Raw genomic sequence first — 55,059 nt, 5'->3', positions numbered from 1 at the left:
TGATCGAGGCTGGCGAGCAACAGTCCGGCGGACAGGGCCGCGAAGATGAGCCAGATGCGCCGCTGTGTCATGACGAGGGGCGCGGAATCGGTGGTGGCGAGAGCCATTTCGTGAGTCCTCGGTGCTGAAGGGTGGTCACCAGCGCACGGGCAGCGCGGTCAGTCCGCCGGTGAAGACCTCGTCCCGCTCGGCGAGGGTGGCCGGGTCGACGGCGAGGGTCAGGGTGGGGAATCGGCGCACGAGTTGCCCGAAGGCGACCTGCAATTCGAGCCGGGCCAGCGGCGCGCCGAGGCAGTAGCGGGGGCCGTAGCCGAACAGGAAGTGCGCGGCCTCCTGCCGGGTGATGTCCAGGCGCTCGGGATCGGTGAACAGCGCCCGGTCGTGATTGGCGGAGGCGATGCCCAGCAGCACCAGATCACCGGCCGCGATCTCCACATCGGCGACCTCGAGCGCACTGCGCGCGTACCGGGGCAGGCTGCTGGCGTCGCAGGCGCGCAGCAGTTCCTCGGCGGCCGAGTCCACCAGTTCGGGCCGTTCGTGCAGCAGCCGCCACTGGCCGGGATTCTCCAGCAGCATGCGCACGCCGACCCCGATCTGCACCGCCGAGGTCTCGTGCCCGGCGAACAGCAGAACCATGGCGTGCGTGGCGATTTCGGTGTCGGCGACGCCGTCGATCGCACACAGCCGGGACACGACGTCGTCGCCGGGATCGCGCCGCTTCTCCCCGACCAGCTCCAGACAGTAGGCGAACAGCTCGGCCACCCCCTGCTCGACCTTGGCGCGGTCGGCGACATTGCCGACCGCATCGACCCAGTCCCGGAACAGGTTCCGGTCGGTGTACGGCACCCCGAGCAGCTCGCAGATCACCAGCAGCGGCAGCGGCAGGGCGAGCGCGGCCTGCAGATCGGCGGGCGAGCCCTGATCGGCCATCGCGTCGAGCAGCTCCGAGGTGAGTTGCTCGACCCGCGGCCGCAACTCCCGCATCCGCCTGGGCGAGAAGTGCGGCTGCAGCAGGGTGCGCATGCGTGCGTGATCCTCGAGCTCGGTGTCGAAGTTGCCGATCGGCCCGCCCGAGAAGGCCGACTCCCCCAGCCGCGCCGCGGTTTCCGGCGTGCGATGCGCGCGGCCCAGCCGCGGATCGGTGAACAGGTCCCGCACCAGCTCGTAACCGGTGGCCAGCCAGGCCGGATCGCCGGTGGGCGTGGTGACCCGGGTGACCCCGGATCCGACGACCCCGGTCACCGGGCAGATGGATGGAGGGAGCGGCATTGTCATGGTGGTGCTGTCCTCAGGGGAGTTCGATCAGAACGGCGTGGTGTTGAACGGGTTCCGCGCGGGGGTGCAGGCGCGGTCCAGCGCCTCGAGGGCACCGGTGGTGATCTCCTCGACGCGCCCGGCGCGCGCGAGCTCGCCGAGGGTGTGGGCGCCGAAGTAGGCGGTGGTGAGTTCCAGCGGGCCGATGCGGACATCGGCCACGGCCTCCTCGACGGGCGACCAGCTGCCGCGACCACCCGCGATATCGAGCAGGTAGGCGCCGGAACTGAGGCCCCATGGATCGGCGACCTCGACCACCCCGTGGAAGTCGCCGCGGAACTCCCGCGACGCGATGGCCTTGGACAGGTTCAGGATCCACATCCACATGCCCGCGTCGATTCCGGTCACCGCGGCCGCGCGGGAGTCCTCGAGCAGCAGCGGGGTGGGGTCGTCGAGCGCGGTGTCCATCTGGATCTCCGTGTACTCGCCCTGCCCGAGCAGGCACCGCAGCAGTTCCCGGTGCGCGGCGACGGTGAGTGCGCAGAAGTCCTTGACCAGGACCGTATTCCCGGCCAGGTCGTAGATCACGTAGCCGTCCGGGTGCACGATGATGAAGGACTGCGGGCTGATGGCACTCGCCCACCAGGATTCGCCGCGATCCAGTGCGCCCGGGGTGGCCTGCTGCCACAGCGCGTAGATCTGCCGCAGCTCCCCCACCGATTCCGCCAGCCCGACCTCGCGCACCGACGCCGAATCCCGCTCGGCGACCCTTAGTTTCGCGCGTCCCCGGTCGATGCGCAGGTGCCGGGTGTGCGTCGTGACCCCGACATAGGCGTAGCTGCCGCCCGGGCCGGGCATGGCAGCCAGCACGTCCGCTTCGGTCTCCATGGCGATGGTCATGAGCTCGGCCTGGACCTTGGCGTAGATGCCGCGTTTCTGGTGGGTGGTGGCGACCATCCCCTGCGCGCACGCCGCGACCGACAACTGCGCGCCGCCGGGCACGGTCACCGTGGTGCGGATGATCGCGGCGGTCCCCACGATGCGCGGTTGCCGCGCGATCGAGACGTCCTCGACCACCGCGATGTCCTCGAGCCGGAACTGCCGCTTCCACGCCTCGAAATCGTGAGTCTTCACCCCGCCGAATGCACGGGCATACCGCCCGCGCAGCTCGTCCCAGTCCGATTCGACGGCCCGGCGGGTGACGATGCCGTCGATGATGCGGCTCTCCCAGTCCGCCATGAGTTCCGATGTCATGCCATGCCTTTCGGGTCGGGGGCGGGGCGCACGGGCAGGTCGGCGGCGTGGGTGCGCACCTTGTCGAGCGCGGTCAGAATGTCGTCGACGTCGCCGCGCCGGCCCAGCAGCACGCTGTGGTGCAGCAGCAGGGTGTGGTCGCGGTAGTGGTCGGCTCCGGGGAAGGGGCGACCGGCGGCGCGTTCGACGGCATCGGCCCACCAGCGCGCGAAGCGGGGTTTGGTGTGCGGGCGCAGCAGGGCGCTGCGGTGCAGGGGCGCGCGCGGCGGGTAGACCCTGGTGCCCAGTTCGGCGGTGAGGGCCGCGGCCACCTGTTCGACGGTGGCGTCACCGAAAGTGCCGGGCTCGAAACGGATTCCGTATTCGTAGACGGCACGCCGATCCACCGGGGCGGGCACCGGAATGGGTGCCAGGCCGGGGATTCGGGGCAGGCCCGCTTCCAGTTCCTTGGCGCGCGTCTCGCGGATCGTGTGCTGGTCGTCCAGGCGCGGCAGCTGGTCGAGCAGCAGCGCCGCGGTCAGCTCGGACATGCAATAGTTCGCGCCCATGACCGTGCCGTCCTCGACGAGCTCGTATTCCCCGGGCGCGGGACCGTCGTCGGTGTATCCGCGGGAGTCGGCGCGCAGCATGAGCATTCGCCGGTAGAGCTCGTGGCTGCCGGTGATCGCGGCCCCGGCCTCTCCGGCGGCGAGGGATTTGGCGGCCCCGAGGCTGAAGACGCCGATCTGGCCGAAGGTGCCGACCGCGCGTCCGGCCCATCGGGTGCCGTGGGCCTGCGAGCAGTCCTCGATCAACGCGAGCCCGGCGGCGTCGGTGACCGCGGTGATCCGGTCGAGTTCGGCTGCGGTACAGGCCAGGTGCACCACGATGGCCGCTCTGGTACGTGGTGAGATCGCGGCGCCGAGGTGGCCGGCGGTGAGGCAGCCGGTGGCGGGATCGACGTCGACGAGCACCGGGACCGCGCCCACCCGCAGCACCGCGGTGGCCGGGGCGACCCAGGTCATGGCGGGCACGATCACCTCGTCGCCGGGGCCGATGCCGAGCGCTTCGAGCGCGATGACCAGGGCGCTCGAGCCGTGGTCCACGCTGACCCCGTAGTCCGCGCTGTTGTAGCGGGCGAACGCCTCCCCGAACCTCCGCTCCCGGGACTTGCCGCCGTTCGGGCTGTACCAGGTGACCGACCAGCGCGACGAGTGCAGTGCGGCAAGCAGTTCCGCGGCGGTGCGATTGTCGTACTGGGGCCAGCGTGGCCACGCACGCGCCGAGCGCACCGGTGTGCCGCCGTGTATCGCGAGCACGGCGGGCCTACCCGACCACGACCGGCGCGGACGCCGACGGCTGGGCGATCACGTCGAGGGCGGCGCGGATCTCGCGCACCGCCACCGGCACCAGCGGCAGGTCGCCGGTGTGCTCCGGGCGCCCGAGGGCGCGCAGCAGCACGAACGGCACCGCATCGGGCCGAGGCGGCAGGTAGCCCCTCTTGTTGTCGTCGGCGACCACCGCGAGCACATCGTCGATACGCACCGAATCCGGCAGCGCGGGTTCCACCCCCAGACCGGTGACGATCTCGTAGTGGACGCTCACCTCGTCGTCGGACAACCACCCGCGCGCGTGCGAGATGTGCGCGGCCACCAGCATTCCCAGCGCAATCGCGGCGCCGTGCGGCAAACCCGCCGCGCCGCGCACGCGATGATCGCAGATCTCGATGGCGTGGCCGGCGGTGTGACCGTATTCGAGGACCAGCCCCGCGCCGCGCTCGTAGGTGTCGTTCCGGGTGACCGCGGATTTCGCGGCAATGCTGGCGTCCAGCAGCCACAGCAGCGAATCCGGTGCGGTCATGTTGCCGATCACCGCCCGCAACCCGGCCAATGCGGAAGGGTCGATCGCGAGGCAGTTCTTCGCCATTTCGCACAGGCCCGAACGCAATTCACGCTCGGGCAAGGTGGTGAAGAACTCGACGTCGGTGAAGACCGCCTCGGGCGCGTAATAGGTGCCCAGATGGTTCTTGCCCACTCCGCTGTTGATGGCCTGCTTGAGCGAGAGCACCGAATCCATCGCCGCGATGGTCGTGGTCGGCACGTGCACCAGCCGCACACCTCGGAACAACAGATTCGCCATCAGCCCCGCCAGATTGCCGGGCACGCCACCCCCGAAGGACACCACCACCGACCGGCGCGTGATGCCCGCGCGCAAGGCGGTTTCCAGGTGGCCGGACAGGCAGGTCAGCGTTTTCATCGACTCGCCGGAGGGATGCGAAAGGATCAGGGACGGAATCGATCCGGCCAGCCGGTCGATATCACGGCGGTAGCGGGACAGCACCTCGTCATCGGTGACGAATACCAGCCGGTCCGCGCCCAGCGCGGCGATGGCCGCACCGATCTCGGTGATGCAGTCGCGGCCGAAATAATAGGGAAACGATTGTTCCCCGATCACTATCGGGCGCGACCGCAGCCCCGATTCGTCGCCCGACAATGAAGTACTGGCCATTTCCGGTGCCGCTCCTCGCTATTCGCCGATACCCCCCATCGACTCCCCGGCCGGCGCCGCTGCCGTCCCTCGCACGGCCAATATCGAATGCGAGCTCCCCGCTTGGCAACCGCTCGGATACCCCCAGTCATGAGCAGGCGAATTCACGAGCACCACTGCGCGAAACAGGTTTCCGCACCGCGACCACCGGCGGTGGTACCGCCGCATCCGGGCACCCCGGCTCGTCGTTCCACCGCACCCGGCGGCGGGCGGGCACCTAGGGTGGAGGCACGCTGATCTGTTCGAGGGGAGCCGTTGGCCGACAACGAATTCGGGCTGCCGACCGCCGAGGGGCTGCGCGCGCCCACGCTGGCCGAGTTCGTGCGCGAGCGGCGCGCACGGGCTACCGGCCGGCATCCGGCGGGCCTGACCCGGAAGCAGCTGGCGGAGGCCACCCACGCCAGCCTGGGCTATATCGCCAAGATCGAACAGGGTGAGGCGCTCAATCCCGGCCCGGCCATTCTGGATTCGCTGGCGGCGGTGCTGGAGCTGGATGTGGCCGAGCGCATCCACCTCTACCACCTGGCCCAGCAGCGCCCGGCCGCCTCGTCCCCGCGGGCGCTGCGCGGCGGAGATCCGGTGGTGGGCGCGGTGTGCACCATTCTGGACGCGCTGCTGCCGCATCTGGCGGCGGCCCTCGACGACGGCTGGCATGTGGTGGCGTGCAACAGCGCCTTCGACGCGGCGCTGCCGGGATTGTCGCGGCACGGCCACGTGCTGCGGTGGATGTTCACCGACCCGCGGGCGCGCCTCGTGGTCGAGGAGTGGGAGCGCGAGGCCCAGTTGATGGTCGGGCGTTTCCGCGCCTACGCCGCCGGGTCCCGCGATCGCGACGAGATCGAGCAGCTGCTACGCGAACTGGGCGAGCAACCCGACTTCCGGCGGCTGTGGACCGCGGGACATGTGCACATCGGCCGCCACGACCCCACCTTCACGCTGCGCGATCCGCGCACCGCCACCGTGTTCGACGTGCGGGTGCAGCGCTATCGCGGGACCGCGCCGGGTCCGGCGCACCAGCTGTTCCTCGGACTGGTCGAGACCTGATCAGGACGGCAGGGCGGCGAGGAACTCCCGCAGCAGCGTGTTGACCTCGCCGGGGTGGGTGAGGTTCGGTGTCATGGCGGCCCCGGCGATGGTGTGCACCGGGGCCGGACTGCCCAGCGCCGCAGCCAGTTCCGCGACCTCCTCGGCGCTGGTGGCCTGATCGGCCAGCCCGCGGATCACCAGCGCCGGACAGTTGATGTCCCCGAGCAGCTCGTGCACCGAGTCACGGTTGACCAGGCATTCGCCCGCCAACCGCATCCGATTGCGCGGTGCGGTAGCCCATTTCGCCCGCCACGGCTGCTGATCGGCCGCGGTGCCCCCGATCATGAGCGAGCACACCATTCTGATGGTGGGCCCCGGGGTCGCGCTGCTCGCCCACATGTCGAGCACTTCTCGGTACCCGGCACGCCGCTGCGGCGTCATGGCCGCCGGGCTCGACCCGATCACGATCAGCCCCGCCACCCGCGGCCGCGCCAGCAGCGCCATGCGCACGGCCGTGAACCCGCCGTGCGCGACCCCGCCCACCACGACCCGCTCGAGGCCCAGCTCGTCCACCACCGCCCAGGCGTCACGGGCGAGATCCCAGTAGCTGAACGGGGTCTCGTCGTCCTCGCTGGCCCCGTGCCCGCGCGAGTCGATGGCGATGATCCGGTAGTCGGGCGCGAGTGCGTCCATCTGCGGGGCGAACATCTCCTGGTCCATGAACAGGCTGTGCCCGAACACCACCGCCGGCCCCGGCCCGCCGGTATCGGTGTAGTGGATCTTGACCGATCCGCGGCTCGCAAACGGCATTCCGAAACTCTTTCGCTTCACCCGGCAGGAAGCGCTCACCGTAGCGTAGATTCCAGCTCGGATGGATGGCGTTGCGAGATGCGTCACGCGAGCGGCCCGGCCGGGCCTTTCACCACGAATGATGTTCTGCCCGTGGAAAATACGGCTAGACGCGCGGCTCCAACAGGTACTCGACCAGGGTGATGAGCGATTGCAGGCACGGATTGCGGTCCCGGGCGTCGAGCCGCATCAGCGGCGTGCCCTGGTCGAGATCGAGCGCATCGCGGACCTCGTCGAGCGGATGCTTGGGCGCGCCATCGAAGTCGTTGACGGCCACCGCGAACGGCACACCGCGCTCCTCGAGGATGGACAGCGATTCGTCGGCCTTTTCCAGCCGGCGTGTATCGACCAGTACCAGCGCGCCCAGCGCACCGACGGCCAGGTCCTCCCAGATGGGCACGAACCGGCGCTGGCCGGGCGTGCCGAACAGGTACAGCGCCAGACGCGGATTCAGGGTGATGCGGCCGAAGTCCATGGCCACCGTGGTGGTGGTCTTGCCCGGCAGCCCGGCCATGTCGTCGATGCCGACGCTGGCCTCGGTGATCGTCTCCTCGGTGCGCAGCGGCCGGATCTCCGACACGCTGCCCACGAACGTGGTCTTCCCGACGCCGAAGTTACCCGCCACCAGCAACTTTACGGTGCGGGTGACGGTCTGCGGCACATAGTCGACGACGCGCTCATGCGGAGAGAGCGCGGAGTCCATCGAGTACCTCCTCCAAGAGGGCTTTGCCCGGTAGCGCTTCCACCGGGGTCGGGACGGCCAGATGACCGCTGTCCAGTAGATCCGCCACCAGGATTTTCACGACCGAGGGCGGCAGGTCCAGATAGGCCGCCAACTCGGCCAGCGTCAGCACGCCGCGGCGGGCGAGCTGGATGATGCGGCGGGCGTCGGCCGACGCGCCGGGGGCCGGATCGGCCACCGCGACAACCAGACTGACCAGATCCAGCACCCGCGTGGGGCGCGATCGGCCGCCGGTGCGCACATACGCCCGGACCAGATCGGGGTCGCGCCGCGGCCGGCTCATGAGCGCGGCAGATCCGCCCTGGTCCGCGACATACTGCCGAGCTCACGCCCGACCCGCAGGGCCAGTTCGTTCATCCGGTGCGCGACCAGGCTGACATCCACGTCCTGGGTGGTCGAAACACCCAGGAGCGCACCGGCTCCGGCGGCGGTGATGAAGATCATGCCGTCGGCGTACTCGGTCATGTTCTGGCGCACCGCATTGTCGGAGGTGCCGCCGCAGAACTCGGCGAGCGCCTTGCCCAGGGCCCGCAGGCCGGAGGCGGCCGCGGCGAAACGCTCGGCGTCGTCGATGCTCACGCCACTGGTGTGCGCGATGCGCAGGCCATCCTCCGATAGCAGGACGGCGAACCGGACCCCCGGCGCTTCGAGATCATCGAGCAACCAGGCCAGCCGGTTGGTGTCACTGACGGCGGTCGCGGGCGTACCGGTCACGATGTCATCCCTTCGGAGTGCTCGAACGCGGCCGCTCGACCGCGCTGGGAGCCGCTGTGCCAGGCAGCGGCGATATCGGGTCGCGCGGATGTCGAATCATCCACGACGACCGGGCGCACGGGTGCCGCCACCGACACCGACGCCGAGCGGCGGCGCCGCTTGGGCAGGCCACCGGAAGTGAGTTCCTGAGGCGCCGAATCCATGGCCACCACCGTGGGTTCCGGGTCGGGTGCCGGAATCCGGGCGGGCGCCGGCACGGGGGTCGGTGCGGCAACGGCCACGGGGGTCGGGGCGGGCGCCGCCAGCAGGGTCTCCGGAATGAAGACCATGGCGCGCATGCCGCCGTACATATTGGGGCCGTCGATGTAGACCGAGAAGCCGTAGCGGCGCGCAAGTGCGGCCACGCCGGGGAACCCGACGCGCGGGGTCGGACCCAGCGCGTGGATGTCGACGAGCTGGTCGCCCGCGAGGACGCGGCGGGTCTCCTCGAGCTGCTCGGGGTTCATCCGCACACCGGCGTCGTCGATGATCACCGTGATGCCGTGGTGACCCTCCTGGAAACCGATGTCCACGTACGAAGTCGGCGGCGAGTAGCGCAGCGCGTTGTCGAGCAGCGTCGCGACGGTGTGCACCAGCGGTTCCACCGCGCGGCTCACGACCGGGCGGTCCAGCTCGGTGGCGCGCACTCGCGTGTAGTCGCGGACCCGGCCGGTGGCGCCGCCCACCACGTCGGTGAGGGTCTGCTGCGGCCAGCGACGGCCGGGCAGACCGCCACAGACGATCACATAAGACTGCGCCTGGCGGATCATCTGCTGCACGGAATGGTCGATGCGGGTGAGCGTTTCGAAGGTCTCGTCATTGCGGTGCTGACGCAGCGCGGCGCTGAGCACCTGGCTGACGTCCGCGCCCAGGCTCACCACCGAGGCGCCGAAGGCGCGCACGGCGGCCGAGGTGGCCTCGCGGGCGGAGCCCTCCACCTGGGCGCGGGCGGCGTCGGCGGCCTCGGCGACCGCGCTGCGCGAGGCCGCCCCGGCCTGCGCGACGGCGACGCGGGCGGCCTCCTCGGCCTGGGCGATGGCCAGCTGGGCCTCCTCCTCGGCGTGGGCCATCGCGGTCTCCCGCTCGGATTCGGCCTGCGCCACCGCGAGCTGCGTTTCGGTCTCGGCTTCGCGCCGGACCCGGTCGCGGGTCTCGGCGGCCACCTTCTGCAGCTCCTCGCCGCAGCGGGCGGTCCACTGCCACACCAGCTCCGCGATACGTGACTGCTCGAGCACGATCGGCAGGTCCACGGTGGGGTTGTCGGGGTCCGAGCGTCGGACGGCGGCACCGATGGCGGGCACGACGTTCTCGGTCAGGTTCACGATCATGTCCTCGACCGCGACGTCGCGGTTGGCCTGCTCCGCACGCAGGGCGGCAACCCGCCCGCGTTCGGCGCGCATGGCACGCCACAGAAACAGCAGCCCGACCACGGCGATTAGGAGCGCGGCAGCGAGAACCCAGGAAAGCAGCACGGCGTTGTCTTGATTCATCAATTCTCTTGTCGTCCGGCCGATCCTGAAATCGGCGGAGCCACCATAGCAGAATCCTCTGTCTCCCCTAACCTTTCGGTATCTCCGAGCAAACCGCAACCCGGAGCCCGTGCAGCTCACAGCATTTCACTGCGATTTGCACCCCGAAGCCCCGGTGCGGAAGGACCCGGTCACCCGGGCGATCCGAACCCGAGGTCCACGGCCCGGCAACTGGTCACTCGACCACCTCCCCGGATTCCCTGCTGTCCCCGCCCCTGACCTGCGCCCCCGGCCCTGTCTGCACGCCAGCAACCTCCCGGTTCCCGCAGCAGAACGCCGCGTGGCACCCGGTGGAGACCGCTACGGCAAATCGTCTCCATCGGATGCCGCGCGGCAACGGGCACTGCTCGCGCAGGCCTCAGCCGGCGGTGGCCGCGGTCGTGGCAGTGACCGCATCGGCGATCCGGGGAACGACCGCCGCGCGCACATCGATCCGCCGGGTCAGCAAGCCGTTGGCGCTCAGCAGGTCCGCCGCGCGCTGTTGCTCATCGAGGAACTCCGCGGTCACCGGACCGACGCCGAAGGGCCGGCCACGCAGGGCGGCCTCCCAGGCATCGAGGTCGGCGGTGCCGCCGCGGGCGACGATATCGTCGACGAAGTACTGTGCGGCCGCGCGCGGGTTCTCGGCGATCCACGCGTCGGATTCCTGCAGGGCGGCGATGATCGCCTCCAGTTCCGCACGGTGCTGCTCGGCGAACCCGCGGCGGGTGAACCACAGTGACGGGTGGCTGAACACCGACTCGGTGTCGACGAGAGTGTGCAGTTCGGTGGTGGCCTCGAGCGCCGCCAGCGCCGGGTAGGCGCCGACCCAGGCGTCGAGTTCACCGGTGCGCAGCAGGTTTCCACCATCGTGGATATCGGTGTCGACCGGTTCGATATCGGCCCAGCCGAAGCCGGCACGGTCCAGGGCGAACAGCAGCAGGGTGGTCTGCCAGGAGCCGTGGGCGATGCCCACACGCTTGCCCTTCAGGTCGGCGACGGCCTCGATGCCGCTACCGGCCAGGGCGACCAGGCGGCCGTTCTCGATACGCGGGCCGGAGATGCCGACGTAGACGATGTCGCGATCATTGCCCAGGGCGGTGATCGGCGGGGTGAAGCCGGTGCCGATGAAGTCGTAACCGCCCTCGGCGAACAGCCAGTCCGAATGCTGGGACGGCAGGGCGGCTTTCACGTCCACAGGTGCGGGCTCGGGCAGTGCCCGCAGATCGACCCACTCCACCTCGGGCAGGGCGCGTTCGAGGATGCCGCGGTGGCGCAGGACGAACAGGGAGTTGTTGTGCGGGAAGTACCCGACCCGGATGCTCATGAAATCTCCTGGTGAATGCGGATTTTCGGGGATGTGGTCACGGTGGTCAGCGGGTGGCGGCGAGAGTGCCGGCCGGGCCGGGTACGGTGAGGCGGGAGCGGCCGAGCAGCGGCAGCACCTCCTCACCCACCCGGTACGCCTCTTCCAGGTGCGGGTTCCCGGCCAGGATGAACGCGTCCACACCCAGGTCGATGAGTTCGTCGAGGCGCTGGGCGACCTGCTCGTAGCTGCCGACCAGGCCGAAGGCCGGGCCGCCGCGAATCAGGCTGAACCCGCACCAGACATTGGGCTGGACCTCCAGATCCCGATAGCCGGTAATGGTTTCGGGGACCCAGCCCTGGATGCGGGCCGCACCCACCGAGTCGCCCTGGGCGGCGCGGTTGGCGGCGTCCCGATCGACGAAGGTCCAGCCCTGCTCGATCTCGGCCCAGGCGGCCTCCGCGGTGTGGCGGGCCACGATGTCGATGCGGACGGCGAACTTCGGTGTGCGGCCGGTGCGTTCGGCGTGCGCGCGCACGCCGTCGAATTTGGCGCGCAGGTCGGCGAAGGGCTCGAGCCAGGACAGGTAGTAGTCGGCGTGGCGGCCCGCGGCCTGCACGGCGGCGGGTGAGGAGCCGGAGAAGTACACCTCCGGGAACGGTTGCCCGGCCAGGGCGGGCGGCAGTGCCGCGCCCCCGGTGCGGAAGAAGCGGCCCTCGTGGTCGAGGGGTTCGCCGTCCCATACGCCGCGCAGCACCTGGAGGAATTCGCTGGTGCGGGCGTAGCGGTCGTCGTGGGAAACCTTGTCGCCCCACCACAGTTGGGCCGGTCCCCCGCCGCCGCTGATGATGTTGTAGACCAGCCGCCCGCCGGTGGCGCGCTGCAGGCTGGCCGACATCCGCGCGGCCTGCACCGGGTGCAGGAATCCGGGCTGGAAGGCGACCATGAACCGGTAGGTGGTGGTCTCGCGGGCCAGGGCGGCGGCCACCGCCCACGGGTCTTCGGTGATGGGGAACGACGGCAGCAGGCCACCGAGGAACCCGGCCGATTCCGAGGCGCGGGCGACGGCCGCGGCGTGATCGAGGTAGCTGTAGCCGTCGAGTTCGCCCGCGCGCACGGCCGGGGCGATATTGCCGGGACCGTAGCCGCCCGCGTGGCCGCGGTTGTAGCGGCGCGGGGTGCGCAGTGAGGCGTGATCGCCCTCCATGCCGATGCGCCAATAGATGTCGATGGTCATGCGGTGGCCTCCTTCAGGGTGCGGCCGGTCGGGTCGGCCAGGTACAGCAGGTGTTCCCCGGCGCGGTAGACCTCCTCGAGGTGCGGGTGCCCGGACAGCACCACGGTGTCGACACCGGCCGTGGCGTACGCCCGCAATCGCCGCGCCACCTGCTCGTAGCTGCCGACCAAGCCGATGGCCTGCGGATATCCCAGCTGGGTGAAGCCCGCCCAGCGCCCGTCACCGAGGTCCAGCGCCTCCGCACCCGGCCCGTCGGGATACAGTTCGCGCCATTGCCTTTCGACCCGGGCCCACGCCTCGGTCTCGGTCTCGCGGGCGATGACGGGCACCTCGACGCCCGCCCGCACGCTGCGCCCGGCCGTGGCGGACAGCGCCCGCAGTTCGGTGAGGGACGCGTCGAGGCCCTGCGGCGTCTCGGTGAAGACGTGCACATCGCCGTGACGTGCCGAAAGTTCCAGCGCCGCGGTCGAATCCCCGCTCAGGTACACCGCCGGGAAGGTCAGGCCGGACAGGATCCCCCGGAATCCGCCGTCGATGACGTCGTAGTACTCCCCCGCGTAGTCGAACCCGGTGCCGCGGAATCCGGCCGCGGGCACCGGGTTCTCGTTCCAGACACCGCGTGCCACGGTGAGGAATTCCGCTGCGCGCGCGTACCGATCGTCCCCGGTGACGCGGTCACCGCGCTGTCGTGCGTCGTCGGCGTCGGTGTCCACCGCCAGCCGCCAGCCCAGTCGCCCCGCCGAGAACCGTTGCAGGGACGCCGAAACCTTCGCCGCGTAGACCGGTGTTCCGAAGCCGGGATGGAAGTCGACGACGACGCGCGTGTGCCGTGTGGCCCGCAGCGCCGCGCCCGCCACGATCCACGACTCTTCGCCCGCCGGGTCGTAGGGTGCGACTACCCCGTCCAGACCGGACAACTCGGCGGCGTGCACCACCTGGTGCAGGTCGTCGAACGGCCCGAACCGCCCGGCTCGGACATCGGTCACGGCACGATCCACCGTGGGGGCCTCGACGCTCGCCGAGCCGCCTGCCTCGGCCGAACCAGCGCCGACCACGCCGAGAGCGGGTGCTCGGCCCTGGTCCGACGCGCCTCCGATAACGTTGCGCCCGGCCCGATTCCGATCGGCATCGACGGCGGGGATCGGACTGCCACTCCGGCCGCGGTGTCGCAGCCCGGCATCGGCGCGGCGGCCGTCGCCGCGGCTGGGCAACCGCCACAGGTACTCGGTCATGCGCGCACCTCCGCGGCGGCGCGGGCGGTGGCGCTGGTCGATCTGCGCGTGCCGCGCCTGTGGCGCGCGGCGAGGTCGGCGGGAGCGGTTGAACGCCATCGGGGTTCGGTCATGCTGCGGCCTGTCCGGCGGCGACGAGGGCGCGCGCCTGCTCGAGGGGTTCGGGGGCGATCCAGGAGCCGAGGTCGAAGTCGGCGGCGAGGAAGCCGTGGGTGTAGAGGAACTGCTGCTGGACGGCGAGCAGCTCGAGGCGCTCATCGGACAGCGACGGGTGCAGGCCGATGTTGAAGTCCGTGCCGTAGGCGGCGGTGACACCCTCGGGGCCGGACAGGGTTTCGCGTTGCAGGACTTCAGCGGCGGCGTCGCGGTGGGTGGTGGCCCAGTCGGCGGCGCGCAGGGTCTGGGCGAGGAAGCCGATCACCACGTCGGGGCGGATGTCGAGCAGGTGCTGGTGGACGGTCAGCGGGCGGGGTGTGCCGTTGTTGACGCGTAGCCGCTTGGACTCGGTGGCGTCGAGGTCGACCGCGATCCGCAGCCCGTGTTGCCGGGCGACCTCCTGTGCGCGTGCGCCTTTGACGTAGATGGCGTCCACGGTGCCGTCGAGCAGCTCCGCCACGCCCCAGGTGAGGCGCCGCTCGCGCTGCTGGATCTCGGTGCGCACCTGGGGATTCGACTCCACGCCGAGCTCGATGACGCGCACGTCGGCCAGCGTCAGGCCGCCCAGGCGCAGGGCACTGGCGAAACCGTGCAGGGCCATGGCGCGCGGGAAGCTGCGCGCCCGGTCCCGCGCCCAGGCCGGAATGCCGACGCGCAGCCCGGCCAGCTCGGCGGCGGAGGTGACCGGCGAATCCGGGCCCACCACAATGGCTTGCGCCTCGTCGATCCAGGTCAGGCCGATGAGCCGGGTCGGCAAGCCCTGGGCGCGGGCGGCCAGGGCGGGCACATTGCCGCCCTCGCGGATGAGGCCGGCCAGATCGTGGTCGAAGTGGCGGATCGCGAGTTCGGGTGCGGCGTCCTGGAGGACGCCGAAGGCCAGTCCGTTGTGTTCGGCGGTGTCGCCGAGCCAGCCGAGGCTGTGGGCGAGGCCGCTGGCGGTGGGGACCGGGCAGCGGGTGTACCAGAGGGTGTCGGTCATGAAGTGCTCCTGGGTTTTTCGGTGCCCGGACGGTGGACGCCGAGCTGGGCGAGGAACGCGGACCGGTAGCGCAGGGCGGCCGGATCGGTGTGGTCGCGCGGTCGCGGCAGGTCAATGGCCTGATCCACGGCGAAGCGGCCGCGGTCGAGGATGCGCACCCGATCGGCCAGCCGTACCGCCTCGTCCACGTCGTGGGTGACCATGAGCACCGCCGGGCGGTGACGGGCCACCAGGTCGCCGACCAGGTCCTGCATGCGCAGGCGGGTGAGGGCGTCGAGTGCGGCGAACGGCTCGTCGAGCAGCAGCAGATCGGGTGCTCGGACCAGCGCCCGGGCCAGGGCGGCCCGCTGGGCCTCCCCGCCGGAGAGCGTGGCGGGCCATTGCCGGGCCTTGCCGGCGAGCTGCACCTCGGCCAGCGCGCGCAACCCGGCTTCGCGCGTCGCACGCGAACGGCGCTGCCCGATGGTCACATTCGCCAGCACCCGCTTGGACGGAACCAGGCGTGGCTCCTGGTAGACGGTGGTGCGGGCGGGCGGGACCAGCACCTCGCCGGCGTCGGGCTGCTCGAGTCCGGTCAGCAGGCGCAGCAGGGTGGTCTTGCCGGTGCCGCTGGGGCCCAGCAGCACCACGAACTCGCCGCGGCGGATGGTCAGGTCGACACCGTCGAGGATCACCTTCTCGCCGAAGGCTTTCCGCAGTCCGGTGATCGAGACCGCCAGTGGCGACGCGGTGTCGTGCGGGATGGTGATGGCGTGCGGGGTCGTCATCGCATGGCCACCTGTCGCCGCCACGGCATGGCCAGCCGCTCGGCCAGCCGCACCGCGCCGTCGAAGACCAGTCCGAGCAGCGCGTACAGGACCACGCACAGCACCATGTAGTCGGTGCGGTTGTATTCCTGGGCGAGGGTCACCAGATAGCCGACGCCCTCGGTGGTGCCCACCTGTTCGGCGGCGATGAGGCCGGTGATGCTGATGGACAGGCACACTCGCAGGGCCATGAGCACCCCCGGCAGCGCGGCGGGCAGGATCACCTCGGCGACCAGCCGGACTCCGGTGAGCCCGAAACCGCGGGCGGCCTCCACCATCTTGCGGTCCACATTGCGGACGCCGAGGTAGGTGTAGGCGTACATCGGGGCCACCGTCGCGACGGCGATCAGCAGCACCTTGTACAGCTCGTCGACGCCGAACCAGGCGATGAACAAGGGCACCAGCGCCAGGAACGGAACCGCGCGCACGATCTGCAGGGTCGAATCCACCAGTTCCTCACCGAGACTGGACAATCCGGCCAGCAGGCCCAGCGCCATGCCGGCCGTCACACCGAGCGCGACGCCGAGCGCGGCGCGCGTGAACGACGCGAGCGCGAAGTCCGTCAGCTGGCCGTTGCGGGCCAGCTCGAGCAACGCCGACCACACCTTGGGCGGACCGGCGAGTACCTGCGGCGACAATGCCCCGGTGGCCGACCCGATCCACCAGGCGGCGATGATCAGCGCGGGCAGCACGAATCGCAGCGGCAGCGAAACCCATGCGGGCCTGCGCCGTTCGACCCGCGCCCGGGGCGGGGCCAATCCGGATCGATCCCCGCCCGGGTCCGGGGCGGCCGCGGTTGCACGGCCGGCCGCGTTCTCACCGATCGCGCCCGAGGCGGGATCGGCTGCGGCCGAAACGTTCTCATTCTCGGTCGTGCTGAAAGAGTCGTCGTCGATACCCGAGGCCCGCTGCGGGGCGGAAGTGGCCATGTCAGCGCCCCGGCTGCAGCCCGGCCAGCTGGTCCGGGCTGAGTGTGGACTTCAGGTCGTAGAAGATGTCGGCGGCGGTGATGTCGCGGGAGATGACGCCGTTGTCGCGGAAGAGCTTGACGATGGTGGCGAGATCGGCCGCGTCGCTGTCGGTCGGGAGGTGCGGCACGGTCGCATCGCCGCCCAGGCGGATGGCGTCGGTCAGGCGCGGGCCGCTCAGCGCGCGGGGGCCGGTTTTGTCGAAGACGTTCTGGAAGTCGGCGGGATTGCCACGCTGCCGGGTGGTGAGCTGCTGCACCGTCTGCAGGAATTTCGCGGCGATGTCGGGGTGCTCGTCGGCGACCTCGGTGCGGAACACGAACACCGTGTTGTCCTTGGATCCGATGGACTGCTCGGTGGCGATCTCGACGCCGCCGTTGGCCTTGGCCTCCTGATAGGGCACCAGGAACGAGGCCCACGCGTCGACCTTGCCGGTGGCGAAGGCGGTGGCGGCGTCCTTCTGCTGCAAGGGAACTCGCGTCACCTTGTCGGCGGGCACCCCGGCCTGCGCGAGGGCCTGCAGCAGGATGTACTCGCCCTTGCCCGCCGGATTCACCGCGACCCGCTTCCCGGCCAGATCGGCGACGGAGTGGATGCCCGAGTTCGGGGCGGCCAGGATGCCGCTCTGATCCTTGCCCGCCGGATCGGAGACCGACACGATGCGCACGGCGACATCCTTGGACAGCGCGCCCACCACCGGACTGAAGGCGGCGTCGGAGACGTCGAGCTCCTTGGTGTTGAACAGCTTCAGCATGGAGCTGAAACCCGGTGTGGTGGTGACCCATTCGACGCGGGCGTGCAGTGGCGCGAGTGCCTTGTCGAAGGTGCCGTCGCGTTTGCCGACGGCCAGCGGCCCGGCATTGCCAGGGTCGACGACCTTGAGCACCACCTCACCGGAACCGGTGTCGGTCGAGCCGGAGCCACACGCGGCGAGCAGGGCGACGACGGGGGCCAGGACGAGGGCGTGACGCCAACGGTGTGGCCGTCGCGTGCGGAACATGGTGGGCACCTCTTCGATTCGGAACGGTCCAGCGATGCCCTGGGACAGTAGGGATCCCACGCGACCGGAGCGAGGTAATCCATTCCGAGGATTGGAAGGGTTGACAGGCCTCCACCGAAGGCCTTATGGCCATTTGCCTTTCAGCTTTCCGAATAGTGGAAAGCTCGGGTCTGCCGGACCGGCACGCCGTGCTACCGTCCCAACCGTGGAAGCCTCCGGAGTGCAGACCGTCGCCCGTGCCCTGTCGGTCCTCGACTGCTTCCGCGACGGTGCGGAGCGCGGCGTCTCGGAGGTCGCACGGCAGCAGGGACTGGCGGTCAGTACCACCCACCGGCTGCTCACCGCGCTGGTGCAGGCCGGATTCCTGGACAAGAGCGAGGATTCCGGCCGCTACCGCATGGGCGGCGCACTGGCCGGATACGGTCAGATCGCCTATCGCCAGCACCGCATCTATCTGGCCGAACCCGCGCTCGAACAGCTCGCCGCGACCACCGGCGCCAGCGTCTCGATCGCCCTGCGCCACAGCATCCACGCCGTGTTGCTGGCCACCAGCCGCTGGCGCGACACCGACGGCCACCGGCTCCAGGGCGTCCGGCTGCCGCTGCATGCCAGCGCGCTCGGCAAGACCCTGCTGGCGTGGAACGACGCCGGCGACGTCGAGCTGGCCGCGCTGCCCTACGACGAGGGCACCGCCCGATCCGTCTCCACCCCGGCCGAACTCCGGCGCGAGCTGGTCCGCACCCGCGAACGCGGCTACGCCTACAACGACGAGGAGCTCGATCCGGGCTTCCGCACGCTGGCCGTCCCCATCCTGACGCCCGGCGCGCCCTGCCGGTTCGCGCTGGGGCTGCGCGGAACGACCACGCTCATGATTCCCGAACGGCTCCCGTTCCTGGTCGATCTGGCCAAGATCACCGCCGCCGACATCGCCGCCCGGTTCGCCGCCGCCGACTGACCCGGATGCACCGATCCATCTGGCAGTCAATGGATTTCATTCGAGTTCCGATTGGTGGACGGCGGGCGCGGCTGACACGATGGGCGGCATGCGTGAACAGCGGCTCGGGAATGGTTTGACGGTGTCGGCGATCGGCCTGGGGTGCATGGGGTTCTCCCAGGGGTACGGGGCAGCCGACGACGCGGAGTCCGCCGCGGCCATCCGGGACGCGGTGGAGGCGGGAATCACCGTGTTCGATACGGCGATGAGCTATGGGCGCGGGCACAACGAGCGGCTGGTCGGGCAGGCGCTGGCGGGGACGAACGCCCTGGTGGCCACCAAGTTCGGGATCGTGCGGACCGAGACCGGCGTGGGACTCGACGGCAAGCCCGAGCATGTGCGCGGGTACTGCGAGGAATCGCTGCAACGGCTCGGGCGCGAGGCGATCGACCTGTATTACCTGCACCGGATCGACCCGGAGGTGCCGGTGGCCGAGACCGTCGGAGCCATGGCGGAATTGGTGAAGGCCGGCAAGGTGCGGCACCTGGGCATTTCCGAGGCCACCCCGCAGCAACTGCGGGAGGCGGTGGCGGAGCATCCGATCGCGGCGGTGCAGTTCGAGTGGTCGATGCTGTGGCGGGCGCCCGAGCGCGATATCGTTCCGGTGGCACGTGAACTCGGGGTCGGGATCGTGCCCTACAGCCCACTCGGGCGCGGATTGCTCACTGCCACACTGGATTCGGCCACGGTCGCGGACAGCGACTTCCGGCGCAACGACCCGCGCTTCCAGGGCGAGCATCTCGACGAGAATCTCGCACAGGTGGCGGCGCTGCGGGAACTGGCCGCGCGCCTGGGTATCTCGGCCGGGCAGCTGGCGCTGGCCTGGCTGCTGGCGCAGGGACCGGACATCATGCCGATTCCCGGCAGCCGCCGTGCGGCGCGCATTCTGGAGAATGCCGCGGCCGCCGCGGTCGAGCTCAGTGCCGAGGATCTCGCCGAGCTCGACGAGCTGGTCCCGCCCGAAGGCTGGTCGGGTGACCGCACCTCCTTCGCGGTCCCCTCGACCACGCGCAACCCCTAGTCGGCCCCGGCCGGCCGGTACAGCAGGGTCATCAGGCTCAAACCGGCCAGGCCGCCGAGGATCTGGGCCGCGGCGAACGCGGGCACCGAGGCCGGGGCGATGCCGGTGAAGGAGTCGGAGAGCATGCGGCCCACGGTGAGCGCGGGGTTGGCGAAGGACCCCGAACTGGTGAACCAGATGGCCGAGCCGAGGTAGGCGGCCACGGCTGCGGCGCTCGCACCGCGGCCGTGGCGGGCGGCCGCGAAGCCCGCGGCGATCAGGCCGGCGGCGGCGAGGATTTCGCCGAGCAGGTGGCCGCCGGTGACGCGATGGTGGGTCGCGATCTGCAGTGGAGTGCGGTCGAACATGGCGTTGGCCAGCAGGGCGCCGACGATCGCGCCCGCGCACTGGGCGGCCACATAGGCTCCCAGTTCCCGGGTGCCGAGCCCGCTGCGCTGCCGCCGTCCGCCCAGCCAATCCGCCAGTGACACCACGGGATTGAAGTGGGCGCCCGAGATCGGGCCGAACGCCAGGATCAGCACGGCCAGACCGAAGGCGCTGGCGGTGGAGTTCTCCAGCAGCTGCAGTCCGAGATCGCCGGGCGAGAGCTGTTCGGCCGCGATCCCGGAGCCGATCACGACCGCCGCCAGCGCCGCGGTTCCGGCGAACTCGGCCACCGAGCGCCGCCCCAGCGACGGTCCGGCCTGGGCGGGCGCGGTGTCGGGGGCGGGATCGATCAGCGGACGGTCGTGGTTCGGCACCCGGACACAGTGACAGACCGGCGCCTGCGCAGGACCGCGTCGCCGCAAGATATCTCGTATATCAGGCGCGGCCGGGCTCGGCGATCAATCGACCCCGCCGCCGCCCACCTCGGGCAGCCCCTCGGTGACGCGCAGGCGATCGGCCATGGCGGTCAGCAGGTGCTGGGACTCCTCGCTCAGCTCGAAGGCCCGCGTGGACAATTTGCGCAGGCCCTGGAACTGCAGCCGGGCGATCAATTCCGAGTCCCGGTTGGCGGCGGTGGTATAGGCGTCGTCGGCGAAATAGGCCGACCGGACCCGGAAGAAGCGGGCCAGCGCGGCGATCGTCTCGCGGGAGGGATCGGTGCGCACGCCCGAGCGCAGCTGGCTCAGATAAGGCTTGGAGATGGGGTGGCCCCACGCGGTCAGCTGGGCGGCCACCTCGGCGTTGGTGTGCGGGCGCTCGCCCGGGGCAGCCACGACCTCGAAGAGCCTGTTGAGCCGGGCCGCGAATCCGGACGCGGGCGCGGGGACGGTGGCCGGGGTGGCGTGCAGTTCGGCGGCGCGGCGCGGGATGCGGGCATAGAGCCGTTGCAGCGCGGGCTCGTTCAGCGAGGACCGCTCGAGCAGCTCGGCGACGCGGGCCACCGGGTCCGGGGCGTGGTCGGGGCTCATTCGGCCGCCTCCTTGCCGTCGAGGCCGGTCATCCAGCCGTGGTCGCTTTTCAGCCGGGCCCAGCGCTGTTCGACCGCCTTCACGGACGGGAAGTCGAACAGGTGCTGGATTTCACGGCCGGTCAGGCCCATGGCCTTGCCCCACACCAGGCCGCGGTCGCGGTCGCCGAGGCCGGTCAGGCGGCTGCGGAAGGCCAGCCGGTCCACCACCGCACCGGCCACGTCCTCGGTGGAGGCCAGCACCTCCATCAGGTCCGGGCCGTCCTCGGTGACGATGGCCACCGAGGACGTGGCCTGGAACCGATAGAGGTCGCCGGTGCGGCGGCTGCGGCGGAAGTGCTCGACGAAGGCCGGTACACACGCGCCGATGAAGTAGCTGCCCAGGCTGAGGCCGCCGTCGGCATTCCAGCCGTCGCCGTCGCGGGCATTGCGGCGAAAGCGCTGCAGCGCGCGGGTGATGGTCTCCTGCACGAAGTCCTCGGCGAAGCGGGTCTCCACCAGCAGTCGTTCCTGCGCGGTCGGACGCAGCGGCATGCGCTTCTGCTCGGCCACCGAGAAGATCCAGCCGGTGCGCACCCATGGCCCCAGCACCGCCAATGCGTGGCGAACCAGACTGTCCGCCAGCAGTTTCCAGGCCGGGCCCTCGAATCCGGCCTTGCGGACCAGCTCGAACAGCTCGTGCTCGGCCGCGTATCTCTCGGGATCGGTCATGTCGTCGGTGTCCTCACCCAGCACCTCCTGATCTCTGACGAACACGTTATAGGCGTGGCAAACACACCGCCCCTCTTTCAGCTAATGACCAGTATCCACGGGCGTGTAAATCGTTCCTTGACAGACGCTTTCGTGTAAAGCCAGCATTTACACATGACCGATCCCCGACACAGAGACCCCGCCGACGAACGCGCGGTCCTGGCAAAACTGTTGTCCACCAATGCCGAATTCGTCGCCGAGGTGCTGCGGCCCGGCGACGGCAAGCCCGCGCCGTCGGTCATGGCGGCGCTGCGCGCGGCCCGCAGCCTCGACGGCGTCGTGGACGATGTGCTGCGCTCCCTGGTCCGCCAGGCCCGCGAAGAAGGCCGCACCTGGGCCGAGATCGGCGAAATCTTCGGCACCTCACGCCAAGCCGCATTCCAGCGCTTCGGCGGGCCCGCCGCGGGCATCCAGATCCCGCCGGTGCCACCCATGCCCGAGATGCCACAGCTGCCGCCCATGCCGGAGCCGCCCGACTGGGCGAAAATGCCTGGTATGCCGCATATTCCGGGCCGGCCCTTCGGCGGGCCCGGGCAACCGGGCGGTCCGGACCACCCGCAGCACCGCGGCCCCGGCCGGCCGGGCTGGGGCCCGAATCCGCACGGCGACCAGCCCGCCGAGTGAGCGTCCTCGCCGTGTCCGCCACCGAGAGGACCGGACTATTCGGTCGAACCTCGGGTTGGGTGGGCGCGCGTCGGCAATAATGCCGGACGCCTGCCCGATTCGCTGCCCGCCGAATGAGGAGCCCATGCGCACGCACCGCCGCCATGCCGTTGCCATCCTGGCCGCCGCCACCGCCTTGTTCGCGACCGGTGCTCCCGCCGGTGCGGTGCCCGCGGCAGCGGAGCTGCCCGCACTGGGCGCCGACTTCCACTGGGGTGTGGCCGCGGCGGGGTTCCAGAACGAAGGCCATGCGCCCGACAGCAATTGGCGCCGGTACGTGGACACCCACCCGGATTACGACCGCTACGGCGACAGCGTCGACTTCTACAACCGGTATGCCTCCGATATCGCACTGGCCGCGAATCTGGGCGTCGACACCTACCGGCTCAGCATCGAATGGGCGCGGGTGCAGCCACAGCCGGGGGTGTGGGACGAGGACGGATTCGCCTTCTACGACAGGGTGATCGCGGCCATCCGGGCCGCCGGGATGCGGCCGATGATCACCCTCGACCACTGGGTGTACCCGGGATGGGAAGCCGATCGCGGCGGGTGGGCGAATCCGGGCATGGTCGAGGACTGGCTGGCGAACATGCGGACGGTGGTCGACCGCTACGCCGGCGACGATCCGATGTGGGTCACCATCAACGAGCCCTTCGCCTACATCATGAACGAGGTCCGCAACGGCGGGCTGCCCGCCGCCGACGTGCCGGCCATGCAGGCGCGACTCGCGCAGGCACACAACAGCATCTACGACTACATCCACGCCCGCCGGGCCGACGCCATGGTGACCAGCAATGTCGCCTACGTGCCCGCCGCGGACCCGATCGTCAACGGCGCCATGCTCGATGCGATCGCGGCCAAGCTGGATTTCGTCGGCATCGACTACTACTACGGTCTGTCGCCCGACACGGCCGCCGAGTACACCAATTTCGCCTCCTCGGCGCTGTGGAAGCTGCCGCTGCAGGCCGACGGCCTGTACTACACGCTGCGCCACTTCGCCCACCGTTTCCCCGGCAAACCGCTCTACCTCGTGGAAAACGGCATGCCCACCGAGAACGGCGCACCCCGCGCCGACGGCTACACCCGCGCCGACGACCTGCGCGACACCGTCTACTGGCTGCAGCGGGCCAGGGCCGACGGCATGAACCTCGTCGGCTACAACTACTGGAGTCTCACCGACAACTACGAGTGGGGTTCCTACACACCACGTTTCGGCCTCTACACGGTGGACGTACGCACCGATCCGAGCCTGACGCGCCGCCCCACCGACGCCGTGGACGCCTACCGCGCCATCACCCACGACTCCGGCGTGCCCGCCGGCTACCTGCCGACCCGCCCGCCCGTGTCCTGCTCGCTGGTGGACGCCCTCGACAGCTGCGCCGACCCGGTCACCCCGCCCCGCTGATTCCGCAACACGCGCGACAGCCGACTGGTTGCGCCGGACTGTGACTCCCCCTCGTGGAACTGCTTGGGCCACAGGCCGGTACGACTCGAAACGGTAGGCGTCCATCGACCGGCACCGACACCGCAGATCGCGCGCAACCGGGTAAAGTGGCTGGTGACGGCCCCGAACGGGTTTTCCGGACCGGAAACCCGGACACCGACCGGGGCTCGGGGAGACCGGTCGCACAGCGCGACACGCCCGCCGCTGCCCCGAAATTCAGTTAACCGGCAGCTACGCTCCGATTCGGGACATTCCGACCACCCGTCCCGGAGGAGGAGCCTCGATGCGCAGACGACTGCACCGCCTCGTCCTGGCCGGGCTCGCGGCCGCCGCGATGCTGCTCCCGGTAGCGAGCGTCGCCCATGCCACCCCGGCCGCACCCCCGCCCGCGGCCGCGGCCGGCACGCGCGGCAGTCTGGGCCCGGACTTCCTCTGGGGCGTGGCCGCATCGGGATTCCAGTCCGAGGGGCATGCGCCCGACAGCAACTGGATGCACTACATCGACGCCAATCCCGGCTGGGACCGCTACCGCGACTCCATCGACTTCCGCTCCCGCTACCCCGGCGACGTCGCCCTGGCCGCGAGCCTGGGGTCGAAGGTGTTCCGCATCGGCATCGAATGGGCGCGGCTGCAGCCCGAGCCCGGGGTCTGGGACGAGGACGGGTTCGCCTTCTACGACCGGCTCGTCGACGACATCGTGGCCAACGGCATGGAACCCATGCTGACACTGGACCATTGGGTGTATCCGGGCTGGGAGGCCGAGCGCGGCGGCTGGCGCAATCCCGGCATGGTGGACGACTGGCTGGCCAATGCCCGCAAGGTGGTCGACCGCTACGCCTCGCGAAATCCGGTGTGGGTCACGGTGAACGAGCCGGTCGCCTACATCATGCACGAGGTGCGCCAGAACGGCACCGACGCCGACCAGATGCTCGACAAGGTCGCCCAGGTGCACAATCAGATCTACGACTACATCCACCAGGTGCAACCCAAGGCGCTGGTCACCAGCAATGTCGGGTATGTGGCCGGTTCGGAGTCGCAGGTCAACGGCCCGCTCATGGACCGCATCGGCGACAAGCTCGACTTCATCGGCGTGGACTACTACTTCGGCCTCGAGCCGCCCAAGACCAATGCCGTCAACCTGCCCGACGGTTCGGCCGCCCCGCCGCCCGGGATGTGGGAGCTGCCCATCCGGCCCGAGGGCATCTACTATGCGCTGCAACACTATTCGCAGAAGTTCCCGGGCAAGCCGCTGTGGGTGGTGGAGAACGGGATGCCCACCGAGAACGGCCAACCCCGCGCCGACGGCTACACCCGCTCGGATCACCTGCGCGACACCGTCTACTGGCTGCAGCGGGCCAAGGCCGACGGCATGAACCTCGTCGGCTACAACTACTGGAGTCTCACCGACAACTACGAGTGGGGTTCCTACACACCGCGTTTCGGCCTCTACTCCGTCGACGTACTCACCGATCCGAGCCTGACCCGCAAGCCCACCGACGCCGTGGGCACCTACCGCCAGATCATCACCGCGGGCGGCGTGCCCGCCGGCTACGAGCCGGTCCGCCTCCCCTCGGACTGCCACCTGGTGGATCCGCCCGCCAGCTGCGACTCCCCCGTCACCGTCCCCAGCGTGGCCCCGGCCCCCTGAAGCGGCCGCCGCGACGGGGTTCAGCGGTCGAGTTCACGCACCGCGCGTTCGATCTCCTCCACCAGGGTGACCCCGCCGACCTCCCGGGCCGCGGCCCGGAACCGGTCGCGGAAGCGATCGAGATCCAGGTCCACGCCCTCGCCGCTGTACTCCGCACCCGCGGCCTCGCGGATGACGCGGATCATCTCGTCGGCCAGGGTTGCGATATGGGCGCGGATCAGCTTGCGCAGCACGCCCGACAGGGCGATGTCGGTGCCCACGTCGTAGAGGATGAGCGCTCCGGTGAGCATGGCCGGTTCGGGCACCCGCCAGCGCTCGCCGACGCGCTCGAGATAGCCCGCGCCGAGCAGATCGTCGAGGATCTCGGGGCGACGATCACCGAGCAATTCGGTCAGGGCCTCGTCGTCGAGGATCGTGCCGGTGTCGGCCTCGGCGCTGTAGCGCGGATCGAAGACCTCACGCCAGTCGCCGTCTGCGGGCACCTCGGCCTCGAACACCTCGCGGATCGCGTCCAGGCGCAGCCCGCGCGCCTGCATGGCGGTGATGGCGTACAGCCGTTCCAGGTGTTCGGGACCGTAGACCGCTTCCTTGCCGGCCCGGCCGGGCCTGGGCAGCACGCCGACCGAGTGGTAGTACCGGATGGTGCGGGCGGCCACACCGCTGAGTTCGGCGAGTTGCAGACGGCTGTATCGATCCACCCGAACAGCATAGATACCGCTACCGGTAAACGTTGACAGTTACAACTGTCCGCATTAGCGTAACCGCCGCCACACTGTCGACGACGACAAGGGAGAGTCCATGACCCAACGCGACACCGATTTCGACGTGCTCATCGTCGGGTCAGGATTCGGCGGCAGTGTGAGCGCACTGCGCCTCACCGAGAAGGGTTACACCGTCGGTGTGCTCGAGGCCGGTCAGCGATTCGCCGACGACCAGCTCCCCGACACCAGCTGGGACCTGCGCAAGTTCCTGTGGGCGCCGAAGCTGGGCTGCTTCGGGATTCAGCGCATCCACCCGCTGCGCGATGTCCTCATCCTCGCGGGCGCGGGCGTGGGTGGGGGCTCACTGAACTACGCCAACACCCTCTACGTGCCCCCGGCCCCGTTCTTCCAGGACCCGCAGTGGCGCGAGATCACCGACTGGCACGACGAACTCATGCCCTACTACGACCAGGCCCGCAAGATGCTCGGCGTGGTCACCAACCCGCACATGACCCCCGCCGACGAGGTGTTCAAGCAGGTCGCCGAGGACATGGGCGTGGGCGACACCTTCGTGCAGACCCCGGTCGGCGTGTTCTTCGGCGAGGCGGGCAAGACCGTGCCCGACCCGTTCTTCGGCGGCGCGGGCCCGGACCGCACCGGCTGCATCGAATGCGGCGAGTGCATGACCGGCTGCCGCCACAACGCCAAGAACACCCTGGTCAAGAACTACCTGTACCTGGCGGAAAAGGGTGGCGCGCAGGTCTTCCCGATGACCACGGTCACCACCGTGCGACCGCTGCCCGACGGCACCTGGGACGTGGAAACCGAGCGCACCGGCGCCTGGCTGCGCAAACAGCCCAAGACCTACACCGCCAAGCACGTGGTGCTGGCCGCCGGCACCCGCGGCACCCAGCAGCTGCTGTTCGCCATGCGCGACCAGGGCGTGCTGCCGCAGCTCTCGCCGCGGCTGGGCATGCTGACCCGCACCAACTCCGAGTCCATCGTGGGCGCGGCCACCCGCAAGGTGAACCCGGATGTGGACTTCACCCGCGGCGTGGCCATCACCTCCTCGATCCATCCCACCCCCGACACCCACATCGAGCCGGTCCGCTACGGCAAGGGCTCGAACTCGATGGGCCTGCTGCAGACGCTCATGGTCGACGGCGGCGGCAAGATCCCGCGCTGGCTGCGGTTCCTCTGGACGGTGCTGCTGCACCCGCTGACGCTGCTGCAGTTCCTGTCGGTGCGCAACTGGAGCGAGCGCACCATCATCTCGCTGGTCATGCAGCATCTGGACAACTCCATCACCACCTACACCAAGCGGGGCCTGTTCGGGCGCAAGCTGACCTCCAAACAGGGCCACGGCGAACCGAATCCGACCTGGATCCCGGTCGGCAACCAGGTCACCCGCGCCGTCGCGGACAAGATCGGCGGAGTCGCCGGCGGTTCCTGGGGTGAGGTTTTCAATATCCCGCTGACCGCCCACTTCCTGGGCGGCGCGGCGATCGGCGCGGACGCCGACCACGGTGTCATCGACCCCTACCACCGCGTCTACGGCTATCCGACCCTGAGCGTGGTCGACGGTGCGGCGGTCTCGGCGAACCTGGGCGTGAACCCGTCGCTGACCATCACCGCGCAGGCCGAGCGCGCGGCGGCGCTGTGGCCCAACAAGGGTGAGGCCGACACCCGCCCGTCGCAGGCCGCGGGCTACGCCCGCATCGCACCCGTCGCACCGGTGCAGCCGATGGTCCCGGCGACCGCCCCGGCGGCGCTGGTGCTGCCCATCGTCGAGATCCGCAGCGGCGGGCCCGAATCCACCCCCGCCTGATCCACACCGGCTACAGCGCAGGCCCGTCGATCGTTTCCGATCGGCGGGCCTGTGACGTTGCGCTGGTCAGCGCTGTGACAGCACGCTGGTCAGCGGGCGTGGATGTGAGCCATCGGGGAGGTGGGCGGCGGGACGTCGCCGACGGGGGCGCGGAATTCCTGCAGCGCGGCAAGCACATCCACGTGGCGGGCGGCGTAGCAGCGCACCTGTGGCAGGGCGTGGGCGACCTCGCTGCGCTCGAGCGGTTCGGCGTCGATGTAGCCGACCTGGTCCAGGCCCACGCCCAGGGTTTCGGCGATGCGGGTGATGGCCGCGGACTTGCGGCCCCAGCCGACCTCGACGGCGGCGAAGCGCTCGGCCACGCCGTGGCGGCGCAATTGCTCTACCGTCCAGGCCCATTCGCCGCGGGAGGCGACGGCGTGCATGACGCCGCGCTCGTTGAGGATGCGCAGCGAGCGCGCGGCCTCGGCGCGCAGCGCGCCTGCGGTGGAGTCGCAGACCACCCCGTCCCACAGGGTGTTGTCGCACTCCCACACAAGCAATTTCACAGTCGCGGCGTTCATTGTTCCCCTGCCAGTCAGCAACCATCCGGTACCAAGGGTGCCGGACGGTCCTCTCTTTCACGAACCGCCCTGCGCGTGACATCGTAGGTGCTGTCTGGGCCAATGCACCAGCGCGGGCGGATTCGGAACGCCGAAGTTCCTAGCTACCCGCGAGTACGGTATGTGCGTAATCACCGCTGGTAGCGTCGGATCCAGGCCCGACGGATCGGAAGAAAGGGGCGAATGCCCATGCGGCGGCGCTGGAAGCTCGCGGGTGGCCCACCTGTGCTCGCGCTGGCACTGGTACTGACCGGTTGCGGGGCGGCCGAGGATTCGCCGCCGGTGGTGGTGAGTTCGCTGACGCTGGCGCCGCACCCCTCGACGGTCGCCGGTTCTCCGCCCACCGCCTCCGCCCAGGCCACCGACACACCCCAGCCCACCGGTTCGTCCGCGCCGGTCGCGAATCCGTCGCCGACCACGCCCGGGGCGCCGGCGGTGGATCCGTTCCCGGATCAGCCGCTCATCGACCACACCCAATGGTCCGACGATTCCGACGGCCGCCGGTTGCGGGTCTATCCGACCCAGGCCGGGCGCGCCGACACCTTCCCCGCCGCGCTGGGGCGGGCCTGGCAGGAGGTGCTCACCTCCGCGCCCGACGCCGATTCCCCCGGCATGTACGACCAGTTCCGCTGCCACTGGGAGTGGGCACGGGTGGTCCAACCGGACAAGACCAGCTGGAATCTCGAACCGTGGCGTCCCGCGGTGGGGTATGACGCGACCGTGGCGGCGCTGTGCAATCCGGGCGGACCCGAACGCTGAGCGGTCGTTCGATGCGGTAACGAAGCCGTACCGACGAAAGCGGTTGCCCGCGAGAACCTTCGAGCGCACCGGCAAATGTGCGTATCGTTGGTGACGTCCAGCGCGAACTCCTGGGAGGGAGGGTTCCGGTGCGCGCCTCCGCAGCCGCGACCTCAACGCCCACGCCGCCCGCCGCCGCCCGGGGACCGGCGCGCCCGCCCCTGCGCAGGCTCTTCCCCGCGCTGACCGAAACCTCCGACATCTACCTCGATTCGGCGTCCACCACCCAGAAGCCACTGCCGGTGATCCGCGCGGTACACCGCTATCACAGTGAACGCACCGCCAATGCCGGACGCGGCACCTACCCGTGGGCGAGCAGCCTGACCCATCGCATCGAGACGGTGCGCGAGCGGATGGCCGAATTCATCGGGGCCGCACCGGATGAGGTGGTGTTCACCGGCGGGTCCACGGCCGGTCTCAATGCGGTGGCGCTGTCGTGGGGGCTGACCACGCTGCGCGACGGCGACGAAATCCTCTACAGCCCACGCGATCACGCCTCGAACGTGTATCCGTGGCATCACCTGCGGCGGCTGCTGGGCGGGTTCGGGCGCACGATCCGGCTGGTGCCCTACCGGGTCACCGAGCTGGGCGAGGCCGATGTCGAGGATGTGGCCGCGCGCATCACCCCGCGCACCCGGCTGATCACCGTGGGGCATCTGCATCACGTGTTCGGGGCGCTGACCACCCTCGAGGAGTTGCGCGGGCGCATCGATCCGGCGATCGCGCTGTGTTTCGACTGCAGCCAGTCCGGCGGGCATCTGCCGGTGCGGGTGGCGGAGCTGGACGCGGATTTCGCGGTGTTCTCCGCGCACAAGATGTTCGGGGCGCCCGGGACCGGCGTGCTGTACTGCCGCCGCCGGCGCCACGATGAGCTGACACCGTTTCTGCCGGGCGGCAATTCGGCGGTGTCGCTGGGTGATTCGGGGCTGCTGGCCGGTTCGATGCCGCAGCTGCTGGAGGGCGGCACCCACAACATCCCCGGCATTCTCGCGCTCGGCGCGGCCCTCGAGGTGCTCGACGACCTGGGCCTGGATGCCGTCGCGGCCCACAATCGGGCGCTGACACAGCGGCTGATCGCGGGATTGCGCCCGATACCGGGCGTGGAGTTCCTGCCGGGTCCGGCGCACGCGCCGTGCGAAACCGGCTACGGGATCGTGTCTTTCACCCTGGACGGGATCAGCGCCACCGATCTCGGGTTCGTGCTCAGCGAGCTCGGGTTCCTGGTGCGCACCGGTGCGCACTGTGTGCCCGCCGACGATGTGCCGATGGACGAGGACTCGGTGCGGGTCAGCACCCACGTCTACAACACCGTCGACGAGATCGACCGGTTCATCGAGTGTGTCGCCACGATTGCCGAGGAGGTCTCTTGACCATGTCCGGCCCCGAACCCCGCTACGACCGGCGTGCCGCCTCCCGGGTGCTGGCCGCGCTGGCCCGGCCCGGCCTGGGCGCGCCCCCGGTGCTGCCGCCGCCGCGGCGCGTCGAATACACCTGCGCGGCACTGCAATCGGAACCGGGCTCACACCTGACGCTGTCGCAGCGGCTGTACCTGGAACGGTTCATGCGCCCGTGCCGCGCCGCCCAGGTGACCAGTGCGACCCATCGCATCGCCTGGACCGACAGCGACGGGATCCCCAATACCGGGCATTACCGGGTGGGCGGTCTGGGCGCGATCGTGCCCATCGCCATGCGCGAGACGGTATTGACGCTGTGGCACGCGCTGCAGGCCGATACCGCACTGGCCCGGCGCATCTCGGAGCTGACGCCGCGCGACGAGGCGGTACTCGAGGGCACCACCACCGACCATGAGCCGCTCGAGATCTTCCGGGTGGGCATCGAGGCGGCGGGGCGAGCGCTGGCCCAGCACGCGCTGCTGGCGCGGTGGACGCCGTATCGGACGCCGACCGAATTCGCGGTCGGCATGCGGGATTCGGGGATCTACGGCGCGGTGGCGACCCGCTGGTACTGGGAGCTGCAGGCCTCGAGCTACCGGCGCGGCATGATCGCGGTGACGCTGACCACCCAACCCGATGGGACCGTACGGTATTCGGCCGAGACGGTGGCGACGCTGCGCGCGATGAAGGACATGACCATCGAGGACGCGCACCGGGTCATGCGCCGCGCCACCCACACCGAGGGATTGAGCGTGGCCGAGGCCATCACGAAATACCACGACGAGCTGGACCTGATCTCGCGCCAGTACGCGCTGCTGCCGCCCGGAACGCGCCCGGCGTGCCTGGCGGCCATGCCGCATCAGCTCGACGGGGAGCACTACAGCATTCTGCCGGTGGTGATCGACACGTTCACCGATGTGTTCACCCGCATCGTGGACCGGGTCACCGTCGCCGAGGTGGCGGCCGACACCGGTTCGGACACCGCGGAACTCGCCGCCGAGGACCAGGTGTTCTATGTGCCCGACATGACCTGCAAGCACTGCATCCGCACCATCACCGGGGTGCTGGAGTCGATGAGCGTGGGCGTGCAGGACATCGACCTGAACAGCAAGCGGGTGGTCGCGGAGTTCCGCAGCCCCCGCAACCGCCATCGCGTGTTCGAGGCCTTGCGCGACAGCGGCTACAACCCGACCGCGGTCACACCCGCGACCACCGAATCCGCGGTATGACGGCTGCCGCATCGCCGGGACTGCCGGCGAAGATGCATGCGCTGGTGCGGGAGTTCGTGGCCGCGCCGCACGCGGTGGCCGACGCGGTGGCCGAGTTCGGGTCGCCCGCGCATCTGGTGTTTCCGGAGGTGTTCGCGGAGAACCTGGAGCGGCTGCGCGCGGAGCTGGCCGCCCGGGTGCCGGGTTTCCGGATCTGCTACGCGCACAAGGTGAATCAGTCGCGGACATTCGTGGGGGCGGCGCGGGCGGCGGCCGCCGGGATCGATGTGGCCTCGGCGGCGGAGCTCGAGAGTGCGCTGAAGGCGGGGTTCGACCCCGAGCGGATCGAGGTGACCGGACCCAAGGGTGAGGGGTTCGTGCGGGAGCTGGTGGGCAGCGGGGTGACGATCAACGTGGACAACGCGTGGGAGCTGGAACGCATTGCGGCGCTGGCGCCGGCGCGGGTGCCGGTACTGGTGCGGGTGTGCGGGTTCGCGGGGACGCCGGTCAGCCGGTTCGGGGTGCCGCTGCATCGCGTCGATGCCGTGCTGGCGCTGCTGGCGGCGCAGCGGGAGCGGATCGAGTTCCGCGGGTTCGCCTTTCACCTGGATTCTGGAGAGCCGGCCGAGCGGGTGCGGGCGGTGGAGAGCTGCCTGGCGTTGACCGAGCGCGCGTACGGGTACGGGCTCGCGCCGTCGGTGCTGAATATCGGGGGCGGGTTCCGGCAGGTGTTCACCGCGGACGCGGATGCGTTCGATGCGTATGTGCACGCGTTGCGGGAATCGCTGGTGGGGCGTGGTGAGCCGATGACGTGGGGCGGCAACACCTTCGGGTTCCAGCTCGAGGACGGCGCGGTGCACGGGACACCGGTTTTTCACAAATACGCCAACATTGTGAGTGCCGACCGGATGCTGGCAGACCTGCTGGATACGGGGCTGGAATCGCACGGGGGCCGCACTTTTGCACAGGTGGCTGGGGAGAACTCGATCGAGATCTGGCTGGAGCCGGGCAAGGCGCTGGTCGATCACGCCGGAATCACGGTGGCGCGGGTGGAATTCGTGAAGGAGACCGCGGACGGCAGTACGCTGGTGAATCTGGATCTGAGCCGCGACACCGTCACCCCGGCCGATCAGGAGGTGATGGTGGACCCGATCCTGGTCCCCGCCCGCGATTTCCCCGACGCGCATTCCGGTGCGGCGGGGGTGTTCCTGGCCGGGCGTTTGTGCCTGGAGCGGGATCTGATCACCAATCACAAAGTGTGGCTGCCGCGGCTGCCCGCTCCCGGGGACTTCGTGATCTTCCCCAATACCGCTGCCTACCATATGGATTTGTCGGCAGCGCGTGCATCCATGCATCCGGTGCCGCCGAAACTGGCGGTGGTACAGCGGTCCGGGACGTTTTCGGTGGGCCGCGACGTCGACTGGCACGAGGTGCACTGATGCGCTATGACCACATCACCGAGCTGATCGGCAATACCCCACTGCTGCGGCTGGATCCGGCCGTGCACGGGCTCGCGCACGTGGAGCTGTACGCGAAACTGGAGTTCTACAACCCGTTCGGGTCGGTGAAGGACCGGGTGGCGTGGGGCATGATCCGCGACGACCTGGACGACATCGTCGCGCAGAAGAAGACGTTGATCGAGGCCTCGAGCGGCAATACCGCCAAGGCGCTGCGCATTCTGGCGGCCATGCACGGGATCGGGTTGCGGGCGGTGACCAATCGGATCAGGGTCGCCGAGGTGCGGGAGCTGTTGCAGTTGCTGGGCACCGACATCGAGGAGCTGCCCGGATTGTCGGAGTGCCCGGATCCGACCGCGCCCAATGACGTGTACTCGGTCATCGAATCGACCATGGCGCGTACGCCCGGGGGCTGGTATCACCCGTCGCAGTACACCAGCGAGAAGAACATCGAGGCGCACCATCACGGGACCGGGCGCGAGATCCACGAGGATCTGGCGCGTGACGGCATCACCCGGGTCGACTATCTGGTCGGCGGGCTGGGCACCACCGGGTCGACGCGCGGCACGGCGACGTTTCTGCGCAAACACAATCCGGAGTTGAAGACCATCGCGGTGGTGTCGGAGCGCTCCGATTTCATTCCCGGTATCCGCTCGGAGACCGAGATGTGGGATGTGGGCCTGTTCCAGCCCGATTTCTACGACCGCATCATGGCGGTCGAGGCCGGGCGCGCGGTCGACGCGACGCTCGAACTGGCCACGGGGCACGGTGTGCTCGCCGGACCCACCAGCGGCGCGACCTATGCCGCGGCCCTGGAGTTCCTCGGGACCCTGGAACAGCCCGCCGCCCAGGCCGATCCGCTCGTCGCGGTGGTCATCGTCTGCGACCGCCTGGAACCGTATCTGTCCTACATCCGCAAACGCCGCCCGGAACTGTTCGGCAAACCCGGGCGCGCGCCGGCGCCGACCGCGGCCGAATTGTCGGCCACCCCGGTGCTGTCCCCCGACGAGCTCGAGCAGCTCGACCGCACGGCCCGCCCGACCATCGTCGATACCCGGGGCGCGATGGCCTACCGGATCGCACATGTGCCGGGCGCGATGAACATCCGCGACGACCACCTCGACGACATGCTCACCCAGGGCATCCCGTTCTCGCGTTCGCGCCCCGTGGTTTTCGTCTGCCCGGTCGGTGAGGTGTCGCTGCGCTTCGCGGCCCTGGCCCGCCGCGCCGGGTACGACGCGCACAGCCTCGCGGGCGGCATCACCGCCTGGCGGGATGCGGGCAAACCCATGGAATCCGCGCCGCGACCCGAATGAGCTACGGGGCAGCCGCTTCTCGGGCGGCCCCGACGGGCGCGGGCGGGCGCCGTAGTCGCAGCCCGAGGGCGACCAGGACGGCGATGACGAGGGCGTTGACCTCGAGCTGCACGGCCCAGTCGCCCACGGTCGACCGACCGGGTTTCGGTTCGGTGCCCGCGAGCGCGTCGCAGGCTTGGATCATGGCCGCGGCCAGCACACCCGCGCACACCGCGAATCGGTGCATATCGGTCCATTGCGGGGCTGCGGACCAGCGCTGCAGCAACGTCACGGCGGTGACCGCCACGACGAAGACGGCGAGATACATTGCCCAGGCCGGGATTTCGCGCAGCCCGGGGATCGGGTGACCGAACAGGATCGCCGGGCCGCCGCCCAGAATCAGGATGTGGGTCGAGAGCCACAGTGTCGCGAGCACCGCGGCGACCACACCTGCCGACCACGGTGGCGGCGCGTAGCGCCGGACGTTCCGCACCCGGCCCGCACGCGGGCGGGTGAGGGCGGCGGCGACCAGTGCGAGGGCGAGCACGGCCGGAATCGCCACCAGCGGCAGCGGCGGCGTGATGTGGCGGCCGAGCACGCCGCGTTCGAGGAAATACGCGCAGCCGTACCAGGTGATGGGCAGACCGATGAGCCAGACGATGCCGCCGGTCCACGCCGCGGGCCGGCTCAGCCAGGGTTCGGTCCGCCGATCGGGGAACATCAGCTCGGTCAGCTGGGTGGCCACCAGGAATCCGCCGACCGCTTCCACGCTGAACGCCCACAGCAGGAACATCGCGTTGACGCCGAACGGGCTGCCGCCGTAGGTGAGTGGCCAGTAGACGTGATGGATGGAGGTCTGGCAGAGCACGAACTCCTCGAGCAGCGACCAGGCCGTCGCGAGGCACAGCAGGGCGGGCCAGCCCAGGCCGCGGGTGCGCACCGCTGCGCGCGCCAGTACCGCGGCGCCGCCGTACATCAGCATGAATCCGGGGAGCTTGGTGACCAGGTTGGCGCTGGGGACCGGCAGGATCTCCGGGATGAGCGTGGCCCACAGCAGCAGGGTGAGCACCGGCGCCCAATCTCCGCGTGGCTCAGCGCCTTCTCCGCGTGCCCCGGTGGGTTCTCGGTGTGGCCCTGCGTGTTCCCCGGGCCGCGCGATGCGTGCGACGACGACGAGCCAGCCGCCCAGCAGTGCCGCCTCGAAGGCGGCCGCCAGTGGCCAGCAGTGATCGATGTCCACGTGCATCGGTCCCCCGCCCGCGAATCGTGTTGAGCAACAGGGTAACCGGGATCGGGGCGCGTGCCGGTGCGAAGTCGGTGAACTCGTGGAATCTGCACTTCGGCGTGCGGGGCGCTAAGGTGCCGGGGGTCGAATTCACCAGCGTTGCCAGGAGTTTCACCATCAGCATCGAGCCAGCTGCCGGTCCGGACACCGACCTGCGCATCACTCTGACCGTCTGTCATGCCGCCACCGTCGTCTGTTTCTCGGCGGGTGTCGTCTCCATCCTGATCGGTGCCTATACCGATGCCGGGACGGTGTTCAACCTGGTCGGTGTGGTGCTGTGGCTGGTGGCGCTGGCCGCCCGGTTCGGGGTTTTCGCGATCACCCGGTCGCGGTCCGGGCACGCGCCGTAGCTCCGGTCGCCCGCGGCGGAGTGAATCCGGCCGGGTCCGGGCAGGCCCATGGCGGGCGGGGTTGTTCGCTGGTGGCGAGCCGATGCCGGAATCGGTGATGGCGACTGGCACGATGATCTCGTGGAGTGGGCGTTCGGACTCGTATTGCTGGTGTCGGTGGCGGTCGCATTGGCCGCCGGTGCGCGCCGGCTGGGGCTGGGTGAGCCGTTCGTGCTCACCGTCGCCGGGGTGATCGGCTCGTATCTGCCGCTGGTGCCGGAGTTCGATGTCGCACCCGAGCTGGTGTTGCTGGGGTTGCTGCCGCCGCTGCTGTACACGACGGCGATCCGCACGTCGCTGGTGGACTTCCGGCCGAAGAAGACCACGATCACCCTGCTGTCGGTGGGATTGGTGCTGTTCACCGCGTTCGCGGTGGGCGGGGTGGTGTATTGGCTGCTGCCGGTGCCGTTCTCGGCGGCGGTGGCGATCGGCGCGATCGTGGCCCCGCCCGATGCGGTGGCGGCCACGGCGGTGGCCCGCCGGGTCGGGATGCCGCGCCGGATCGTGACACTGCTCGAGGGTGAGTCGCTGTTCAACGACGCGACCGCGCTGGTGACCCTGCGCACCGCGGTGGCCGCCATGGCCGGCAGCGTGACGATGTGGCAGGCGGGGGCGAGTTTCGTCGGCGCGGCCGGTGGCGGCGCGCTCATCGGCGGGGTGGCGGCGATGGTGCTGGCGTTCCTGCGCCGGCGCATCAGCGATCCGGTGCTGGACACGAGCGTGTCGCTGCTGGCGCCGTGGATCGCGTACCTGCCCGCCGAAGGGGTGCATGCCTCGGGTGTGATCGCGGTGGTGACCTGTGGCCTGATCCTGGGTCACGGCGCCCCGCAGTGGCAGAGCGCGGCCTCGCGCATCGCCGAGCACACCAACTGGCGCACCATCCAATTCCTGCTCGAGAGCGCGGTTTTCCTGCTGATCGGCCTGCAGGTGCGGCATCTGGTCGAGGATGCCTGGCACAGCGGGCTGTCGCATTCGACGCTGCTGTGGACCTGCGCGGCGGTGCTGGTGACGGTGATCGTGGTGCGCCCGGTGTGGGTGTTCCCGGCGACCTACGCGGCCTGGCGCGTCGAAGGGCGGCGGCAGGGCAAACCCAAGCCGGAGTGGACCGGTCAGGCGGTGGTGGCGTGGGCGGGCATGCGCGGGGTGGTGACGCTGGCCGCGGCGCTGCTGCTGCCCGGCGATACCCCGGAGCTGGCGACGCTGCGGCTGCTGGCGGTCGTGGTGGTGGGCGGAACGCTGCTGCTGCAAGGCCTGTCGCTGCCGTGGCTGGTGCGGCTGCTGCGGTTGCGCGGTCCCAGCCAGGCCGAAGACCTCCTGCAGGAAGCGAATCTGCTGCAACAGGCCACCGTCGCGGGATTGAAGGCGCTCGAGGAGAACATCGCCCCCGAGACCCCGCCGGACGTGGTCGACGCCCTGCGCAACCGCGTCGTGGTGCGCGCCCAGGCGGCGTGGGAGTTGCTGGGCCGCTCCGAATCCCAGCGTGTCACCCCCAGCGGCGAGTACCGGCGCCTGCGCCTGGCCATGCTGGCCGCCGAACGCGAAACCGTGCTGCGCATCCGTGATTCGGGCCAGGTCGATCAGGAGGTCCTGCAGGCGGTCATGGCCACCCTCGACATCGAGGAGTCCACCATCGACCGGGTCGCCGAGGCCGACGAGGACGACGGCACCCCCCTGAGCTCCCCCGTCACCGCCGGCGCCTGCGAGCACCTGCGCGAGGCCCCCTGCGTCCGCACTCCCGACACCCCCGACGCCTGCGGCGAATGCCTCGACGAGGGCCTGGTCTGGGTCCACCTGCGCATGTGCCTGGACTGCGGCCATGTCGCCTGCTGCGACTCCTCACCCGGCAATCACGCCACCAAGCACTTCGACAACACCGGTCACCCGGTCATGCGCAGCGTCGAGCCCGGTGAATCCTGGCGCTGGTGCTACCTGGACGAACTGCTGGGCTGACGGCGAGGTCGACGGCGGGATGGGCGGCCGAAGGCCAAGGGCACGAACAACATCAGTGCGATCGCCTGTGTGGCGAGGGTGAACACGACGACCGCGGTCACCGAATGACCGTAGAGCACACCGATCAGGGTGGAGCCGGCCAGCCAGGCCAGACCGTAGACGGCGGTGAACACGCCGTATCCGGTGCCGCGGCGCGCGGCGGGGACCATGTCGGCGACCGCGGCACGCAGGGTGGATTCGTGGATGCCCATCGCCGCGCCCCACACGATCGCTCCCGCCCACACCGGGCCGGCATGGGTCGAGAACGACAGCAGCGGCACCACCGCCGACAGCGGCAGCGCAATCACCAGCCCCCGCAACCCGATCCGGTCGTAGAGGTGTCCCGAGGCGAGTGCGGCCAGTGCCGCCGCACCCATGGCGGCGGCGTAGGTGACCGGGATCAAGCTGTCGGGAAGCACGTGACCGGCCTGCAGGTGGAACGACAGCACCCCGAACGTGGCGAACCCGGCCATCGAGGTCGCGGTGAACGCCGCGTAGAGCCAGAATCGGCCCGGTAGCCGGCCATCGGCTCGCACGGTGGTCCCGGCGTCGTGATGTTCGGTTTCGTAGGCCACCGGCCGGGGCACCGCGCGCCGCAGCCAGGCCAGGGTGAGCAACGCCAACGCGCCGGGAATGGCGAGTACCGCGAATCCGAGCCGGAAGCCGGAGAGCGCGATCATGCCCGCGACCAGCAGCGGTCCCAGCAGCGCCCCGGATTGGTCGAGTGCCTCGTGCACCGCGAACGCCCTTCCGCGCCCGATGCCCGAGCCGGCGGCCTGGGCGAGCATGGTGTCGCGTGCCGGGGCGCGCACGGCCTTGCCGAACCGTTCGACGACCACCAGCCCCGCGGCGGGCCACAGCCAGGTCGCCAGCGCCAGCAGCGGCACCGACACCACTGTCAGCGCGTACCCGGCGATCGACAATGCCCAGTGCCGGCCGGTGCGGTCGGACAACGGGCCGGTCACGAGGCGGAACACCAGCGCGACCGCCTCCCCGGCCCCGGTGACGAAGCCGACCAGTGCCGCCGAGGCGCCCAGGGTGCCCAGATACGGGCCGGTGATCGACCGCGCGCCCTCGTAGACGACGTCGGCGAGCATGCTCACCACGCCGAACGCCATCACGAACCGCAGCGGCGACAACCGATTCACCCCGGCCGCTCGATCCGCCGGCCCCCACTCGATCCCATCCGCCATGACCGACAGTCTCCCCTGCCGGCCGCCCTCCGCCCGGGTGGTCGCGAGCGGGTCGTTGCGACATGGATGGTCGGCGCATCGGGCGGAACGTGCAACATTCGGCCAGAGCGGTGGCGCGGCGGTGACCGCCCCAGAAGGGTGGCGGTCGATCGTCTTCGTGCGCAACGCTCTTCGCGGCACCGGACCCGGAATGCCCTGTCGGCTACCGGCCGCCTTGACTTTCCCATCAGGAAAGTGGACGCTTACTTTCCGAGTAGGAAAGTGAGGGGCCGACATGGACGGCATTACTCCGGATCAGGCCCGGGCGGCACTGGATGCGGCGGGACGGGCGCGGCGGCAGATGGCCGAGGAGGTCGGGCTGCCGCGGGGGTACTGGTGGGGAATGGGTTGCGGCTGGGTGGTTTTGGGGGTGATCGGGGATGTCGGGCCGGGCTGGCTGGCGGCGGTCGCGACGCTGGTGTTCGGCGCGGGGCATTCGGCGCTGGCGTCGCGATTGCTGGACGGGCGCCATCGCACCGGCCGGGTTCAGGTCAGCGCGGAGGTCGCCGGGCGGCGCACACCGCTGGTCGTGATCACCATGCTGCTGGTGCTGGTCGCGCTGACCGTGGTGGCGGCCCTGCTGCTGGATGCCGACGGGGCCGGGCATCCGCGGACCTGGTCGGCGGTGCTGATCGCGGCTGTCATCGGGTTCGGCGGGCCGGAGCTGCTGCGGGTGGGCCGTCGCTGGGTGCGCGTATGAGCGTGGCCCGCTTCGACGAATTGATCCATCCCAGTACGCGATTGAATCTGGTCGCGACCTTGGCCGCCGCGGATTGGGCGGAGTTCGCCTTCCTCAAGGAGCGGCTGAATCTGTCGGATTCGGCGTTGTCGAAGCAGCTGGCGACACTCGAGGACGCCGGGTATGTCGCGACCGAACGCCGTCTCGAGGGCAGCCGCCGCAGGGTTCGGGCCCGCCTGACCCGCGCCGGGCGCGACGCCTTCGACGGGCACATCGCGGCGCTGCGGGAGATCGTCGCCGCGGCGACGCCACCGCAGACTCCCGCCGGCTAGGCGCTATCGGCCGGGCGAGGTGTGCGCGGTCAGTCGGTGATTCGCCATTCGTTGCGGTCGGCCATGGCGCGCGCCGACCAGCGGATGGCGTAGCCGATCATGAAGCAGGGCAGCGAGGTCAGCACGAATACCGCCGTCGCGACCACGAATCCGCTGACCAGCCCCATGATCAGCGACTGCCAGCCGGGATCGCAGCGGCTGGTGAATCCGCTGACCGCGGCGCAGTCACCGAAGGTGGCCTGCCCGTAGAGGCGGGCATACAGCGTGATCGCGGCCCAGATCGACAGTGCCAGCAGCACATTGGCGATGTACCAGCAGCGCACCAGCTTCCGGACGAAGATCAGTGCGCCGAGTTGCCCGGCGTCGAGACCGTCGGCGACGTCCTCGTTGATTCCCAGATGCCGGCCCCAGCTGGAAGGCTCGGGGACCTCGGCGACGACGGGTTTGCTGGCGTACCGGGTTGCGGTCATACAGGTCGATCCTTCTGCACCTCGAACAGTCCACGGGCACAGGTTGATTCGCGGTGCCGACCCGAACTGAAGACAAATCCGGGTCGATCATTGCAGCAGCGGCCGGTTTCCGATGGTTTTGCGGCGGAATCGTGGTCGATCACAGTCGCTGCGCCGGGGAGGTGCCGCGGCTTCTAATTGCGGTGCGGCGGCGCCGAGGCCGGGATCGGGGGGTGGCCTCGGCGCCGCCGTATTCGCGGCGCCGCCAGATGCGGGGACGCGGGTGCGAGCCTCGGGGAAGAGACTCGCGGACATCCGGTGCCGTGGGCGTCTGCGCGTGTCCGCCTGGGCACGATTCGGACAACAAGAACGGTAGCGACGCGGTAGCTGCATTGCTCGGCGAGCGCGAGAATTAGGGGATCGTTAGGGGCATCGGACTTTTCGGGCCGATCGGATGCAGCTGGACGATAACCGCTGATCATGAGGCCGCCACGACCACCCGAATGGTCCGGAACGAGTCGTCCGATACGCGCGTGCCGGGGGTCCTGACCGCCGACACTGGTGGAATGCGCCATTGGCGCGAAAGATCCCATTCCTCCGTATATCTGGGGAGATGATCGACGATGATCCGGTCACGGAAGTCGGCCCTCACCGCATTCACCACCTTCGCCGCCGCAGCCGCGGCGCTCGTTCTCGCCGCACCGCAGGCGTCGGCGTATGTCACCAGCGTCAGCGTGTCCAGCGGGTCGAGCATCGGTCTCGGCGGCGGTGGCTACGGCACCAACTGCTCGTACACGGTCACCGTGAACGGCAGCCCGTACGAATACGTCTGGCTCTACGACAGCAACACCGCCACCTTCGGTCAGCAGCAGTTCAGCCTCGGCAGCGGCGGCACCGGCACCTCCAGCTGGACGCCGACCTCGACCGGGGTGCACTACATCCAGGCCTGGACCTACAACGGCTCGCAGTGGGCGCTGGTGACGGTCAAGACCGGCATCAACCTCGGCAGCGCCTGCGTGGTCACCGGCTAGCGGCGCGAGTACCCGGCGGTCCGGTGCCGGGCGTGCGATGGCATCCGGCACCGGGCCAATGGATTCGGCCCGGTGCGCCGATCAATCACGCGGGAGCGGGTAGTCGCGGTGATCGGACCAGATGCCGGCCACCGCGCGGACGGTCGGGCACGGCCACGCCGCCGGTTCCTGGCCGCCACGGGAGTCGGGCTGCCGGCACACCGAGCAATGGCCGCCCGTGTCGGGGGTGTGCTGACCGAGGATCAGCCGCAGCGCCGCCTGGTGGCGCAACAGTTCCTTCGGTGTCGGTGCGCCGGGCAGGAACACCGACGAGGGGGCGGTGCGGCTGCCGCGGCGGCGCACGTGACGCACCCATTCGTATTTGATCTCGCGGCCGGTGTCCTGGAAGTCGTGCTCGAGTTTCAGAGCGAATTCGGCGGCTTCCTGCTGCTTGTCGAGGCGGCCCGCGATGAACGCGCTGATATCCATCCACCCACGGTAGTCGGCACCGCCGGCATCGCCGCGAATCCGCCCGCCGGTGCCGGGTGTGCGATACCGCCCGGCACCGGGCACTACTCTTGACCCGGTGCACACCGAGCAGCCTCCCTCCGACGCCGAGCCCCGTATCTGGGGTGGGACGACCCTCACCGAACGCCGTGAGGCGCGCCGGGCCGCGTTGCTCGAGGCCGCACTGGATCTGATCGGCGAGTCCGGGGCGGGCGCGGTGACCATGCGCGCGGTGTGCCGGCGCGCCAACCTGACCGACCGCTACTTCTACGAATCCTTCGCCAGCCGAGACGAACTGCTCGATGTGCTCTATCGCCAGATCGCCGAGGAGTTCCTGGATCCGATGACGGCCTTCGCGGTCGCCGACGATCCGGACCGGGATCGCGCGCTGTCGGAGACGCTGGTGGCGAAGGTGCTCGAGGATCCGCGCAAGTCGCGGCTGTTTCTGGTGGAGCCGTATTCCTCGACCGGGCTGGGGCAGACGACGATCGCGGTGATGCCCGCGTTCACCCGGTTGATCCAGGATCACCTGTTCGCCCATATCGAGGATCCGGTGCGGCGCCGGCTGGCGGCGGTCACCATGGCCAGCGGCAATGCGGGCATGTTCTCGGCGTGGCTCAATGGCACGCTACGCGCCACGCGCGAGCAGATCGTCGACCATCTGGTGGAGACCATCGACGCCTATCGCGGCGTGTATCGCGGCTGACCCGGGCGGTTGGCCCCGCCCGGATCCGCTTGCGGCGCAGCGGGTTCGGTTCCGGCCGATCAGGCGGCCGGTACCGCGGCGTGGACGCGGTCGAGTGATCGGCGCAGTATGCGCACCCAGGGGGACCATCGGGCCGGTTCGGCGGGCGGGTGCCCCATTTCCGTCGCGGCGCGATCGAGCAGTTCCTCGAGCACCGCGTCGTGCAGCCAGCGGATGGCGAGGCTCCACAGCAGCCGGCCCCGCGGCGTGCGGGCCCGCGCGACGACGAGATGCCTCAGCACGCAACCCCGTTCACCGCGATCGATGATCTCGAAGGTGTGCGTGCCGGCGAAGGGCATGGTCGGCGCGAAGGTGAACTCGACGGCGCGGCCGGGTTCGTACGCGGTGCAGACGTAGCGGATGCTGCCGTGCCCGCCGTCCGCGCCGACCTGCAGCGGCCGGTCCAGGATCAGGGTCGGCCAGTGCTCGCCCGGCCAGAGCGGATTGCCCGGCTCGGCCACCGCATCGAGCAGGGCACCGGCCCGCTGCGCCGACACCGGCAGTTCTCGCTGGTGAATGTTCCAGATCATCGACTCACCCGTTCCGTACGGTACCGTATGTTCCGATTCCATACGGTACCGTACGGAGCTATGGCGGAGAAGAGGCGACGGCTCAGCCGTGACGATTGGGTCGCGGCCGCGCTGGCGGCGCTCGGCGAGGGTGGCGTGGGCGCGGTCGCCATCGAACCCCTGGCCGCGCGGCTGGGCGCGACCAAGGGCAGCGCCTACTGGCATTTCGCGAATCGGGACGAGTTGCTGGCGGCGGCCCTGCAGCGCTGGGAGCACGAGGAGACCGATGCGGTGATCGCGCTGGTGTCGGCCGAACCCGATCCGGCGGTCGGGCTCCGGACGCTATTGGGCGCGGCGCTGGCGCATCCGCAGGAGAAGCTCGCGGTACTGCTGGCCGGGGCGACGGATCCGCTGGTGGAGCCGGTGCTCACCCGGGTCACTGTGCGGCGCATCGCGTATCTGGCCGAACTGTTCACCCGGCTCGGTTTCGCCGACCCGGTGGCGAAACATCGTGCGGCACTGGCGTATTCGGCGTATCTGGGCACAGGTCAGCTGTGGCGGACGATGCGCGGCACGCTACCGGCCGACCAGGAGGCCTGGGAGTCCTACGTCGACGAGATCTGGCGGGTGCTGACCACCCCGGGTCCGACCGGGCACGCACCGGCGCCGGGCAGCGCGGAGTCGCCGCGAGACTCGGGCTAGACGCTCAGGGCCGCACCACGGCCGTGGGTGAGGACCAGGTCGAGCAGCCCGGGGAAGCGGGCCTCGAGGTCCTCGGTGCGCAGGCGGTTGAGGCGGCGGGTGCCCTCGTCGCGCTGGCGGATGACGCCGGCTTCGCGCAGGGTTCTGAAGTGCCCGCTCTGGGTGGATTTGCTGATCGGCAGGTCGAAGGTGGTGCAGGCCAGTTCGCCGTTCTCGGCGGCGGCCAGGCGGGTGACGATGGTGAGCCGGACGGGGTCGGCGAGGGCGGCCAGCACGGTGGTGAACCGCAGTTCGTCGCGGGCGGGGTGAACCAGTTCGGTCGCGGTTCGGCTTGCCATGGCGTCCAGGCTAGTCCACATGTTCACAAAATCCGAACATCCTGTTATGTTCGGAATTGTCGAACATGCCTGTGCCGGGAGGACGTCATGACCGTCGAGCAATCCACCGCAGCCCCCGAAGACGCGGCCGCCCCGCAGGATTCACCGCCGGGGAGCGGTGCACGGTTCTGGGGCACCGCCTACACGCTGCTGATCCTGTTGACCGGCACGAATGTGGCCACACCGCTGTATCACGGCTACGCGCATCGGTTCGGGTTCTCACCGCTGGTGATGACGCTGGTGTTCGCGGTCTACATGGGGGTGCTGATTCCCGCGCTGCTGATCGCCGGCCCTGCCTCGGATGCACTGGGGCGGCGCCGGATTCTGCTGCCCGCGCTGGCGCTGGCGGCGCTGGGCACGCTGGGTTTCGCGCTGGCCGGCGCGGTGGTCTGGTTGTTCGCGGCCCGCATCCTGCAGGGGCTGGCGGTCGGGGCGGCCTCGGGTGCGCTCACCGCCGCGCTGACCGAGCTGGAACCGCACGGTGACCGCCGCCGCGCGGCCCTGGTGTCGGCGGTGGCTTCGGCCGGCGGCATGGGCCTGGGCCCGGTACTGGGAGCTGTTCTGGCGCAATATCTTCCAGCCCCCTACGTGACGCCGTTCGTGGTGGAGCTGGCGCTGCTGATCCCGGCCGCGGTGGCGGTGGCGGCGCTGCCGGAGACCGCGACCATCACCCGGTGGCGGCCGCGGCGGCCGAGTATCCCGGCCGGGATGGGTGCGGTCTTCGCGGCCGCGGGCACGGGCGCGTTCCTGGGTTTCGCGGTGGTCGGCGTCTTCCTCACACTGATCCCGACCTATGCCGCGACCCTGTCGGGCAGTGCGAATCTGGTGGTCGGCGGCGCGGCGGCCGCGCTGCTGCCCGCGGCGTGGGCGGTGGCGCAGCTGGTGGGTTACGGCAAATCCGAACGGGCTCTGGACTTCACGGGGTTCCCGCTGCTGGCGGTGGGCCTGGTACTGCTGGCGATCGCGGGGGCGGTCTCCTCGCTGCCGTTGCTGTTGTTCGCGACAGTGCTGGCCGGGGCCGGTCACGGCCTGGTGTTCCTGTCGGGATTGACCGCGATCAATGCGGCCGCGCCGGCCGATCGGCACGCCGATGTGCTGTCGACCTATTTCGTGATGGCCTATTGCGGCAGCGGCGGCCCGGTCATCGGCGTCGGCCTGCTGGCGGGCGCGACCGGTTTGCTGGCTGCGGTGCAGATCTTCTCGGCGGTGGTGGCGGTGCTGTGTGTGGTGCGGCTGGTGGCGCGGGTCGCGGTCGAGGCGCGACGCTAGCGGGTGCGCGAATGCGACGGCGCTCACGTCGGGTTGCCGATCGCGGCGGGCCGGTGTTTACTTCTGGTCGCAAGGTGCCGTCGTTAGCTGAGGCTCCTTCACGGATACAGGCCGGCGATCCCGAACGTCGAGAGACGCCCCGGATCAGGACAGGTTTCCCCGAGCTAAGGGGATGCCCCGACCGGCTCCCGCCGCCCGTGGCGGGTTCACGCCGTGGAGTGCTGAAGGTCTTACGAGGGGTGGTACCCGTACCGGCGATGTCGCGCCGGTCCCACTCCCCTGGCATGCGTGCGTGTGGCGTCGAGGAGGTGGTGGTCGTGCCCGATGGACCGGATCGAGTTCCGTTAGCCAATCGTTCACTCGGTGTCACTCCCGCAATCTCCCGGCCGCTACCCGTACCCCGGTAGCGTCCGAGTCCGGAGTGCGCCGTCATCCGCTGGGAGATCGAGATGACCATGTGGGAAATGCTGCTGCGGCTCGGCACGGGTGTCGGGTTGGGCGCGGTGATCGGGTTCGAGCGTCAGTTCCGGGCCCGGATGGCCGGACTGCGCACGAATTCGCTGGTCGCCGCCGGGGCGACCTTGTTCGTGCTGCTGTCCGCGCACGGCTTCAACGGCGCCTCGGCGGATCCGACTCGTGTTGCGGCACAGATTGTTTCGGGTATCGGCTTCCTGGGCGCGGGCGTGATCCTGCGCGACGGGTTCAATATCCGCGGCCTGAACACCGCCGCGACGCTGTGGTGTGCGGCGGCGGTGGGTGCGCTCGCGGGTGCGGGCATGTATTCGACCGCGGTGGCGGGCACGGTGGCGGTGGTGGTGGTCAATACCGCGCTGCGCACGGTGGCGCGCACGGTGGATCGCCCCGGTGTCGACGAGGCCGAGGCCCAGGAGGCGTTGTACGCCTTCCACGCCGACACCGACGACGCGCACGAGGCGCATGTGCGGGCGCTGCTGGTGCAGTCGCTGACGCGCACCGATTTCCGGCTGGTGTCGATCTCGAGCCACGACACCTCCCCGGGCCGGGTGCAGGTGCGGGCGGAGTTGACCGGGGACCGCCGCGACGACCGGCAGATGGAGGCCGCGGTGAGCCGGTTGAGCCTGGAGCCGTCGGTGACCAGCGTCGGGTGGCGCACGGTGCCGCTGCGGGCGGAGGCCGAGGAGTGAACGCCGCGCTGCGGTCGTATCCGTCGCGCGGGGTGGCTTCGGCGCAATCGCCGAGATCACGGTGGAGCAGCCGCGCCCGCGCAGCCGCCGCACGCCGGGGTTCGAGACGCTGGTCGATCAGATCTACGGTCTGCTCACCGGCCGTGACACCGAAGTCGCTGCGGCCCCGGCGGATACGTTGACGCCGTTCGCGGTGCCGCTGCCCGATGCCTCGGTCGGCGGGATCGCGGGTCTGCTGGAGCTGGTGTACGGCAACGACGGCCGCGCCGACCTGCCGGTGGTGGCCGACGAGCTGAATTTCGAGGTCGACGACCTGATGCCGCTGGTCGACGCGGCGGCGCTGCTGGGTCTGCTGCTGGTGGAGTCCGGTGACGTGATGCTGACCAATGTCGGGGCGAATTTCACCAATGCCGACATCCGGTCCAGCAAGGCGATTTTCGCCGCGCAGGCCCGCCGGCGTGCCCCGCTGGTGCGCACCATCTGCTCGGCGCTGGTGGGCAGCAGCGATCAGACGGTGGGCGCGGATTTCATTCTCGATCTGCTGCGGCGCGGCTGCTCCGACGACGACGCCCGCCGCCAGCTGGAGCTGGCCATCGACTGGGGCCGCTACGCCGAGTTGTACGACTACGACACCGATTCCGGCCGCATCACCGCCGATCCCGCCGCCGATCTGCGCGCGTCCTGAGTCACACCATCGCCGACGGGATCACCGTGGTGAGGCCGCCGTCGACGAGCAGGTCCTGACCGGTGATGTAGGAGGCGTCTGCGGAGGCCAGGAACGCGACGGCGGCGGCCACCTCGTCGCTGTCGCCGACCCGCCCCAGCGCCACCCGTGACCCCGCGGTGGCCTGCGCGTCGGCGGAGGCCTCGGCCCGGTAGGCGGGGGTGTCGATGTAGCCGGGGCTGACCGAGTTCACCCGGATTCCGCGCGGCGCCAACTCCGCCGCCAGCGTCCGCGTCAGATTCTGCACCGCCGCCTTCGTCGCCGAATACAGTGCGGCGCCGGGCGCGCCCCGATACGGGGCGAAGGAGGCGTTGAGGACGATCGCACCCCCGTCGACCAGCAGCGGCAGCATGTGCTGCACGGTGAAGAACGCGGCCTTGAAGTTGATCCCCACCACCCGATCGAACTCGTCGCCGGTGACCGCCGAAACAGGTTGGAACGCACCGATTCCCGCATTCACGAACGCCACATCCAGCCGCCCGAACCGCTCGGACACCACCCGCGCCAGCGCCGCGAGATCCTCGGGCTCGGTGGCGTCTCCGGCCGCCCCGGCCGCCCGCTCCCCCAGCTCGGCCACCGCGGTGTCCAGCCGGTCCTTGTCCCGCCCGGTCACGACCACCCACGCCCCCTCCGCGACGAGCCGCCGCGCGGCGGCCAGCCCCATCCCGCTGCTGCCGCCGGTGATGAGCGCGACCTTGTCCTGGAACCGGAACCCGTTGTGTGTCATGGCTTCAGCCTGCCGGGCCGCGTGATGGGTTAACAGTGCGCAGTTATCGTGGGTGTGCCACCACCACCTTGCCGGGCACGGCTCCCGCCGGCGCGGCGAGGGCGCCACCGGTGGTGACCGTTGTCAGTCCCTCAGTTCACAGATGACGACCGGGATCTCGCGGGTGGTTCGCTCCTGGTAGTTCGCGTAGCCCTGGTATGCCGAGGTGATCTGCGGCCACAGTTCGGCTCGCTCGCTGTGATCTGCGGTGTGTGCGTGCACTTTTCGCCGTCGGCCGTAGATCACCAGTTCGGCATCGGGGTGCGCCTGGAGGTTGCGGTACCAGTCGGGATTCCGGTCGTCGCCGCCCTTCGAGGCGACCAGCACGACCCGGCCGGCGTCATGGACCGGAGCGGTCAGGTAGCACGAGCGCGGCAGCCCCGACTTCCGCCCGACCGTGTGCAATTCGACCACCGGCATCCCGAACGGGTTGGCCAGCAGTTTGTTCCCGCTGACGGTGAGGACGACCCGGTGGGCGAGGTTCATCAGTTTGGCCCCGCTATCTTTCAGTGCGTACTTGTTCAACGCCTGTCCCTTGTCCCTGATGCATCGAAGCCTTCTACGACGGCCACTAGAGTCGAGTTAGCGCTGCAAACATTACCAGAAATGTGAGCAGGGTCAACATTGCTGGGTTGCGGCCCGCGAGCACGATTCGGTGCCGGCGAGCTCAGGCGGGCGAGGCCAGCCGGAGGCGGTGGAGCTGGTCGAGGCGAGCGGCGGTGTCGGTGCCGGCGCGGGGGTTGTAGAGAACCAGGTGGCGGTCGGATTGGTCGGCGAGGGTGAGGGTGGTGGCCTCGAAGTGGAGTTCACCGGCCTCGGGGTGTGCCAGCGCGTTGACCGCCTGCTGGGCCGGGCCGACATCGTGGCGCGACCACAGGCGCGCGAATTCCGGGCTGCGGGAAGCGAGTTCGGCGATGACGGAGTCGAAGCCGGGGTCGCCGGGGCAGAGTGCGGAGTCGGCACGGTAGGCGGCCACGACCGCGGGGGCGGCCTCGGACCAGGTCTGTGGCATGGCCAGGTAGCGCGGGTTGGTGAAGTAGGTGACCAGGCAGTTGCTGCCAGGGCCGTTGTAGCCGAAGACGGCGCGGGCGGTGTCGTTGTAGGCCAGCATATTCCAGTAGCGGTCGCGCAGAACGGCCGGGCGGGGGTTCCAGGCGTCGAGCAGGTTGCGGGTCTCGGCACCGATGCCGGTGCCGCTGTCGGTGGCGGCGCAGGGCGGGTTGAGACCGGCCAGGACGTAGAGGTGAGCGCGTTCGGGGGCGGTGAGCTGCAGGGCGGCGGCGACGGCATCGAGGACGTCGGTGGAGACGGTGATGTCGCGGCCCTGTTCGAGCCAGGTGTACCAGGAGACGCCGACACCGGCGAGGACGGCGACTTCCTCGCGGCGCAGCCCGGGGGTGCGGCGGCGGCCCGCGGCGGGCAGCCCGACCTGATCGGGGGTGAGGCGGGAGCGCCTGTCGCGCAGGAACTCTCGCAGATGGTCGCGTCGTCGGCCCGCTGTGTCCATACTTCACGCTAACAATCACGCATGCCCGTTTCGTTCGGGTCCCGGTTAGCATGTGACCGAATTCGGGTCTCGAGGGGGGCGGATGCGGCAGATTCTGGTGGCGGCGATGGTCGCGCTGGCGGTGTCGATCACGGTGACGCCGTTGCTGATCCGAGTCTTCACCCGCCACCGGCTGGGGCAGCAGATCCGGGCGGACGGCCCGGCGAGCCATCTGGCCAAGCGCGGCACCCCGACCATGGGCGGGCTGGCGATCCTGATCGCCCTGTGGTGCGGGTACGGGGCCGCGCACCTGGTGGGGATGTACTACGAGGGGACCGGCACGACCGCGTCGGGGCTGCTGGTGCTGGGGTTGGCGACCGCGCTGGGCGCGGTGGGTTTCCTCGACGATGTCATCAAGCTGTCCCAGCAGCGCAGCCTGGGGCTGACCGCGTCGGGCAAGTATCTCGGGCAGGTCAGTGCCGCTGTGCTCTTCGGGGTGCTGGCCCTGCATTTCCGGGGCGGTTCGGGGCTGACGCCGGGCAGCCGTCAGGTGTCGATCGTGCGCGACATCTCCACGGTCTCGCTGGGGCTGACCGGGTTCCTGCTGGCGGCGATCTTGCTGGTGGTGGCGTGGTCGAACGCGGTCAACATCACCGACGGCCTGGACGGGCTGGCGGCGGGTTCGGTGGGTCTGGCACTGGGGTCGTATGTGCTGATCACGTTCTGGCAGTACACCCATTCGTGCGCGGTCAAGGCGGTACCCGGCTGCTACACGGTGCGCGATCCGCTGGATCTTGCGCTGGTGTGCGCGGCCGGGACGGCGGCGTGTGTCGGATTCCTGTGGTGGAACGCGGCTCCGGCGAAGATCTTCATGGGTGACACCGGGGCGCTGGCGCTGGGCGGGCTGCTGGCGGGACTGTCGATCACCACCCGCACCGAGTTGCTGATGGTGGCGGTGGGCGCGTTGTTCGTGGCGGAGATCCTGTCGGTGCTGTTGCAGATCGTCATGTTCCGCACCACCCGCACGCGGCTGTTCAAGATGGCGCCGTTCCATCACCATTTCGAGCTGACCGGGTGGCCGGAGACCACGGTCATCGTCCGGTTCTGGCTGCTGGCCGCGATCGCCTCGGCCACCGGATTGATCGCCTTCTACGGTGAGCACCTCACCACCGCCGGCTCCCGGCTGCCCTGAGACCCGCACATGCCGTGTGGCCCATCCGGAAGCGTTTCCGTATGGGCCACACGGGTTTTCGGGTCAGTGCACCACGGCGGGCACGTCGGCCTCGGCGGGTGCGGCCGCTTTGGCGCGGGGCAGGAAGAACGCCGGGATCAAGGTGGCGACCAGCAGGCACAGCGCCACCACGAAGGTGTGGGCGAAGGCGCGCGCGGCGAGGTCGAAGCCCTCGCCGAGCAGGGTGTGCGGCAGCTGCGCGAGCTGGCCGTTGTAGCGCGACCCGATGGCCGCGTTGGCCAGCGACGGGTCGGGGGCGCCCGGGGGCAGCTGCACGCCCTTGCCGCCCAGGGTGTCGCCCCGGTTGAGCAGGCTGGTCAGCACCATGGAAATGGTTGCGGTGCCGATGGATCCGGCGGTCTGGTTGACGATGTTCATCAGCGTCGACCCGCGCGCGACCTCGCTGTGGGTCAGCGTCTGGATGGCGGCGGTCATGGTCGGCATCATGGTGCAGCCCATGCCCAGACCCATCACGAACAGCACCCCGCACAGCAGCGCATAGGGGGTGTCGGCCTTGACCTGGGTCAGGAACGCCATGGACAGCGCCATGACGGTGATACCGGTGAGCACGATCTTGCCGGGCCCGATCTTGTCGACCAGCCGGCCCGCGATCGGCATGGTGAGCATGGCGCCCAGGCCCTGCGGGGCGATGAGCAGACCGGCGGCCAGCGTCGATTCCCCGCGCACCTGCTGCAGATACGACGGCAGTAGCAGACCCGAGCCGAAGAACGCCATGGCGAACAGGGTCATGGTCATCACCGCGTAGCGCAGCGACTTGTTCTCGAACAGCCGCAGTTCGATCAGCGGGTGCTCGGTGCGCAGGGCGTGGAAGACGAAGCCGATCAGCAGCGCCAGGCCGATGATCGCGGGGATGAGCACCTTGGCCGATTCGACGGTGCCCTCACCGGGAATCGAGGACACGCCGTAGAGGAAGGCGGCCAGACCGGGCGAGGCCAGCAGCATGCCCAGGAAGTCGAAGCTCTGCGAGGGTTCAGGGTTGTCGCGCGGGAAGACGACGAACGCCAGGATCAGCGCGATGATGCCGATGGGCAGGTTGATCAGGAAGATCCAGTGCCAGCTGAAGGATTCGATCAGCCAGCCGCCCAGGATCGGGCCGCCGATCGGGCCCAGCAGCATGGGCACGCCCAGCACGGCCATGACGCGGCCGATGCGCTGCGGGCCGGCGGCGTGGGTCATGATCGTCATGCCCAGCGGCATGAGCATGCCGCCGCCCAGGCCCTGGATGACGCGGAAGGCGATGAGGGACTCGATGTTCCAGGCCGTCGAGCACAGCACCGAGCCGAGCACGAAGAACACCAGCGCCATCATGTAGAGGCGTTTGGTGCCGAAGCGGTCGGCGGCCCAGCCGGTGAGCGGGATGACGGTCGCCAGGGCGAGGGTGTAGCCGGTCATCGACCAGGCGGCGATGGCGTAGGTGGTGTCGAAATCGTGCTGGAAGGTGGGGATCGCTACGGTCACGACGGTCACGTCGAGGATCGACATGATGGCGCCGAGCACCACGACACCGGCGATTTTGAAGACGCCGATGTCCAGTTTGTCGTCGGCGGAATCGGCCGCCACGGTATCCGGAGGGGTGGTCACCGGTTCAGCCTGCCAGCCGGTCGGTTACGAAACCAGCACATATTGATATCGGCGTTTCGGCGGCATCCGGGCGGCATCGTCATCGCGTCTCATTCCGGCGGCGGTGGCCGGCCGTCGTCATTGTCGTAGAAGTTCTCCGCGGCCGCGTCGGCGGCGGCCTCGGCCCGCATCTCGAACTCGGCGGGGTCACCCGGATCCGGTTCGCGCACATCGCTTCTGCCCTCGGAATCGGTGGGATCGACGGGAATGCGATCGGTGCTCACGAGAGGTCCTCTCTGCAGCGCGATGGTCGCCAGGAGCCGGATCAACCGATCATACCGAGCGGTAGCAAATGTCCGGCGACTTCCCGGGCGCCCCGGTCGGGCCACTCGGCGCGCGTACGCTGGCGTTCTCGAGCGATCCAGTCGAGGAGTTCATTCGCGATGACCGACCCTGTAGTGGGCCTGACCGGTACGCTGACCTCGCCGATCCGGGGCAAGGGACTCCTCGGTGAGGTGCAGGTCGCTATTCGAGGGGGAACCGAGCTCTACATCGCCCGCGCCGAGGAGCCGTTGGCGGCCGGCGCGACCGTGCTCGTCGTGGCCGTGCATCCGGGGCGCATCGTCGATGTTGTTGCGTGGATTCCCCTTCCGGGCGATCGATAGATCGAGAACTTCTTTCCACGAGTAGAGGGAGACAACGATGCTCGGGTACCACGTTCCGGCGCCGGACCAGGCGATGCTGGTCAGCGGCGGCCGCGGCGGCAAGGACAACGCACCGTTTCGGGTGATCATCGGGCACGGCGCATGGGTGGTGCCGTTGTTCCGCAAGGTGCGGTATCTGTCGCTGGCCATGTTCGAGGCCGAGATCGGCGAACGCTGCGTCACCAAGCAGGCCATCCAGCTCGATGTGCGGGCGGTGATCGCGTTCAAGGTCGCCAACGACACGCAGTCGATCGTCAATGCGGCACAACGGTTCCTGTCCGAGCAGGAGCGCGAGATGAGCGTGCTGACCGGGCGTATCTTCTCCGGGCATCTGCGCTCGATCGTGGGCTCGATGACGGTGGAGGAGATCATCCGCGAACGCCAGAAACTGGCCGACGAGGTGCTGGTGGCCTCCAAGGTGGAGATGAGCAATATCGGGCTGTGGGTGGACTCGTTCCAGATCCAGCACATCGACGACGGCAACCTCGGCTACATCGCGGCCCTGGCCGCCCCGCACAATGCCGCGGTCAAGCGTGACGCGCAGATCGCGCAGGCCGCGGCCGCGCAGCTGGCGGCCCAGGCCGAGCAGGAGTCCCAGCGCAAGCAGGCCGAGTATCAGCGCGAGACCGCGATCCTCAAGGCGCAGTACCAGCGCGATATCGACAAGGCCAATGCCGAAGCGGCGCAGGCGGGTCCGCTCGCGCAGGCCACCGCGATGCAGGAGGTGCTGTCCGCGCAGGCCGAGCAGGCGCGCAAGCAGGCCGAGCTGCGTGAGCAGCAGTTGCAGGCCGAGGTGGTGAAACCGGCTCGGGCAGAGGCGGATCGGGTGCGGATCCTGGCCGAGGCCGAGGCCGATCGCACGCGCATCCAGGCCGAGGCGGCGGCGTCGAACAACCGGATCGCGCTGGATCAGCTGCTGATCGAGCAGTTGCCCGAGATCGTCAAGCAGGCGTCGGTGGGCCTGTCGAAGGCGAATCTGACCGTGCTCAACGGTCCCGATGGGGTCTCGGAGATCGTGAACGGCATGGTGGGCCAGGGACTGACGGTCTTCAATTCGTTGCAAAAGGCACTTTCCTCCAACAATGATCAGCCCGCGGACTAGAGTGACCGCCAGAGGGACGCGGCGACGAGGAGCGGG

General features: G+C 69.9%; 58 protein-coding genes and 1 riboswitch (1 of these 59 only partly in view). Of the genes, 25 read left to right on the top strand and 33 right to left on the bottom strand.

Going from position 1 to position 55,059, the window contains the following annotated elements:
* The 5 genes in view from ACWEQQ_RS13720 to ACWEQQ_RS13700 are tightly spaced (at most 28 nt apart) and all read right to left on the bottom strand, a layout consistent with a single transcriptional unit that may run on beyond the window.
* Window positions 1-107, bottom strand: the 5' end (the start) of a protein-coding gene (locus ACWEQQ_RS13720) for an MDR family MFS transporter (protein ID WP_452348443.1). The gene continues 1,513 nt to the left of window position 1, outside the view; only the first 107 of its 1,620 coding nucleotides appear in the window; the start codon lies at window positions 105-107; its stop codon lies off the left edge, out of view.
* 28 nt (window positions 108-135) lie between these two features.
* Window positions 136-1,275 carry a cytochrome P450 gene (locus tag ACWEQQ_RS13715; protein WP_452348442.1) on the bottom strand — a complete coding sequence of 380 codons (1,140 nt, stop codon included), beginning with the start codon at window positions 1,273-1,275 and terminating at the stop codon, window positions 136-138.
* A 27-nt stretch (window positions 1,276-1,302) separates the two neighbouring features.
* On the bottom strand, window positions 1,303-2,508 hold the full coding sequence (locus ACWEQQ_RS13710) for a GNAT family N-acetyltransferase (protein ID WP_452348441.1): 1,206 nt from the start codon (window positions 2,506-2,508) through the stop codon (window positions 1,303-1,305).
* Window positions 2,505-3,806 carry a DegT/DnrJ/EryC1/StrS family aminotransferase gene (locus ACWEQQ_RS13705; protein ID WP_452348440.1) on the bottom strand — a complete coding sequence of 434 codons (1,302 nt, stop codon included), beginning with the start codon at window positions 3,804-3,806 and terminating at the stop codon, window positions 2,505-2,507. The genes ACWEQQ_RS13710 and ACWEQQ_RS13705 overlap by 4 nt, the downstream gene beginning before the upstream one ends.
* 7 nt (window positions 3,807-3,813) lie before the next feature.
* A complete protein-coding gene (locus tag ACWEQQ_RS13700; RefSeq protein ID WP_452348439.1) occupies window positions 3,814-4,995 on the bottom strand; it encodes a 2-deoxy-scyllo-inosose synthase in 1,182 nt (393 codons plus the stop codon).
* Between the two features lie 294 nt (window positions 4,996-5,289).
* On the opposite strand from ACWEQQ_RS13700, the gene ACWEQQ_RS13695 reads away from it, so the two are divergent.
* On the top strand, window positions 5,290-6,078 hold the full coding sequence (locus ACWEQQ_RS13695) for an MmyB family transcriptional regulator (protein WP_452348438.1): 789 nt from the start codon (window positions 5,290-5,292) through the stop codon (window positions 6,076-6,078).
* Here the strand turns inward: ACWEQQ_RS13695 and ACWEQQ_RS13690 are convergent, their stop codons facing one another.
* The 12 genes from ACWEQQ_RS13690 to ACWEQQ_RS13635 all read right to left on the bottom strand — a co-directional run bounded on the left by ACWEQQ_RS13690 (window position 6,079) and on the right by ACWEQQ_RS13635 (window position 17,596).
* Complete coding sequence (locus ACWEQQ_RS13690; protein ID WP_452348437.1) at window positions 6,079-6,870, bottom strand: alpha/beta fold hydrolase; 792 nt, start codon at window positions 6,868-6,870, stop codon at window positions 6,079-6,081. It abuts the gene before it with no gap.
* Between the two features lie 145 nt (window positions 6,871-7,015).
* A complete protein-coding gene (locus ACWEQQ_RS13685) occupies window positions 7,016-7,612 on the bottom strand; it encodes a GTP-binding protein (protein WP_452340809.1) in 597 nt (198 codons plus the stop codon).
* Entirely contained in the window at window positions 7,587-7,934 is a 348-nt protein-coding gene (locus ACWEQQ_RS13680; RefSeq protein ID WP_354832974.1) for a DUF742 domain-containing protein, read from the bottom strand. The genes ACWEQQ_RS13685 and ACWEQQ_RS13680 overlap by 26 nt, the downstream gene beginning before the upstream one ends.
* A complete protein-coding gene (locus ACWEQQ_RS13675; protein WP_452340810.1) occupies window positions 7,931-8,365 on the bottom strand; it encodes a roadblock/LC7 domain-containing protein in 435 nt (144 codons plus the stop codon). Before ACWEQQ_RS13675 ends, ACWEQQ_RS13680 begins: the two co-directional genes overlap by 4 nt.
* Complete coding sequence (locus ACWEQQ_RS13670; protein WP_452340811.1) at window positions 8,362-9,894, bottom strand: ATP-binding protein; 1,533 nt, start codon at window positions 9,892-9,894, stop codon at window positions 8,362-8,364. The genes ACWEQQ_RS13675 and ACWEQQ_RS13670 overlap by 4 nt, the downstream gene beginning before the upstream one ends.
* A gap of 397 nt (window positions 9,895-10,291) precedes the next feature.
* Window positions 10,292-11,239: an ABC transporter substrate-binding protein gene (locus ACWEQQ_RS13665; RefSeq protein ID WP_452348436.1), complete on the bottom strand. Its 948-nt coding sequence runs from the start codon at window positions 11,237-11,239 to the stop codon at window positions 10,292-10,294.
* A 46-nt stretch (window positions 11,240-11,285) separates the two neighbouring features.
* A complete protein-coding gene (locus ACWEQQ_RS13660; RefSeq protein WP_452340813.1) occupies window positions 11,286-12,455 on the bottom strand; it encodes an LLM class flavin-dependent oxidoreductase in 1,170 nt (389 codons plus the stop codon).
* The gene (locus tag ACWEQQ_RS13655; RefSeq protein WP_452348435.1) at window positions 12,452-13,687 is read right to left on the bottom strand and encodes an LLM class flavin-dependent oxidoreductase; all 1,236 of its coding nucleotides are present in this window, start codon (window positions 13,685-13,687) and stop codon (window positions 12,452-12,454) included. Before ACWEQQ_RS13655 ends, ACWEQQ_RS13660 begins: the two co-directional genes overlap by 4 nt.
* A 109-nt stretch (window positions 13,688-13,796) precedes the next feature.
* Window positions 13,797-14,822, bottom strand: a complete 1,026-nt coding sequence (locus ACWEQQ_RS13650) for an ABC transporter substrate-binding protein (RefSeq protein WP_452348434.1) — start codon at window positions 14,820-14,822, stop codon at window positions 13,797-13,799.
* Window positions 14,819-15,589: an ABC transporter ATP-binding protein gene (locus ACWEQQ_RS13645; protein WP_452348433.1), complete on the bottom strand. Its 771-nt coding sequence runs from the start codon at window positions 15,587-15,589 to the stop codon at window positions 14,819-14,821. The genes ACWEQQ_RS13650 and ACWEQQ_RS13645 overlap by 4 nt, the downstream gene beginning before the upstream one ends.
* The gene (locus tag ACWEQQ_RS13640; protein WP_452348432.1) at window positions 15,586-16,557 is read right to left on the bottom strand and encodes an ABC transporter permease; all 972 of its coding nucleotides are present in this window, start codon (window positions 16,555-16,557) and stop codon (window positions 15,586-15,588) included. The genes ACWEQQ_RS13645 and ACWEQQ_RS13640 overlap by 4 nt, the downstream gene beginning before the upstream one ends.
* Before the next feature lies 1 nt (window position 16,558).
* Window positions 16,559-17,596, bottom strand: coding sequence for an NrtA/SsuA/CpmA family ABC transporter substrate-binding protein (locus ACWEQQ_RS13635; RefSeq protein WP_452348431.1), 1,038 nt, complete (start codon window positions 17,594-17,596; stop codon window positions 16,559-16,561).
* Between the two features lie 205 nt (window positions 17,597-17,801).
* Between ACWEQQ_RS13635 and ACWEQQ_RS13630 the strand changes: the two genes are divergently transcribed.
* Complete coding sequence (locus tag ACWEQQ_RS13630; protein WP_452348430.1) at window positions 17,802-18,551, top strand: IclR family transcriptional regulator; 750 nt, start codon at window positions 17,802-17,804, stop codon at window positions 18,549-18,551.
* 88 nt (window positions 18,552-18,639) lie between these two features.
* Window positions 18,640-19,611 (top strand): aldo/keto reductase, encoded by a 972-nt coding sequence (locus ACWEQQ_RS13625; protein ID WP_452348429.1) that lies wholly within the window; start codon window positions 18,640-18,642, stop codon window positions 19,609-19,611.
* Here the strand turns inward: ACWEQQ_RS13625 and ACWEQQ_RS13620 are convergent.
* The 3 genes from ACWEQQ_RS13620 to ACWEQQ_RS13610 all read right to left on the bottom strand — a co-directional run bounded on the left by ACWEQQ_RS13620 (window position 19,608) and on the right by ACWEQQ_RS13610 (window position 21,760).
* The gene (locus ACWEQQ_RS13620; RefSeq protein WP_452348428.1) at window positions 19,608-20,351 is read right to left on the bottom strand and encodes an aquaporin; all 744 of its coding nucleotides are present in this window, start codon (window positions 20,349-20,351) and stop codon (window positions 19,608-19,610) included. The genes ACWEQQ_RS13625 and ACWEQQ_RS13620 overlap by 4 nt on opposite strands.
* Window positions 20,352-20,435: 84 nt before the next feature.
* Complete coding sequence (locus ACWEQQ_RS13615; protein WP_452348542.1) at window positions 20,436-20,885, bottom strand: helix-turn-helix domain-containing protein; 450 nt, start codon at window positions 20,883-20,885, stop codon at window positions 20,436-20,438.
* Between the two features lie 116 nt (window positions 20,886-21,001).
* Window positions 21,002-21,760 (bottom strand): hypothetical protein, encoded by a 759-nt coding sequence (locus ACWEQQ_RS13610; RefSeq protein ID WP_452348427.1) that lies wholly within the window; start codon window positions 21,758-21,760, stop codon window positions 21,002-21,004.
* Between the two features lie 108 nt (window positions 21,761-21,868).
* On the opposite strand from ACWEQQ_RS13610, the gene ACWEQQ_RS13605 reads away from it, so the two are divergent.
* The 3 genes from ACWEQQ_RS13605 to ACWEQQ_RS13595 all read left to right on the top strand — a co-directional run bounded on the left by ACWEQQ_RS13605 (window position 21,869) and on the right by ACWEQQ_RS13595 (window position 25,509).
* Window positions 21,869-22,378, top strand: a complete 510-nt coding sequence (locus ACWEQQ_RS13605) for a hypothetical protein (RefSeq protein ID WP_452340823.1) — start codon at window positions 21,869-21,871, stop codon at window positions 22,376-22,378.
* 124 nt (window positions 22,379-22,502) lie between these two features.
* A complete protein-coding gene (locus tag ACWEQQ_RS13600; protein WP_452348426.1) occupies window positions 22,503-23,822 on the top strand; it encodes a family 1 glycosylhydrolase in 1,320 nt (439 codons plus the stop codon).
* A 322-nt stretch (window positions 23,823-24,144) separates the two neighbouring features.
* Entirely contained in the window at window positions 24,145-25,509 is a 1,365-nt protein-coding gene (locus tag ACWEQQ_RS13595) for a family 1 glycosylhydrolase (protein WP_452348425.1), read from the top strand.
* A gap of 20 nt (window positions 25,510-25,529) precedes the next feature.
* On the opposite strand, the gene ACWEQQ_RS13590 is transcribed toward ACWEQQ_RS13595, so the two are convergent.
* Window positions 25,530-26,207 (bottom strand): MerR family transcriptional regulator, encoded by a 678-nt coding sequence (locus ACWEQQ_RS13590; protein ID WP_452348424.1) that lies wholly within the window; start codon window positions 26,205-26,207, stop codon window positions 25,530-25,532.
* A gap of 100 nt (window positions 26,208-26,307) precedes the next feature.
* Between ACWEQQ_RS13590 and ACWEQQ_RS13585 the strand changes: the two genes are divergently transcribed.
* On the top strand, window positions 26,308-28,038 hold the full coding sequence (locus ACWEQQ_RS13585; RefSeq protein ID WP_452348423.1) for a GMC oxidoreductase: 1,731 nt from the start codon (window positions 26,308-26,310) through the stop codon (window positions 28,036-28,038).
* Window positions 28,039-28,127: 89 nt separating this feature from the next.
* Here ACWEQQ_RS13585 and ACWEQQ_RS13580 read toward each other — a convergent pair whose 3' ends face one another.
* A complete protein-coding gene (locus ACWEQQ_RS13580) occupies window positions 28,128-28,586 on the bottom strand; it encodes a hypothetical protein (RefSeq protein ID WP_354833010.1) in 459 nt (152 codons plus the stop codon).
* A gap of 237 nt (window positions 28,587-28,823) precedes the next feature.
* Between ACWEQQ_RS13580 and ACWEQQ_RS13575 the strand changes: the two genes are divergently transcribed.
* From ACWEQQ_RS13575 to ACWEQQ_RS13555, 5 genes are all read left to right on the top strand, one after another.
* Window positions 28,824-29,399: a DUF2599 domain-containing protein gene (locus ACWEQQ_RS13575; protein WP_452348422.1), complete on the top strand. Its 576-nt coding sequence runs from the start codon at window positions 28,824-28,826 to the stop codon at window positions 29,397-29,399.
* 128 nt (window positions 29,400-29,527) lie between these two features.
* Window positions 29,528-30,808: an aminotransferase class V-fold PLP-dependent enzyme gene (locus ACWEQQ_RS13570; RefSeq protein ID WP_452340832.1), complete on the top strand. Its 1,281-nt coding sequence runs from the start codon at window positions 29,528-29,530 to the stop codon at window positions 30,806-30,808.
* A 2-nt stretch (window positions 30,809-30,810) separates the two neighbouring features.
* Window positions 30,811-32,061, top strand: coding sequence for a heavy-metal-associated domain-containing protein (locus ACWEQQ_RS13565; protein WP_452348541.1), 1,251 nt, complete (start codon window positions 30,811-30,813; stop codon window positions 32,059-32,061).
* Window positions 32,058-33,479, top strand: a complete 1,422-nt coding sequence (locus tag ACWEQQ_RS13560; protein ID WP_452348421.1) for a decarboxylase — start codon at window positions 32,058-32,060, stop codon at window positions 33,477-33,479. The genes ACWEQQ_RS13565 and ACWEQQ_RS13560 overlap by 4 nt, the downstream gene beginning before the upstream one ends.
* Window positions 33,479-34,813 carry a pyridoxal-phosphate dependent enzyme gene (locus tag ACWEQQ_RS13555; RefSeq protein WP_452348420.1) on the top strand — a complete coding sequence of 445 codons (1,335 nt, stop codon included), beginning with the start codon at window positions 33,479-33,481 and terminating at the stop codon, window positions 34,811-34,813. Before ACWEQQ_RS13560 ends, ACWEQQ_RS13555 begins: the two co-directional genes overlap by 1 nt.
* Window position 34,814: 1 nt before the next feature.
* On the opposite strand, the gene ACWEQQ_RS13550 is transcribed toward ACWEQQ_RS13555, so the two are convergent.
* The gene (locus tag ACWEQQ_RS13550; protein WP_452348419.1) at window positions 34,815-36,038 is read right to left on the bottom strand and encodes a hypothetical protein; all 1,224 of its coding nucleotides are present in this window, start codon (window positions 36,036-36,038) and stop codon (window positions 34,815-34,817) included.
* Between the two features lie 23 nt (window positions 36,039-36,061).
* On the opposite strand from ACWEQQ_RS13550, the gene ACWEQQ_RS13545 reads away from it, so the two are divergent.
* Window positions 36,062-36,427, top strand: coding sequence for a hypothetical protein (locus ACWEQQ_RS13545; protein ID WP_452340836.1), 366 nt, complete (start codon window positions 36,062-36,064; stop codon window positions 36,425-36,427).
* A gap of 120 nt (window positions 36,428-36,547) precedes the next feature.
* Window positions 36,548-38,416 (top strand): Na+/H+ antiporter, encoded by a 1,869-nt coding sequence (locus ACWEQQ_RS13540; protein WP_452340837.1) that lies wholly within the window; start codon window positions 36,548-36,550, stop codon window positions 38,414-38,416.
* On the opposite strand, the gene ACWEQQ_RS13535 is transcribed toward ACWEQQ_RS13540, so the two are convergent.
* On the bottom strand, window positions 38,392-39,648 hold the full coding sequence (locus ACWEQQ_RS13535) for an MFS transporter (RefSeq protein WP_452348418.1): 1,257 nt from the start codon (window positions 39,646-39,648) through the stop codon (window positions 38,392-38,394). The two genes, ACWEQQ_RS13540 and ACWEQQ_RS13535, sit on opposite strands and share 25 nt — an antisense overlap.
* A gap of 274 nt (window positions 39,649-39,922) precedes the next feature.
* On the opposite strand from ACWEQQ_RS13535, the gene ACWEQQ_RS13530 reads away from it, so the two are divergent.
* On the top strand, window positions 39,923-40,387 hold the full coding sequence (locus tag ACWEQQ_RS13530) for a hypothetical protein (protein WP_452348417.1): 465 nt from the start codon (window positions 39,923-39,925) through the stop codon (window positions 40,385-40,387).
* On the top strand, window positions 40,384-40,698 hold the full coding sequence (locus ACWEQQ_RS13525) for a transcriptional regulator (RefSeq protein ID WP_452340840.1): 315 nt from the start codon (window positions 40,384-40,386) through the stop codon (window positions 40,696-40,698). The genes ACWEQQ_RS13530 and ACWEQQ_RS13525 overlap by 4 nt, the downstream gene beginning before the upstream one ends.
* Window positions 40,699-40,727: 29 nt before the next feature.
* Here the strand turns inward: ACWEQQ_RS13525 and ACWEQQ_RS13520 are convergent, their stop codons facing one another.
* On the bottom strand, window positions 40,728-41,168 hold the full coding sequence (locus tag ACWEQQ_RS13520) for a hypothetical protein (RefSeq protein ID WP_452340841.1): 441 nt from the start codon (window positions 41,166-41,168) through the stop codon (window positions 40,728-40,730).
* Window positions 41,169-41,770: 602 nt separating this feature from the next.
* On the opposite strand from ACWEQQ_RS13520, the gene ACWEQQ_RS13515 reads away from it, so the two are divergent.
* Complete coding sequence (locus ACWEQQ_RS13515; RefSeq protein WP_452340842.1) at window positions 41,771-42,178, top strand: hypothetical protein; 408 nt, start codon at window positions 41,771-41,773, stop codon at window positions 42,176-42,178.
* Window positions 42,179-42,259: 81 nt separating this feature from the next.
* Here the strand turns inward: ACWEQQ_RS13515 and ACWEQQ_RS13510 are convergent, their stop codons facing one another.
* Complete coding sequence (locus tag ACWEQQ_RS13510) at window positions 42,260-42,646, bottom strand: DUF6221 family protein (RefSeq protein WP_452348416.1); 387 nt, start codon at window positions 42,644-42,646, stop codon at window positions 42,260-42,262.
* A 97-nt stretch (window positions 42,647-42,743) separates the two neighbouring features.
* On the opposite strand from ACWEQQ_RS13510, the gene ACWEQQ_RS13505 reads away from it, so the two are divergent.
* Entirely contained in the window at window positions 42,744-43,370 is a 627-nt protein-coding gene (locus ACWEQQ_RS13505; RefSeq protein ID WP_354833038.1) for a TetR/AcrR family transcriptional regulator, read from the top strand.
* Between the two features lie 59 nt (window positions 43,371-43,429).
* Here ACWEQQ_RS13505 and ACWEQQ_RS13500 read toward each other — a convergent pair whose 3' ends face one another.
* On the bottom strand, window positions 43,430-43,939 hold the full coding sequence (locus ACWEQQ_RS13500) for an SRPBCC family protein (RefSeq protein ID WP_452348415.1): 510 nt from the start codon (window positions 43,937-43,939) through the stop codon (window positions 43,430-43,432).
* 60 nt (window positions 43,940-43,999) lie between these two features.
* Between ACWEQQ_RS13500 and ACWEQQ_RS13495 the strand changes: the two genes are divergently transcribed.
* Window positions 44,000-44,620 (top strand): TetR/AcrR family transcriptional regulator, encoded by a 621-nt coding sequence (locus tag ACWEQQ_RS13495; RefSeq protein WP_452348414.1) that lies wholly within the window; start codon window positions 44,000-44,002, stop codon window positions 44,618-44,620.
* Here ACWEQQ_RS13495 and ACWEQQ_RS13490 read toward each other — a convergent pair.
* Entirely contained in the window at window positions 44,617-44,958 is a 342-nt protein-coding gene (locus ACWEQQ_RS13490; protein ID WP_452348413.1) for an ArsR/SmtB family transcription factor, read from the bottom strand. The genes ACWEQQ_RS13495 and ACWEQQ_RS13490 overlap by 4 nt on opposite strands.
* Window positions 44,959-45,045: 87 nt before the next feature.
* Between ACWEQQ_RS13490 and ACWEQQ_RS13485 the strand changes: the two genes are divergently transcribed.
* From ACWEQQ_RS13485 to ACWEQQ_RS13475, 3 genes are all read left to right on the top strand, one after another.
* On the top strand, window positions 45,046-46,266 hold the full coding sequence (locus ACWEQQ_RS13485; protein WP_452348412.1) for an MFS transporter: 1,221 nt from the start codon (window positions 45,046-45,048) through the stop codon (window positions 46,264-46,266).
* Window positions 46,267-46,338: 72 nt separating this feature from the next.
* A riboswitch (M-box (ykoK) riboswitch) is annotated at window positions 46,339-46,514 on the top strand.
* A gap of 201 nt (window positions 46,515-46,715) precedes the next feature.
* Window positions 46,716-47,429 carry an MgtC/SapB family protein gene (locus ACWEQQ_RS13480; RefSeq protein WP_452340848.1) on the top strand — a complete coding sequence of 238 codons (714 nt, stop codon included), beginning with the start codon at window positions 46,716-46,718 and terminating at the stop codon, window positions 47,427-47,429.
* Between the two features lie 61 nt (window positions 47,430-47,490).
* A complete protein-coding gene (locus tag ACWEQQ_RS13475) occupies window positions 47,491-48,114 on the top strand; it encodes an AAA-associated domain-containing protein (protein ID WP_452348411.1) in 624 nt (207 codons plus the stop codon).
* Window position 48,115: 1 nt separating this feature from the next.
* Here the strand turns inward: ACWEQQ_RS13475 and ACWEQQ_RS13470 are convergent, their stop codons facing one another.
* The 3 genes from ACWEQQ_RS13470 to ACWEQQ_RS13460 all read right to left on the bottom strand — a co-directional run bounded on the left by ACWEQQ_RS13470 (window position 48,116) and on the right by ACWEQQ_RS13460 (window position 50,426).
* Window positions 48,116-48,880: an SDR family NAD(P)-dependent oxidoreductase gene (locus tag ACWEQQ_RS13470; RefSeq protein ID WP_452348410.1), complete on the bottom strand. Its 765-nt coding sequence runs from the start codon at window positions 48,878-48,880 to the stop codon at window positions 48,116-48,118.
* Between the two features lie 123 nt (window positions 48,881-49,003).
* Complete coding sequence (locus tag ACWEQQ_RS13465) at window positions 49,004-49,444, bottom strand: nitroreductase family deazaflavin-dependent oxidoreductase (RefSeq protein ID WP_452340851.1); 441 nt, start codon at window positions 49,442-49,444, stop codon at window positions 49,004-49,006.
* Window positions 49,445-49,586: 142 nt separating this feature from the next.
* Window positions 49,587-50,426, bottom strand: a complete 840-nt coding sequence (locus ACWEQQ_RS13460) for a helix-turn-helix transcriptional regulator (protein WP_452348409.1) — start codon at window positions 50,424-50,426, stop codon at window positions 49,587-49,589.
* Between the two features lie 82 nt (window positions 50,427-50,508).
* Between ACWEQQ_RS13460 and mraY the strand changes: the two genes are divergently transcribed.
* On the top strand, window positions 50,509-51,597 hold the full coding sequence (gene mraY / locus ACWEQQ_RS13455; RefSeq protein WP_452348408.1) for a phospho-N-acetylmuramoyl-pentapeptide-transferase: 1,089 nt from the start codon (window positions 50,509-50,511) through the stop codon (window positions 51,595-51,597).
* Window positions 51,598-51,660: 63 nt separating this feature from the next.
* Here the strand turns inward: mraY and ACWEQQ_RS13450 are convergent, their stop codons facing one another.
* Window positions 51,661-53,238, bottom strand: coding sequence for a DHA2 family efflux MFS transporter permease subunit (locus ACWEQQ_RS13450; RefSeq protein WP_452340854.1), 1,578 nt, complete (start codon window positions 53,236-53,238; stop codon window positions 51,661-51,663).
* An 89-nt stretch (window positions 53,239-53,327) separates the two neighbouring features.
* Window positions 53,328-53,501: a hypothetical protein gene (locus ACWEQQ_RS13445; protein WP_452348407.1), complete on the bottom strand. Its 174-nt coding sequence runs from the start codon at window positions 53,499-53,501 to the stop codon at window positions 53,328-53,330.
* A gap of 159 nt (window positions 53,502-53,660) precedes the next feature.
* Between ACWEQQ_RS13445 and ACWEQQ_RS13440 the strand changes: the two genes are divergently transcribed.
* Both ACWEQQ_RS13440 and ACWEQQ_RS13435 read left to right on the top strand, forming a co-directional pair.
* The gene (locus tag ACWEQQ_RS13440; protein ID WP_354833062.1) at window positions 53,661-53,882 is read left to right on the top strand and encodes a hypothetical protein; all 222 of its coding nucleotides are present in this window, start codon (window positions 53,661-53,663) and stop codon (window positions 53,880-53,882) included.
* Window positions 53,883-53,919: 37 nt separating this feature from the next.
* A complete protein-coding gene (locus tag ACWEQQ_RS13435) occupies window positions 53,920-55,023 on the top strand; it encodes an SPFH domain-containing protein (RefSeq protein WP_364611279.1) in 1,104 nt (367 codons plus the stop codon).
* Window positions 55,024-55,059: the final 36 nt, after the last annotated feature.

The sequence above is a fragment of the Nocardia sp. NPDC004123 genome, from assembly GCF_053603795.1.
The sequence above is the reverse complement of the archived record's forward strand: the minus strand, read 5'-3'. Positions and strand labels throughout refer to the sequence as shown.

Coding starts and splice junctions, on each gene's coding strand:
- ACWEQQ_RS13715 (WP_452348442.1), bottom strand. CDS start 1,275: ATGACAATGCCGCTCCCTCCATCCATCTGCCCGGTGACCGGGGTCGTC.
- ACWEQQ_RS13710 (WP_452348441.1), bottom strand. CDS start 2,508: ATGACATCGGAACTCATGGCGGACTGGGAGAGCCGCATCATCGACGGC.
- ACWEQQ_RS13700 (WP_452348439.1), bottom strand. CDS start 4,995: ATGGCCAGTACTTCATTGTCGGGCGACGAATCGGGGCTGCGGTCGCGC.
- ACWEQQ_RS13690 (WP_452348437.1), bottom strand. CDS start 6,870: ATGCCGTTTGCGAGCCGCGGATCGGTCAAGATCCACTACACCGATACC.
- ACWEQQ_RS13685 (WP_452340809.1), bottom strand. CDS start 7,612: ATGGACTCCGCGCTCTCTCCGCATGAGCGCGTCGTCGACTATGTGCCG.
- ACWEQQ_RS13680 (WP_354832974.1), bottom strand. CDS start 7,934: ATGAGCCGGCCGCGGCGCGACCCCGATCTGGTCCGGGCGTATGTGCGC.
- ACWEQQ_RS13670 (WP_452340811.1), bottom strand. CDS start 9,894: ATGAATCAAGACAACGCCGTGCTGCTTTCCTGGGTTCTCGCTGCCGCG.
- ACWEQQ_RS13665 (WP_452348436.1), bottom strand. CDS start 11,239: ATGAGCATCCGGGTCGGGTACTTCCCGCACAACAACTCCCTGTTCGTC.
- ACWEQQ_RS13660 (WP_452340813.1), bottom strand. CDS start 12,455: ATGACCATCGACATCTATTGGCGCATCGGCATGGAGGGCGATCACGCC.
- ACWEQQ_RS13655 (WP_452348435.1), bottom strand. CDS start 13,687: ATGACCGAGTACCTGTGGCGGTTGCCCAGCCGCGGCGACGGCCGCCGC.
- ACWEQQ_RS13650 (WP_452348434.1), bottom strand. CDS start 14,822: ATGACCGACACCCTCTGGTACACCCGCTGCCCGGTCCCCACCGCCAGC.
- ACWEQQ_RS13645 (WP_452348433.1), bottom strand. CDS start 15,589: ATGACGACCCCGCACGCCATCACCATCCCGCACGACACCGCGTCGCCA.
- ACWEQQ_RS13640 (WP_452348432.1), bottom strand. CDS start 16,557: ATGGCCACTTCCGCCCCGCAGCGGGCCTCGGGTATCGACGACGACTCT.
- ACWEQQ_RS13635 (WP_452348431.1), bottom strand. CDS start 17,596: ATGTTCCGCACGCGACGGCCACACCGTTGGCGTCACGCCCTCGTCCTG.
- ACWEQQ_RS13625 (WP_452348429.1), top strand. CDS start 18,640: ATGCGTGAACAGCGGCTCGGGAATGGTTTGACGGTGTCGGCGATCGGC.
- ACWEQQ_RS13605 (WP_452340823.1), top strand. CDS start 21,869: ATGACCGATCCCCGACACAGAGACCCCGCCGACGAACGCGCGGTCCTG.
- ACWEQQ_RS13600 (WP_452348426.1), top strand. CDS start 22,503: ATGCGCACGCACCGCCGCCATGCCGTTGCCATCCTGGCCGCCGCCACC.
- ACWEQQ_RS13595 (WP_452348425.1), top strand. CDS start 24,145: ATGCGCAGACGACTGCACCGCCTCGTCCTGGCCGGGCTCGCGGCCGCC.
- ACWEQQ_RS13585 (WP_452348423.1), top strand. CDS start 26,308: ATGACCCAACGCGACACCGATTTCGACGTGCTCATCGTCGGGTCAGGA.
- ACWEQQ_RS13575 (WP_452348422.1), top strand. CDS start 28,824: ATGCCCATGCGGCGGCGCTGGAAGCTCGCGGGTGGCCCACCTGTGCTC.
- ACWEQQ_RS13565 (WP_452348541.1), top strand. CDS start 30,811: ATGTCCGGCCCCGAACCCCGCTACGACCGGCGTGCCGCCTCCCGGGTG.
- ACWEQQ_RS13560 (WP_452348421.1), top strand. CDS start 32,058: ATGACGGCTGCCGCATCGCCGGGACTGCCGGCGAAGATGCATGCGCTG.
- ACWEQQ_RS13555 (WP_452348420.1), top strand. CDS start 33,479: ATGCGCTATGACCACATCACCGAGCTGATCGGCAATACCCCACTGCTG.
- ACWEQQ_RS13550 (WP_452348419.1), bottom strand. CDS start 36,038: ATGCACGTGGACATCGATCACTGCTGGCCACTGGCGGCCGCCTTCGAG.
- ACWEQQ_RS13535 (WP_452348418.1), bottom strand. CDS start 39,648: ATGGCGGATGGGATCGAGTGGGGGCCGGCGGATCGAGCGGCCGGGGTG.
- ACWEQQ_RS13530 (WP_452348417.1), top strand. CDS start 39,923: ATGGACGGCATTACTCCGGATCAGGCCCGGGCGGCACTGGATGCGGCG.
- ACWEQQ_RS13525 (WP_452340840.1), top strand. CDS start 40,384: ATGAGCGTGGCCCGCTTCGACGAATTGATCCATCCCAGTACGCGATTG.
- ACWEQQ_RS13520 (WP_452340841.1), bottom strand. CDS start 41,168: ATGACCGCAACCCGGTACGCCAGCAAACCCGTCGTCGCCGAGGTCCCC.
- ACWEQQ_RS13515 (WP_452340842.1), top strand. CDS start 41,771: ATGATCCGGTCACGGAAGTCGGCCCTCACCGCATTCACCACCTTCGCC.
- ACWEQQ_RS13510 (WP_452348416.1), bottom strand. CDS start 42,646: ATGGATATCAGCGCGTTCATCGCGGGCCGCCTCGACAAGCAGCAGGAA.
- ACWEQQ_RS13500 (WP_452348415.1), bottom strand. CDS start 43,939: ATGATCTGGAACATTCACCAGCGAGAACTGCCGGTGTCGGCGCAGCGG.
- ACWEQQ_RS13495 (WP_452348414.1), top strand. CDS start 44,000: ATGGCGGAGAAGAGGCGACGGCTCAGCCGTGACGATTGGGTCGCGGCC.
- ACWEQQ_RS13490 (WP_452348413.1), bottom strand. CDS start 44,958: ATGGCAAGCCGAACCGCGACCGAACTGGTTCACCCCGCCCGCGACGAA.
- ACWEQQ_RS13485 (WP_452348412.1), top strand. CDS start 45,046: ATGACCGTCGAGCAATCCACCGCAGCCCCCGAAGACGCGGCCGCCCCG.
- ACWEQQ_RS13480 (WP_452340848.1), top strand. CDS start 46,716: ATGACCATGTGGGAAATGCTGCTGCGGCTCGGCACGGGTGTCGGGTTG.
- ACWEQQ_RS13470 (WP_452348410.1), bottom strand. CDS start 48,880: ATGACACACAACGGGTTCCGGTTCCAGGACAAGGTCGCGCTCATCACC.
- ACWEQQ_RS13460 (WP_452348409.1), bottom strand. CDS start 50,426: ATGGACACAGCGGGCCGACGACGCGACCATCTGCGAGAGTTCCTGCGC.
- mraY (WP_452348408.1), top strand. CDS start 50,509: ATGCGGCAGATTCTGGTGGCGGCGATGGTCGCGCTGGCGGTGTCGATC.
- ACWEQQ_RS13440 (WP_354833062.1), top strand. CDS start 53,661: ATGACCGACCCTGTAGTGGGCCTGACCGGTACGCTGACCTCGCCGATC.
- ACWEQQ_RS13435 (WP_364611279.1), top strand. CDS start 53,920: ATGCTCGGGTACCACGTTCCGGCGCCGGACCAGGCGATGCTGGTCAGC.